The 55716-nt window shown below is 66.4% G+C and carries 57 protein-coding genes, 1 tRNA gene and 1 pseudogene (2 of these 59 cut by a window edge); 25 read left to right on the top strand and 34 right to left on the bottom strand.

From position 1 onward, the window contains the following. A protein-coding gene (locus tag AC3A6I_RS06665) for a UDP-glucose dehydrogenase family protein (protein WP_487542785.1) crosses the window boundary here: on the bottom strand, positions 1–290 show its start. It extends 1102 nt beyond the left edge of the window; the window shows 290 of its 1392 coding nt (coding positions 1–290); it begins with the start codon at positions 288–290; the stop codon falls past the left edge of the window. 344 nt (positions 291–634) lie between these two features. On the opposite strand from AC3A6I_RS06665, the pseudogene AC3A6I_RS06660 reads away from it, so the two are divergent. The 8 genes and pseudogenes from AC3A6I_RS06660 to AC3A6I_RS06625 all read left to right on the top strand — a co-directional run bounded on the left by AC3A6I_RS06660 (position 635) and on the right by AC3A6I_RS06625 (position 9411). Continuing rightward, positions 635–1438 (top strand): annotated as a pseudogene (locus AC3A6I_RS06660) (sugar transferase). 350 nt (positions 1439–1788) lie between these two features. After that, positions 1789–2754, top strand: coding sequence for a GDP-L-fucose synthase (gene fcl / locus AC3A6I_RS06655; RefSeq protein WP_487542783.1), 966 nt, complete (start codon positions 1789–1791; stop codon positions 2752–2754). Next, on the top strand, positions 2751–4007 hold the full coding sequence (locus tag AC3A6I_RS06650) for a WcaI family glycosyltransferase (RefSeq protein WP_487542781.1): 1257 nt from the start codon (positions 2751–2753) through the stop codon (positions 4005–4007). The genes fcl and AC3A6I_RS06650 overlap by 4 nt, the downstream gene beginning before the upstream one ends. 117 nt (positions 4008–4124) lie before the next feature. Next, positions 4125–5420, top strand: coding sequence for an oligosaccharide flippase family protein (locus AC3A6I_RS06645; RefSeq protein WP_487542779.1), 1296 nt, complete (start codon positions 4125–4127; stop codon positions 5418–5420). Next, positions 5417–6637: an O-antigen ligase family protein gene (locus AC3A6I_RS06640; protein WP_487542777.1), complete on the top strand. Its 1221-nt coding sequence runs from the start codon at positions 5417–5419 to the stop codon at positions 6635–6637. Before AC3A6I_RS06645 ends, AC3A6I_RS06640 begins: the two co-directional genes overlap by 4 nt. Further along, on the top strand, positions 6634–7860 hold the full coding sequence (locus AC3A6I_RS06635) for a glycosyltransferase (RefSeq protein WP_487542775.1): 1227 nt from the start codon (positions 6634–6636) through the stop codon (positions 7858–7860). Before AC3A6I_RS06640 ends, AC3A6I_RS06635 begins: the two co-directional genes overlap by 4 nt. Next, a complete protein-coding gene (locus tag AC3A6I_RS06630; RefSeq protein WP_487542773.1) occupies positions 7808–8821 on the top strand; it encodes an NAD-dependent epimerase/dehydratase family protein in 1014 nt (337 codons plus the stop codon). The genes AC3A6I_RS06635 and AC3A6I_RS06630 overlap by 53 nt, the downstream gene beginning before the upstream one ends. Then, entirely contained in the window at positions 8818–9411 is a 594-nt protein-coding gene (locus AC3A6I_RS06625; protein WP_487542771.1) for an LbetaH domain-containing protein, read from the top strand. The genes AC3A6I_RS06630 and AC3A6I_RS06625 overlap by 4 nt, the downstream gene beginning before the upstream one ends. A gap of 57 nt (positions 9412–9468) precedes the next feature. Here AC3A6I_RS06625 and AC3A6I_RS06620 read toward each other — a convergent pair whose 3' ends face one another. The 11 genes from AC3A6I_RS06620 to AC3A6I_RS06570 all read right to left on the bottom strand — a co-directional run bounded on the left by AC3A6I_RS06620 (position 9469) and on the right by AC3A6I_RS06570 (position 21532). Continuing rightward, a complete protein-coding gene (locus AC3A6I_RS06620; RefSeq protein WP_487542769.1) occupies positions 9469–11922 on the bottom strand; it encodes a hypothetical protein in 2454 nt (817 codons plus the stop codon). After that, complete coding sequence (locus AC3A6I_RS06615) at positions 11922–12185, bottom strand: spike base protein, RCAP_Rcc01079 family (protein WP_487542767.1); 264 nt, start codon at positions 12183–12185, stop codon at positions 11922–11924. Before AC3A6I_RS06615 ends, AC3A6I_RS06620 begins: the two co-directional genes overlap by 1 nt. 78 nt (positions 12186–12263) lie before the next feature. Continuing rightward, positions 12264–13679 (bottom strand): mannose-1-phosphate guanylyltransferase/mannose-6-phosphate isomerase, encoded by a 1416-nt coding sequence (locus tag AC3A6I_RS06610; RefSeq protein WP_487544994.1) that lies wholly within the window; start codon positions 13677–13679, stop codon positions 12264–12266. A 14-nt stretch (positions 13680–13693) separates the two neighbouring features. Beyond that, positions 13694–15841: a GumC family protein gene (locus AC3A6I_RS06605; protein ID WP_487542766.1), complete on the bottom strand. Its 2148-nt coding sequence runs from the start codon at positions 15839–15841 to the stop codon at positions 13694–13696. Positions 15842–15938: 97 nt separating this feature from the next. Continuing rightward, complete coding sequence (locus AC3A6I_RS06600; RefSeq protein WP_487542764.1) at positions 15939–17417, bottom strand: O-antigen ligase family protein; 1479 nt, start codon at positions 17415–17417, stop codon at positions 15939–15941. Then, a complete protein-coding gene (locus AC3A6I_RS06595) occupies positions 17414–18055 on the bottom strand; it encodes a hypothetical protein (RefSeq protein ID WP_487542762.1) in 642 nt (213 codons plus the stop codon). The genes AC3A6I_RS06600 and AC3A6I_RS06595 overlap by 4 nt, the downstream gene beginning before the upstream one ends. An 88-nt stretch (positions 18056–18143) precedes the next feature. After that, on the bottom strand, positions 18144–18584 hold the full coding sequence (locus AC3A6I_RS06590; protein ID WP_487542760.1) for a hypothetical protein: 441 nt from the start codon (positions 18582–18584) through the stop codon (positions 18144–18146). Between the two features lie 253 nt (positions 18585–18837). Continuing rightward, positions 18838–19368, bottom strand: a complete 531-nt coding sequence (locus AC3A6I_RS06585) for a transglutaminase-like cysteine peptidase (protein WP_487542758.1) — start codon at positions 19366–19368, stop codon at positions 18838–18840. Between the two features lie 66 nt (positions 19369–19434). Continuing rightward, complete coding sequence (locus AC3A6I_RS06580; RefSeq protein WP_487542756.1) at positions 19435–19719, bottom strand: hypothetical protein; 285 nt, start codon at positions 19717–19719, stop codon at positions 19435–19437. A 499-nt stretch (positions 19720–20218) separates the two neighbouring features. Beyond that, a complete protein-coding gene (locus AC3A6I_RS06575) occupies positions 20219–21226 on the bottom strand; it encodes an aldo/keto reductase (protein ID WP_487542754.1) in 1008 nt (335 codons plus the stop codon). A 132-nt stretch (positions 21227–21358) separates the two neighbouring features. Beyond that, positions 21359–21532 carry a hypothetical protein gene (locus tag AC3A6I_RS06570; protein ID WP_487542752.1) on the bottom strand — a complete coding sequence of 58 codons (174 nt, stop codon included), beginning with the start codon at positions 21530–21532 and terminating at the stop codon, positions 21359–21361. Positions 21533–21670: 138 nt separating this feature from the next. Here AC3A6I_RS06570 and AC3A6I_RS06565 point away from each other — a divergent pair. Next, positions 21671–21761, top strand: a tRNA-Ser gene (locus AC3A6I_RS06565). A gap of 35 nt (positions 21762–21796) precedes the next feature. Here AC3A6I_RS06565 and AC3A6I_RS06560 read toward each other — a convergent pair. Together AC3A6I_RS06560 and AC3A6I_RS06555 are read right to left on the bottom strand one after the other, a co-directional pair. Beyond that, a complete protein-coding gene (locus AC3A6I_RS06560) occupies positions 21797–22516 on the bottom strand; it encodes a glutathione S-transferase N-terminal domain-containing protein (protein WP_487542750.1) in 720 nt (239 codons plus the stop codon). Positions 22517–22661: 145 nt separating this feature from the next. Further along, on the bottom strand, positions 22662–23105 hold the full coding sequence (locus AC3A6I_RS06555) for a glyoxalase superfamily protein (RefSeq protein WP_487542748.1): 444 nt from the start codon (positions 23103–23105) through the stop codon (positions 22662–22664). A gap of 284 nt (positions 23106–23389) precedes the next feature. Between AC3A6I_RS06555 and AC3A6I_RS06550 the strand changes: the two genes are divergently transcribed. Continuing rightward, entirely contained in the window at positions 23390–24160 is a 771-nt protein-coding gene (locus AC3A6I_RS06550; RefSeq protein WP_487542746.1) for a sulfite exporter TauE/SafE family protein, read from the top strand. Positions 24161–24166: 6 nt separating this feature from the next. Here AC3A6I_RS06550 and AC3A6I_RS06545 read toward each other — a convergent pair whose 3' ends face one another. From AC3A6I_RS06545 to sugE, 3 genes are all read right to left on the bottom strand, one after another. Then, positions 24167–26254, bottom strand: a complete 2088-nt coding sequence (locus AC3A6I_RS06545) for a molybdopterin-containing oxidoreductase family protein (protein WP_487542745.1) — start codon at positions 26252–26254, stop codon at positions 24167–24169. 115 nt (positions 26255–26369) lie between these two features. Beyond that, entirely contained in the window at positions 26370–26558 is a 189-nt protein-coding gene (locus tag AC3A6I_RS06540; RefSeq protein ID WP_487542743.1) for a hypothetical protein, read from the bottom strand. A 187-nt stretch (positions 26559–26745) separates the two neighbouring features. Continuing rightward, positions 26746–27060 carry a quaternary ammonium compound efflux SMR transporter SugE gene (gene sugE / locus AC3A6I_RS06535; RefSeq protein WP_487542741.1) on the bottom strand — a complete coding sequence of 105 codons (315 nt, stop codon included), beginning with the start codon at positions 27058–27060 and terminating at the stop codon, positions 26746–26748. A 181-nt stretch (positions 27061–27241) separates the two neighbouring features. Between sugE and AC3A6I_RS06530 the strand changes: the two genes are divergently transcribed. Continuing rightward, complete coding sequence (locus tag AC3A6I_RS06530) at positions 27242–28033, top strand: potassium channel family protein (protein ID WP_487542739.1); 792 nt, start codon at positions 27242–27244, stop codon at positions 28031–28033. A gap of 216 nt (positions 28034–28249) precedes the next feature. After that, positions 28250–29110: a FecR family protein gene (locus AC3A6I_RS06525; RefSeq protein WP_487542737.1), complete on the top strand. Its 861-nt coding sequence runs from the start codon at positions 28250–28252 to the stop codon at positions 29108–29110. 13 nt (positions 29111–29123) lie between these two features. Here the strand turns inward: AC3A6I_RS06525 and AC3A6I_RS06520 are convergent, their stop codons facing one another. The 5 genes from AC3A6I_RS06520 to AC3A6I_RS06500 form a co-directional block, all read right to left on the bottom strand. Continuing rightward, a complete protein-coding gene (locus AC3A6I_RS06520) occupies positions 29124–29309 on the bottom strand; it encodes a tautomerase family protein (RefSeq protein ID WP_487542735.1) in 186 nt (61 codons plus the stop codon). A gap of 4 nt (positions 29310–29313) precedes the next feature. After that, on the bottom strand, positions 29314–29580 hold the full coding sequence (locus AC3A6I_RS06515; RefSeq protein WP_487542733.1) for a tautomerase family protein: 267 nt from the start codon (positions 29578–29580) through the stop codon (positions 29314–29316). A 52-nt stretch (positions 29581–29632) separates the two neighbouring features. Next, entirely contained in the window at positions 29633–31654 is a 2022-nt protein-coding gene (locus AC3A6I_RS06510; RefSeq protein WP_487544993.1) for a DEAD/DEAH box helicase, read from the bottom strand. Positions 31655–31848: 194 nt separating this feature from the next. Further along, positions 31849–32271: a nucleoside-diphosphate kinase gene (gene ndk / locus AC3A6I_RS06505; protein WP_487542731.1), complete on the bottom strand. Its 423-nt coding sequence runs from the start codon at positions 32269–32271 to the stop codon at positions 31849–31851. A gap of 216 nt (positions 32272–32487) precedes the next feature. Then, positions 32488–32886 carry a hypothetical protein gene (locus AC3A6I_RS06500; protein ID WP_487542729.1) on the bottom strand — a complete coding sequence of 133 codons (399 nt, stop codon included), beginning with the start codon at positions 32884–32886 and terminating at the stop codon, positions 32488–32490. Between the two features lie 91 nt (positions 32887–32977). Between AC3A6I_RS06500 and AC3A6I_RS06495 the strand changes: the two genes are divergently transcribed. Together AC3A6I_RS06495 and AC3A6I_RS06490 are read left to right on the top strand one after the other, a co-directional pair. Then, complete coding sequence (locus AC3A6I_RS06495; RefSeq protein WP_487542727.1) at positions 32978–34861, top strand: ABC-F family ATP-binding cassette domain-containing protein; 1884 nt, start codon at positions 32978–32980, stop codon at positions 34859–34861. 2 nt (positions 34862–34863) lie between these two features. Beyond that, complete coding sequence (locus tag AC3A6I_RS06490) at positions 34864–35292, top strand: cupin domain-containing protein (RefSeq protein WP_487542725.1); 429 nt, start codon at positions 34864–34866, stop codon at positions 35290–35292. Positions 35293–35480: 188 nt separating this feature from the next. On the opposite strand, the gene AC3A6I_RS06485 is transcribed toward AC3A6I_RS06490, so the two are convergent. Beyond that, complete coding sequence (locus AC3A6I_RS06485; protein ID WP_487542723.1) at positions 35481–35927, bottom strand: DNA polymerase III subunit chi; 447 nt, start codon at positions 35925–35927, stop codon at positions 35481–35483. After that, positions 35924–37417, bottom strand: a complete 1494-nt coding sequence (locus tag AC3A6I_RS06480) for a leucyl aminopeptidase (RefSeq protein WP_487542722.1) — start codon at positions 37415–37417, stop codon at positions 35924–35926. The genes AC3A6I_RS06485 and AC3A6I_RS06480 overlap by 4 nt, the downstream gene beginning before the upstream one ends. 227 nt (positions 37418–37644) lie before the next feature. On the opposite strand from AC3A6I_RS06480, the gene AC3A6I_RS06475 reads away from it, so the two are divergent. From AC3A6I_RS06475 to pdxA, 5 genes are all read left to right on the top strand, one after another. Next, complete coding sequence (locus tag AC3A6I_RS06475; protein WP_487542720.1) at positions 37645–38730, top strand: LptF/LptG family permease; 1086 nt, start codon at positions 37645–37647, stop codon at positions 38728–38730. Beyond that, positions 38727–39785, top strand: a complete 1059-nt coding sequence (locus AC3A6I_RS06470) for an LptF/LptG family permease (RefSeq protein ID WP_487542718.1) — start codon at positions 38727–38729, stop codon at positions 39783–39785. Before AC3A6I_RS06475 ends, AC3A6I_RS06470 begins: the two co-directional genes overlap by 4 nt. A gap of 29 nt (positions 39786–39814) precedes the next feature. Continuing rightward, entirely contained in the window at positions 39815–42109 is a 2295-nt protein-coding gene (locus tag AC3A6I_RS06465; RefSeq protein ID WP_487542716.1) for an LPS-assembly protein LptD, read from the top strand. 92 nt (positions 42110–42201) lie between these two features. Further along, a complete protein-coding gene (locus AC3A6I_RS06460) occupies positions 42202–43077 on the top strand; it encodes a peptidylprolyl isomerase (RefSeq protein ID WP_487542715.1) in 876 nt (291 codons plus the stop codon). 117 nt (positions 43078–43194) lie between these two features. Continuing rightward, positions 43195–44223, top strand: coding sequence for a 4-hydroxythreonine-4-phosphate dehydrogenase PdxA (gene pdxA / locus AC3A6I_RS06455; RefSeq protein WP_487542713.1), 1029 nt, complete (start codon positions 43195–43197; stop codon positions 44221–44223). A gap of 213 nt (positions 44224–44436) precedes the next feature. On the opposite strand, the gene copM is transcribed toward pdxA, so the two are convergent. Continuing rightward, on the bottom strand, positions 44437–44865 hold the full coding sequence (copM, locus tag AC3A6I_RS06450) for a CopM family metallochaperone (protein WP_487542711.1): 429 nt from the start codon (positions 44863–44865) through the stop codon (positions 44437–44439). A gap of 119 nt (positions 44866–44984) precedes the next feature. Between copM and rsmA the strand changes: the two genes are divergently transcribed. Next, positions 44985–45818: a 16S rRNA (adenine(1518)-N(6)/adenine(1519)-N(6))-dimethyltransferase RsmA gene (rsmA, locus tag AC3A6I_RS06445; protein ID WP_487542709.1), complete on the top strand. Its 834-nt coding sequence runs from the start codon at positions 44985–44987 to the stop codon at positions 45816–45818. Further along, on the top strand, positions 45815–46072 hold the full coding sequence (locus tag AC3A6I_RS06440) for a hypothetical protein (RefSeq protein WP_487542708.1): 258 nt from the start codon (positions 45815–45817) through the stop codon (positions 46070–46072). Before rsmA ends, AC3A6I_RS06440 begins: the two co-directional genes overlap by 4 nt. 292 nt (positions 46073–46364) lie before the next feature. Here AC3A6I_RS06440 and AC3A6I_RS06435 read toward each other — a convergent pair whose 3' ends face one another. The 8 genes from AC3A6I_RS06435 to fabD all read right to left on the bottom strand — a co-directional run bounded on the left by AC3A6I_RS06435 (position 46365) and on the right by fabD (position 53341). Beyond that, positions 46365–46649: a hypothetical protein gene (locus AC3A6I_RS06435; RefSeq protein WP_487542706.1), complete on the bottom strand. Its 285-nt coding sequence runs from the start codon at positions 46647–46649 to the stop codon at positions 46365–46367. Between the two features lie 180 nt (positions 46650–46829). Further along, positions 46830–47468, bottom strand: coding sequence for a guanylate kinase (gmk, locus tag AC3A6I_RS06430; RefSeq protein WP_487542704.1), 639 nt, complete (start codon positions 47466–47468; stop codon positions 46830–46832). Positions 47469–47470: 2 nt separating this feature from the next. After that, a complete protein-coding gene (locus AC3A6I_RS06425; RefSeq protein ID WP_487542702.1) occupies positions 47471–48364 on the bottom strand; it encodes a YicC/YloC family endoribonuclease in 894 nt (297 codons plus the stop codon). Then, positions 48364–49482: an endolytic transglycosylase MltG gene (gene mltG, locus AC3A6I_RS06420; RefSeq protein ID WP_487542701.1), complete on the bottom strand. Its 1119-nt coding sequence runs from the start codon at positions 49480–49482 to the stop codon at positions 48364–48366. The genes AC3A6I_RS06425 and mltG overlap by 1 nt, the downstream gene beginning before the upstream one ends. A gap of 125 nt (positions 49483–49607) precedes the next feature. Then, a complete protein-coding gene (fabF, locus tag AC3A6I_RS06415; protein WP_487544992.1) occupies positions 49608–50870 on the bottom strand; it encodes a beta-ketoacyl-ACP synthase II in 1263 nt (420 codons plus the stop codon). A gap of 33 nt (positions 50871–50903) precedes the next feature. After that, on the bottom strand, positions 50904–51140 hold the full coding sequence (locus tag AC3A6I_RS06410; protein ID WP_055048542.1) for an acyl carrier protein: 237 nt from the start codon (positions 51138–51140) through the stop codon (positions 50904–50906). A gap of 336 nt (positions 51141–51476) precedes the next feature. After that, a complete protein-coding gene (gene fabG, locus AC3A6I_RS06405; protein WP_487542698.1) occupies positions 51477–52217 on the bottom strand; it encodes a 3-oxoacyl-[acyl-carrier-protein] reductase in 741 nt (246 codons plus the stop codon). Positions 52218–52390: 173 nt separating this feature from the next. Further along, a complete protein-coding gene (fabD, locus tag AC3A6I_RS06400) occupies positions 52391–53341 on the bottom strand; it encodes an ACP S-malonyltransferase (protein ID WP_487542697.1) in 951 nt (316 codons plus the stop codon). A 171-nt stretch (positions 53342–53512) separates the two neighbouring features. Here fabD and AC3A6I_RS06395 point away from each other — a divergent pair, with 171 nt between their 5' ends. Together AC3A6I_RS06395 and AC3A6I_RS06390 are read left to right on the top strand one after the other, a co-directional pair. Beyond that, positions 53513–53713, top strand: coding sequence for a type II toxin-antitoxin system VapB family antitoxin (locus tag AC3A6I_RS06395; protein WP_487542695.1), 201 nt, complete (start codon positions 53513–53515; stop codon positions 53711–53713). Continuing rightward, positions 53700–54071 (top strand): type II toxin-antitoxin system VapC family toxin, encoded by a 372-nt coding sequence (locus AC3A6I_RS06390; protein ID WP_487544991.1) that lies wholly within the window; start codon positions 53700–53702, stop codon positions 54069–54071. Before AC3A6I_RS06395 ends, AC3A6I_RS06390 begins: the two co-directional genes overlap by 14 nt. Here the strand turns inward: AC3A6I_RS06390 and AC3A6I_RS06385 are convergent. Further along, positions 54068–55015 carry a threonine/serine dehydratase gene (locus tag AC3A6I_RS06385; protein ID WP_487542693.1) on the bottom strand — a complete coding sequence of 316 codons (948 nt, stop codon included), beginning with the start codon at positions 55013–55015 and terminating at the stop codon, positions 54068–54070. The genes AC3A6I_RS06390 and AC3A6I_RS06385 overlap by 4 nt on opposite strands. A gap of 63 nt (positions 55016–55078) precedes the next feature. Between AC3A6I_RS06385 and AC3A6I_RS06380 the strand changes: the two genes are divergently transcribed. Further along, positions 55079–55264 (top strand): hypothetical protein, encoded by a 186-nt coding sequence (locus AC3A6I_RS06380; RefSeq protein WP_487542691.1) that lies wholly within the window; start codon positions 55079–55081, stop codon positions 55262–55264. 214 nt (positions 55265–55478) lie between these two features. Further along, on the top strand, positions 55479–55716 hold the 5' portion of the coding sequence (gene rpsF, locus AC3A6I_RS06375) for a 30S ribosomal protein S6 (RefSeq protein WP_487542689.1). 176 nt of this gene lie beyond the right edge of the window; the window shows 238 of its 414 coding nt (coding positions 1–238); its start codon is at positions 55479–55481; its stop codon lies beyond the right edge, outside the window.

The raw sequence follows: 55716 nt of genomic DNA, 5'->3' as shown, positions 1-55716 counted from the left end.
TTGAGATCGGCCGATCCGTTCTCGTCGGGCGGCGTGCCGACGGCGATGAAGATCACCTCACCGTGGTCGACACCCTGGGCAATGTCGGTGGTGAAAGACAGACGGCCGGCGGCGCGGGCCTGGGCGACGATGCCGTCGAGTCCGGGCTCGTAGATGGGCAGGCCGCCACCGTTCAGCAGATCGACCTTGGCGGCATCGACATCGACGCAGACGACATGATTGCCCGCATCGGCGAGGCAGGCCCCGGTGACCAGGCCGACATATCCAGAGCCGAAGACCGTGACTTTCATTCAGCGCCCTCGCGGCTCGATAGTGTCGTCAGATGCCGGCCCTCGGCCCGGCGGTGCATAGCCGGCAAGTGGGTACTGACATCGTGCGCGACAATCAAGTGACCGAGCGCGCCGACGGCAGGACATGCCTGCCATGCGGCGGCCGCTCACTCGACGCAAGATCCTGATCCGTGCAAGCTTTTTAGACTAATCGCGGAATGACAACGTACCTCAATGTCGCTAGCCTGAGTGTCGGCAACCAATTTCCACTTGAACCGTTCGGTTGTCCGATCGTTTAATCTCAGCCTAACTTACAGCCGTAGTTTCCAGCCTCCCTAAGGTGCCAAACCCCAACGGGGCCTTTGATGAGTGATATTTATCACGGCTTTGAACGTATCTTGAGGCCCGACGTCGGCGAGGCGGGTGCGACGCAATCGCCCGGTATCGCTTCCTCCCGTCCCCAGCCAGGAGCCAAGGGCACGGACACCAGCTATGAGAGCGGGTTGCCGCTGTCGTTCCGCGATGGATTGCCCGTCGTGCCCGAAGCGAGCCTGGCGCGCTCGCTCCAATTGCTCCTCAAACGGACGCTGCTCGATATCCCGCTATCGCTGGTGGCACTGATCGTGCTTCTGCCCTTTCTCATCGGCATCGGCATCGCCATTCGGCTGACCTCGAGCGGTCCGGCATTGTTCGCACAGTCGCGCGTGGGGCGGGACGGGCGGACATTCCTGATGCTGAAGTTCCGCACCATGCGGGCAGAGGACTGCGATGCCTCGGGACTGGCGCAAGTCACGCCGGATGACGAACGCGTAACGCCGATCGGTCGATTCTTGCGCACCACAAGCATCGACGAGTTACCGCAGCTTTGGAACATCCTCATCGGCGACATGGCGATCATCGGGCCGAGGCCGATGGTGGAAGGGATGAAGGCGGCGGGCGTCGATTACCGCGAGGCGGTACCCTACTAAGACTTTCGCCACCTGGTGAAACCCGGGCTGAGCGGCTGGGCCCAGGCCAATGGCCTGCGTGGCCCGACCACCGACATGGCGGTGGCCCGGCAACGCATCGACCACGACTGCGCCTACGTACAGAACGTGTCGCTGATGCTGGATATCCGGATCATCGGCCGAACCATTGTTCGGGAATTCGTCACCGGCTCAGGCGTGTAGCGCCGACCCGTCCAGACTACGACAGCGATGAGAGAGGCCTAGCTTGGAAAACAGTACAGGAATTGGGGCTCCCGACGCCAACAGTACCACCGCGGCTGCCTCGTGTGGCAGTCGCGGCGGCAATTTTCGGTCACAAATCTCGGGTTATCTTTATTTAGTTCACCTTTCGATCCGAGCGCTCACCGCTTCCGCAATAAGCAACGAGCGTTCTCCCTACTTCGTGGGACCGGGTCGATATTTTGACTTCGCGAATGTCGAGAGCCAGGAAGGCCCGGTCCTCCCGGCGTCCCGGCTCGCGGTGGCGAAGTCGCCCTGATGCAGCTTGCGGCGTAACGCCAGGGAAACAGGACATGACAGCTGATACGGCAGGATACGAACTGGCCGGCAAACGGATCTGGGTCGCCGGCCATCGCGGCATGGTGGGCTCGGCGGTAGTGCATCGCCTCGCCCGCGAGAACTGCACGATACTCACGGCCACGCGCAGCGAACTCGACCTCACGCGCCAGGCCGACGTGGAGCGCTTCGTGCGCAGCGAGAAGCCGGATGCGATCGTGCTGGCGGCCGCCAAGGTGGGGGGCATCCTCGCCAACGACACCTACCCGGCCGACTTCATCTACGACAACATGCTGATCGAGACCAACATGATCGGCGCGGCGCATGCGGCGGACATCAACCGGCTGCTGTTCCTGGGTTCGAGTTGCATCTATCCCAAGCTGTCGCCGCAGCCGATTACGGAAGACGTGCTGCTCACCGGCCCACTGGAAGAGACGAACCAGTGGTACGCGATCGCCAAGATCGCCGGCATCCGGATGACGCAGGCGTTCCGCCGCCAGCACGGTCGTGACTACATCGCGGCGATGCCGACCAATCTTTACGGTCCAGGCGACAATTTCGACCTCAAGAACGGGCACGTGCTGCCGGCCATGATCCGCAAGGCGCATGAGGCCAAGGTTTCGCGGGCCGAGACGCTGACCATCTGGGGAACCGGGACGCCGCGGCGGGAGTTCCTGCATGTCGACGACTGCGCCGACGCGCTGGTGTTCCTGCTCAAGGGCTATTCCGGCGCCGAGCATGTCAATGTCGGGTCGGGCGAGGATCTCTCCATCCTGGAGCTGGCCGAGCTGGTCTGCCGGGTGGTGGGATTCGAGGGACGCATCGTTCACGACCTGACGAAACCCGATGGCACCCCGCGCAAGCTGATGAGCGCAGCGAAGCTGCGCGACATGGGCTGGGCGCCCCGCATCGGGTTCGAAGAGGGTCTGGCCGGAACCTACCAGTGGTTCCTCGACAACCAGGCCCGAGGGAAAGCGGCGTGAAACTTCTCATCCTCGGCCTCAACTACGCGCCCGAAAAGGTCGGCATCGCCGTCTATACGGCCGGCCTTGCCGAGGCGCTGGCGGCTGAGGGACATGAGGTGCGGGTGATCGCCGGGCAACCCTATTATCCCGCCTGGCGGATCATGGACGGGCACAGGGCCTGGGCCTACAGCACGACCACCGAGGGCGGGGTCGAGATAGTGCGCGTGCCGCACTATATCCCATCGCGGCCGACCGGGCTGAGGCGGGTGATGCATCATGCGAGCTTTGCAGCGACCGCGGGCATTCCGACGTTGTGGTCGGGCCTGACGTTCAGGCCGGATGTGGTGTTGACGATCGCGCCGTCGCTGATCGGGGCGCCGATCGCGCGTGCGGCGGCCTTCCTCGCGGGAGCGGAGAGCTGGCTGCATGTGCAGGACTTCGAGGTCGAGGCGGGACTGGCGACCGGGCTGCTGAAACGCGGCGCGGGGCTCGCCTTGTGGTTCGAGCGCGCGGTGCTCAAGAGCTTCCATAAGGTGAGCTCGATCTCGCCGGAAATGTGCCGGCGCCTGATCGAGAAGGGCGTGCCGCGCGAGCGGGTCAGCGAGTTCCGCAACTGGGCCGACATCGACGCCATCCGGCCGATGACGCGGCCCTCGCCCTATCGCGAGCAGTGGGGCATCGCCACCGAGCATGTGGCGCTCTATTCGGGCAACATCGCCAACAAGCAGGGCATCGAGATCGTGCTCGAGGCGGCCCGGCTGCTGCAGCATCGCGACGACCTAACGTTTGTCGTGTGCGGCGAGGGCCCCAACCGCGCGCGGCTCGAGGAGCTGGCTGCCGGGCTGGGTAATATCCGGTTCCACGATCTGCAGCCCAAGGAACGGCTCAACGAGCTGATGGGGCTCGCGACCATCCATCTGCTGCCGCAGCTGGCGGGCGCCGCGGATCTGGTGCTGCCGAGCAAGCTGACCAACATGCTCGCCTCGGGCCGGCCGGTGGTGGCGACCGCGGCGGCGGGCACAGGGCTGGCGCGAGAGGTCGAAGGGTGCGGGCTGGTGGTCGAGCCGGGCAGCGCCGAAGCAATGGCGCGGGGAATAGCTGCGCTGGTCGCCAACCGGCCCCTATGGGAGGCGCTGGCGCGGGCGGCGCGACTGCGCGCCGAGGAGCGCTGGGCCAAATCGAAGATACTCGAGCGGCTGGAGCTGCAGGGTCGTCCTGCAGCGGGGCCGGTGGCCGAGGTCGATCGCTACCGCAGCCGTCAGCGGAGCTGATCGATGGACGGGCCGCTGGTGATCGCGACACGCCCGGACCGCTCGCTTCAGACCCGAACGGGGAGAGGCGACGCCCTACCCCGCATGGCTGGCCCGGACCCGGAGCGGTAGCAGGCCATGGACAGCCTCGCCTCGCGGCTCAGCTTCATTCGCCCGAACCTGACGCGCCATCTCGGCACGCTGGCGGTGCTGGTGTTCGCCCATGTGGTGGCGCTGGTGGTGACGGTGCTGATCGCGCGGCTGTTCGACAAGATCGATGCCGGCATCATCTTTTTCTGCACCGGGCTGATCACGATCAGCATGTCGTTCACCTCGATCGGGCTGTCGACGGCGGCGGAGTATTATTACCTGCGCCACAAGCGCAAAGGCCGCAGCGCACGGAACGTGCAGACCATCTGGCTGACGCTCGCCGTGGCCATCGTGCCATCGCTCGCGCTGGGGCTGTTCGGGCTGACGATCACCGACGGCACGACCAATGTGTCGATGCCGCTGCTGGTGTTCGTGCTGGCGGCGGCCTGCTATTTCGCGGCCATGCGCTACATGGCGCGGCAGGTCTTCGTGATCGAGGGCGAGAAGAGCTGGAGCCTATTCTACGACAGCATCATCTTCAACGTAGCGCTGATGCTTGCGTTCGTCGTCACCCCCCACAAAACAGCGGACGCGGCACTGTGGAGCATGCTGGTTGCCTCGGCGCTGTCGGGCTCGTTCGCGCTGGTGCATCTGTACCGACGGGCGACCGGTGGCGCCCCTGCCCCAGGGAGGCGGCTGCCGCCAAAGCGCTATGCCAAGCTGGTGCTCTCGATCTCGGTCGCCTCGATGATCGCGCAGGCGGGCAGCGTGCTGCTCAACAAGATCGACGTGCTGATGCTCGGGCCGATCGCCGGGCCGGAGGCGGCGGGCGACTACAGCGTCGCGATGCGATTGACCTACATCACGGCCTTTGCCGGCACCGCGCTGATGGCGCTGACGACGCCGCTGCTGCTGCGGGTTTCCGCCGCCGGCAGCGACCGCGAGCGCTGGACGGTGATGCGGGAGCAGTTCGGCTACCAGACGGCGGTCGTCGTCGCCATGGCGATTCCGATGTTCATTTTCGCCGAGCCGCTGGTGGTGCTGGTGTTCGGCGAAGAATACCGGACGAGCGTCGCGACCTTCATCGTGCTGCAGGCGGGCAAGCTCATCACTGCGATCTTTGCGCCGGCGGCGATCATGTTCACCGCGCTCGGCTACAACCGCGACCTGGCGCGCACGATGATCGTCGTCGCCGTTATCAATATCGGTCTCAACTTCGTGCTGATCCCGCCGTTCGGCGCGACCGGGGCAGCGGTGGCGACGACCGTGGCGCTGCTGGTGATGGCGGCGAGCTATATCCTGCTGATGCTGCGGGTGCGGCGGCGCGCGATGGTGTCGGCATGAAGCTGCCCTCGCTCAGCGATCCGGCGACCTATGTGCCGCTGCTCGTCGCCGGACTGAGCTTCCCCCTCTATGCGGTGCAGCGGGACTATTCGCTGCCGGGCGGCAGCGGCGAGGTGAACCGCATCCTGCCCACGGTGCTCTACGGGCTCATGTTCATCGCCGCGATCGGCTACACGCGGGTCGGGAGCTTCCAGTCGAGCCTCAAGCTCTATCGCATCGACCTCCTCGTCATCGGCTTCCTGCTCGTTTCGCTGCTGCAGGCCGGCTATACCGGCAACGCCACGCAGATGCTCAATGTGGGGCTGCTGATCGTCGCCGCCTTCGGGATCCGGGCGGCGAGCCAGTCGCCGCAGTTCCAGCGGCGGCTGGTGCAAAGCAGCGTGGTGCTGCTGGTCTTCCAGGTGCTGGCCTTCGCGATCCTGGGGGCGCCGCAGCATCGCTGGCTCGGCGGCATCCATCCCAATATTCTCGGCGGCGTCAGCGTTGCCTGCGTGGCGCTGGCGCTATTCGGCAGCCGGCGCTATCTCGATATCGCGACGGTGATCAGCCTCGCGGCAAGCCTGGCGGTGAGCAGCCGCTACGCCATGCTGTGCATCGGGGTCACCTACCTCCTCTACCAGCTGTTGAATATCAGGACCGTCGGCAGGTTGCGCTGGACAGTACTGGGCCTGCTCATCGTGGCGGTGTTCATCGACGTGCTGGTCAATGGCGCAAACAGCCAACTCGGCGCGGCGTTCGAGCTCGACGACGCGGCGCGCGGGCTCGGGTCCGGCTTTACCGGCCGCGACGAGCGCTGGGCGCTGTTCTGGCCGCAACTGGACGAGCGGCCCCTGCTCGGCTTCGGCTTTCGCAACCGGGCCAGCTACGAGGAAGTGCACAATGGCTACCTGGCCATCGTGCTGGAGAACGGACTGGTCGGCGCGGCGCTGCTGTTCGGCTATTGCCTGGCGCGGCTATGGCAGGAGACGCGCGCCGTCTTCGTTGCCGGTGCAGGCGGCGGGCGCGGCGCGACATTGTGCATGTTCCTCGCGCTCGGCGTGGGAGCGCTGTTCCAGCCGCAGCTGATCAATTTCGGCGACTGCTTCGGCTTTTCCTTCCTGCTGCTGCTGTTCTCGCGGCCCGGCTTCGGGCTTGGCCCGCACCTCGCCCCGGCCTCGGAACCAGCAGCTGTCGATCCGGCCATCCGGGGGGCGCTTTCGCCCGGGGTGCGACCGTGAGAATTCTGCGGATCATCGCCAGCGTTCGGCCGGAATATGGGGGGCCGGTGCAGGGGCTGCGCATGACCGCGGCGAAGATGGCCGAGGCCGGGCACATCACGGAGGTCGCGACCACCGACGACCCGGCGGCCCCACACCTGCGCGACTTCCCCTTCCCCGTGCATGCCATGGGCCAGCGCGTGCGGCGCGTTTCCTATTCCCCGGAACTCACGCGCTGGGTCGGCGAGAACGCGGCCGGCTACGATGCGGCGGTGATCCATGGGCTGTGGAACCACGCGACGGTCGCCGGCTGGCACGCGCTGGTCCGCGCGCAGGTGCCCTATGTCGTCTATGCGCACGGGATGCTGGACCCGTGGTTCAGGACCGCCTACCCGCTCAAGCATCTGGCCAAGCAGGTCTACTGGTGGGCGCTGCAAGGTCGGGTGCTGCGCGACGCTGCCATGGTGCTGTTCACCTCAGAAGAGGAGCGCACACTCGCCCGCGGCATGTTCGCCGGTCCCGGCTATCGCGAGCGCGTCGTCGCCTATGGCGCGAGCGAACCGCCGGCGGCGGATGCGGCGCAGGTGGCTGCGTTCGCAGGGCGGGTGCCGGCGCTCGACGGGCGGCGCTACCTGCTGTTCATGAGCCGTATCCACCCCAAGAAGGGCTGCGATCTGCTGCTCGACGCCTTCGCGGCGGTGGCGGGCAGCGAGCCGGGGCTCGACCTGGTGATCGCCGGTCCCGACGAGACGGGGCTCATCGCCGAGCTCAAGGGCCGGGCGGCTGCGCTCGGCATCGCGGCGCGTGTCCACTGGCCGGGGATGCTGGATGGCTCGGCCAAGTGGGGCGCGATGCGCGGCGCGGAAGCGTTCGTGCTGCCCTCGCACCAGGAAAATTTCGGTGTCGTCGTGGCCGAAGCAATGGCCTGCGGCGTGCCGGTGCTGATTTCAGACAAGGTGAATATCTGGCGGGAGGTGGAGGCGGCGGGCGCGGGACTCGTCGATAGCGACACGGCCGAAGGCACGGTACGGCTGCTGCGGCGCTTCCTGGCGCTGCCCCCCGAGACACGAAAGGCGATGGCGGCGGCGGCGCGGGAGGGCTATGAGCAGCAGTTCAGCGCCGATGGCGCCGCCCGGGACCTGACTGAGGTGCTGGAGGATGCTATCGGCGTGACGAGAACGGGAGGAAGCCATGAAGATCTTCGTGACCGGCGCGGCCGGCTTCATCGGTTTCCACGTGGCTAGGCGCCTGCTCGCCGATGGCCACAGCGTTGCCGGCTTCGACGCGATGACGAGCTATTATGACGTGGAGCTCAAGCGCGCCCGGCTGGCGCAGCTGACCGGGCAACCCGGCTTCGGCTTCACCACCGGCCAGCTCGAGGACCGCGCGGCGCTCGGGGCGGCACTCGATGCGGCCGAGCCCGAGATCGTCATCCACCTCGCCGCCCAGCCCGGGGTGCGCTATGCTTTCGAGGCGCCGGACACCTATGTGCAGTCCAATGTGGTGGGCACCTTCACCCTGCTCGAGCTGCTGAAAGCGGCGCCGCCGCGACACCTGATGTTCGCCTCGAGCAGCTCGGTCTATGGCGGCAACCGCACCGCCTCGTCGGCCGAAACCGACCGCACCGATTTCCCGCTGTCGCTCTATGCGGCGACCAAGAAATCGGGCGAGGCGATGTGCCATTCCTATGCCCACCTGTTCGGCATCCCGACCACGGCGCTGCGCTTCTTCACAGTGTACGGGCCATGGGGTCGGCCAGACATGGCGCTGTTCAAGTTCGTGCGCGCCATCGTCAACGACGAGCCGATCGAGATCTACGGCGAGGGCCGGATGCGCCGCGACTTCACTTATGTCGACGACCTGGTGGACGCCATCGTCGCCCTGATGGGCGCTGCGCCGGGAAGCAGCGCCGTGCCGGCGGACTCGCTGAGCCCGGTGGCGCCCTACCGTGTGGTCAACCTTGCCGGCGGGCAGCCGGTGGGGCTGATGGACTATGTCGAGGCCATCGAGGCGGCGCTCGGGCGCGAGGCGAAGAAGGTGTTCCTGCCCATGCAGCCGGGCGATGTGACCGACACGCACGCCTCGGTGGAGCTGTTGCAGGAGCTGGCCGGGCACGTGCCCAAGATCACGGTGCGCGAAGGGGTGCGGCGCTTCGTCGAGTGGTATCGCGCCTATTACAAGATCGACGCGGCGGAGCACGCTTGAGCGAGCGGCGGGACATCGACGACAGCGTCAAGGGCCTCACGCCCTGGTCCGCCGGCGACAGTTTCTGGACCATGCCGACCTTCACGCTCGCCAACCGCCTGTTCCGCCTGCTCTTTGCCGTGAGCTGGCTGCTGCTCTGCCGCTGGACCCCGGTGCCGCTGCACGCCTGGCGCGCCCTGGTGCTGCGCGCCTTCGGCGCGAAGCTGGGGCGTGGTGTCGCCATCTACCCAGATGTGCGCATCTGGCACCCCGCCAATCTCGAAATGGGCGAGGCGGCAACGCTGGGGCCGCGGGTCAACTGTTACTCGATGGCAAAGATTGTGCTCGGCCGCCGGGCCATCGTCTCGCAGGGCGCGCACCTGTGCGCCGGCAGCCACGACATCGACGACCCGCGCTTCCCTCTCGTCGCGCGGCCGATCGTCATCGGCGAGCGGGCCTGGGTCGCGGCGGAGGCCTTTGTCGGGCCGGGCGTCACCATTGGCGAAGGCGCCGTGCTCGGCGCGCGCGGCGTGACGATGAAATCGCTCGAGCCATGGAGCGTCTACGCCGGCAACCCGGCGCGCAAGCTGCGCGAGCGGCGGCGGAACTGAGCCTGAGTTCGTGGACGCCCCGGCTGGTTGCCAACCGGGGCGTCCACACGTCGCGGGTCAGCGAAAGGACGCTGCCACAAGCCAGCTCCGCGTGACCGGCATGGCAAAGCCGGCCGTGATGGTCGTGTCCGGCGACGCGGCGGTGCCCGACACATCGGCGGCCGAGCGCAGGGTGGTGAAATAGCTGTCGTAGTTGGCGCGATTGGCCACTCCGGCGGTATCGCCACCCCAGGTCGCGACACTGGTGCCGCTGAGCGTATCGGTCTCGGGATGAGCGCCGAACGAGGCCAGGATGAAGCCGCCCACCCCGGTTTCGAGATCGGCCGCCGCCGTATGCGCTGCGGCAGGCGACAATGCGTCGGCCACGAACACGGCGTCGACCAGCTCGGCTTCGGCCGGAATGACCCAGACATTGACCCACGTGCCGGTGAACGGGTTGGCATCATAGTGCAGATCGATGTCGCAATTCTCGAGACCGGACGTGCCCGGAGGAACCGCGAAGATGGCGAGGCAGCGCTCGTCGGCACTGCCGACGCCTGGCGAAACATCGATCAGTGCGGCAGCGATGGCTGAGCCGCCGGCAGGCGTGAGCGTCATCACGGCGGGTGTCGCGAAGGTGCCGTCATCGAACCGGACGAACTGCATGACGACCTGCCTGCCGTCGGCGAGAGCGAGGTCGACCCCGCTCCAGTGCTGGTCGGCGCCGCTGCCGCCACCGCCAAAAGCACCGCTGAGCATCTGGATCCAGGTCGGAGTCGGATCGGCGGCGAAGCCAGGCGCGACAATACTGCGGCCGGCCGAAGGGAAGAGCGGGGCGGCGAGCGGTCCGTTGTCGCGTACCATGCCGTCGCGCAGTGGATTCTTCAGGGTCGCGTCGCCGGGATCATAGGCGAGCAGCGTGCCGTGCTGGAAGCGAATGGCTCGATTGTTCGAGGTGGTGAGTGTGTCGTGCTCGACCACGATGTGGGTGGCGTCCTCGCGTTCGCCGACACTCGCCAGCCAGTTGGCGCCGTTGTCGCCGGTGACCTCGATGTCGGTGATGTCGGCCACCGGCGTGAAGTCATCACCCATGGAGTGGGCAAGGGTCAGTCGTGTGTGGGCGACATCGACGATCTCAGCGGCGGCGATATGCCAGGCCGGGTGCGCCGTCTCGTCGCCATTGTAGACCAGCAGCGACTGGCCGAACCGCTTGCCGACTTCACCATGCGATGCGCCATCGGCGTGGTACTCATCGATGCGCTGGCTGTCCCTGGTCGAGGTCGAGAGGATGAAGCGTTCCTCGTTCTGGCTCAACTCGTAGACCGCCGCATCCATCGCGGACCAGGCATCGTCGGTCGTGCCCCCGACGACGGTGGTGGTCATCACGCTGCCCATGATCACCGTGACCGGATGCCCAACCAGGGCTTCGATCTGGCCGATTACCGTGAGCGTGTCGGCCTTGAATGCGTTCTTCTTTTCGAGCGGCGTCGGGCCGGACGCATTCGCCTCGCCTTCGCCGCCGCGCAGGAACACGATCTCGATGTCGCCGCCCATCATCTCGATCAGCGGGCGTACGCCGATGCGATATGCGCTGCCATCGGCAGGGACGCCGAGACCTTCCCAGCCATCTTCGCCCGCGATGAAGTAGCTCATCGGCGCACCACCGACGGCCGGATTGCCGAGCGCCATGGGTACGCCCGAGCCAGCGACGAAGGCGTTCATCAGCTCACGGACGCCATTGCCGGGCGGGGTGTTGGCCCAGACGTGGTTGTACTCGTCGAACCAGGCGCCGAGCGAATCGAGCGCCGGCGGACTGTCGAAGGTCGCGAACATCCCGACCATGTTCGACTGGTCGAGGCCGATCGCCAGCAGGCCGAGCTTGAAGCTGGTGGTGCCGGCGTCGCCGATCGCGGTCTCGGCGACGTCGCGGACTTCGAGATAGTACGGCCCGCCCTGCGGCACGGTGAGCGTGCCGGCAAAGCTGTCGGCGGCCGGCGCCGGGTCGATCACGGTCCAGTCGACCACGACGCTGTCGTCGTCCTCGAGCAGCAGGCGGGCCTCGATCGCCGAGGCCTGACCGATGGTCGAGCCGCTGATCGCGACCGGTCCGGAGGTCTCGAAGGAGCCGTCGCTGTTGACGGTACGCTGGAAGGTGCGGCCCTCGGGGATCTGATCGAGCGTGATGGCGACAAGCCCGCTGACCGCCGTGACGGCGACCGTGAACGTGCGAGTCAGCGGGGGATCGATGCCGTTGTCGGCCTCTATCGTCACTGCATGAGCCGCCGCCGTCGCGTGGTCGAGCGTGGCGTCGAGTTCGAGCGCATTGCCATCGAGCGCGAACTTTTCGTCCGGGTCGGCGGTGATGGCGAAGACATAGCCACCCGTGCCACCGGCCACGGTGAGCGTGCCGATGAGGGCGCCGATGGCGGCATTCTCGGCAACGGTGGCGTTGGAGAGCACGATGCGCGCGCTGCTCGCGCGCGGCGGGCCGCCATGGCTGAGGGCGAGGCCGATCCCCGCGGCGACCGGCATCAGTAAAGGCCCACGAGCTGGGTGGCGGTGGTGCCGGTGGCGCGGACGCGGAGGGCGCGGAGCGGCAGCAGGGTGCCGGCGGGAACCCCGGCCAGCGTCACCTGGTCGCCGGAGACCAGCACCAGCGACAGGTTGCCGTCGCCGCCGACATAGATGGCGCGGGTCTCGCTAGTGAGATCGGCACTGTCATTGGCCGTGATGGTGAAGCCGCCACGCGCCGGCGCCGCGATGTTGGCCGCCCGGCCCTCGTATTTTTCCGTCATGCTCAAGCTCCTCAAAATCGGAGGCTGAGCCTAAAGCCGGTGTGACGGAGCGGGGATAAATGGCCGGACGGACGCGTACTAGGCCCGGCCGAACTCGTCTTCGATGCGGATGATATCGTCCTCGCCCAGATAGGATCCGGTTTGCACTTCAATGAGTTCGAGCAGGATCTTGCCGGGATTGGCGAGGCGGTGCACCGAGCCGAGCGGCAGGTAGATGGATTCGTTCTCGGTGAGCATGGTGACGTTGCCGTCGATGGTCACTTCGGCGGTGCCGGTGACCACCACCCAGTGCTCGGCGCGGTGATGGTGCTTTTGCAGGCTGAGCTTCTTGCCGGGCTTCACGAACAGGCGCTTCACCTGGAAGCGGTCGCCATTCAGCACCGAGGAATAGCCGCCCCACGGGCGATAGGCGGTGCGATGGACTTCCGTGAGCTCCTGCGTGGCCTTGGCGGCCTTCAGCGCCTTGACCACCGGGCCGACTTTCTGGGCCTCGGAGAGCCTGCCGACATAGATGGCATCCTCGGTGGCGATCACCGCGATGTCGTCGAGCCCCTCGATCGCCACATGCGCCTTGTCGGAGACAACGAGCGAGTTGGTGGTATTGAACAGCGTGGCATTGCCATTGGCGACGACGTTCCCGGCAGCATCCTTGCCCGACACCTTCCACACCGCGTCCCAGGCCCCCAGGTCGGACCAGGCGTAGGTGACAGGCACCAGCACCACGTGCCGGGATTTCTCGAAGATGGCGTAGTCCACCGAGATATTGGGCGAGCGGGCAAAGCCCGCCTCGTCGAGACGGATGAAGTCGAGGTCGGTGCGCGCCCCGGCGACCGCCGCGTCGGCCGCGGCATACACCTCCGGGGCGAGGGCCTGCACCTCGTCGAGGAAGCTGCGGACCCCGAGCATGAAGGTGCCGGAGTTCCAGAAATAGCCGCCCGCGGCGAGCATCTTCTCGGCGTTGTCGCGGTCGGGCTTTTCGACGAAGCGGGCAACGCTGCGCACGCCGTCACCCACCTCGGCGCCCTGCTGCACGTAGCCGTAGCCGGTCTCGGGCGCCGCGGGAGTGATGCCGAAAGTGACCAACCGGCCGGCGCGCGCCGCCGCGGCCGCCGTCTCGACGCTCCAGCGGTAATTGTCATCGATGACGACGGCGTGGTCCGAGGCCAAAACATGAATCACCGCGTCCTCGCCGAAGACCCGGCGCACGTGGACAGCGGCCGCGGCAATGGCGGCGGCGGTATTGCGGGCCACCGGCTCGAGCAGCACCGCTGCCGGCGTCACGCCGAGTTCCTGGGCCTGCTCGGCGGCAAGGAAACGGTACTCGGCATTGGTGACGACGACCGGGTCGGTGTAGCGATCATCGGCAACGCGCTGCAGGGTCTGCTGGTAGAGCGAGGTGGGCCCGGTCAACGGCAGGAACTGCTTGGGCCGCGCGGCGCGCGACATGGGCCACAAGCGGGTCCCCTGCCCCCCGGCGAGGACGACAGGGACGATAAGATCGGCTTGGGTCAATTCTGGGCCTCGGCGTAGTAGCCAGCATATTTGCCGCGATAGGCGGCGGCGTTGCTGGATTGCTGGTTCAGCACGGTGAGAACCGGCACGCCCTCGCGCTTGGCGTTCATCAACGCGGACATGGCTGCCTTCACCTCCTGCTGCGGCGTGCTCGAAAACTTCAACACGAAGGCGATAGCATCTGCCATCGCGGCGAGATAGAGCGCGTCGACCACCGGCCCCACTGGTGGGGTATCCAGCACCACTATGTCGAAATTCTTGCGTGCCGCCGCCACCAGCCGGGCGAAGGTCTTGCCGGCGACGAGCTGGTCGGTGGCGATGTCGCTACGGCGCGAGCCGACGATAATCTGGGCGCCGCTACCGGCGTCGACGGTGAGGATGGACTTGAGGTCGGTCGCCTCCTTCGCCCCGCCCAGATACTCGAGCAGGCCCTCCGACGCGTCCATGCCGAGCTGGCGGTGGATGCCCGGCTTGCGCAGGTCGCAGTCGATGAGCAGCGTCGACATGCCGGCCAGCGCATAGGCACGCGAGAGCGACAGCGCGATGGTGGTCTTGCCCTCGCTCGGCGCGGCGGAGGAAACGACGATGACGACGCCTTCCCCGTCCGGCCGGGTGGCAGCTGACCGCCGCAACGCCTGATCGATGCCGATGCGGATGCGGCGCACCGATTCGGAATAGACCGACAGCGGGGCGACGATGAGGGAATCGGCGACGCTCGCCGGATCGCCGCCGTTGCGGCGCGTGGCGCGCTGGCGCGGCACGGCCGAGGCGACGGGCGTCTTGAGGATGGCTTCGGCCTGAGCCTCGCTGGTGAAGCCGCCAATGAAATTCTCGATGAGAAAAGCGAGGCCGACGCCGATGGCGAGGCCGGCGATCCCCGCCATCACCAGGATCAGGCGCGGATTAGGGAAGGATGGCTCGGTCGGCGGAGTGGCGGCCGAGACGATGCGGCTGTCGGCGACCTGCAGGTAGGCCTGGGTGTCGAGGTCCTTCTGCCGGGTCAGCAGCGTCTGGTATTGCGCCCGCGCCACCTCGGCCGATTGCTGCAGCTCGTAGATGCTGGTCAGCACCTCGGACGGCAGGTCGGCGGTGAGGATGGACTGGCGCAGCTGATTGCGCAGGTCGCTGATGCGGCCCTGCGACTGGGTCAGCTCGGTGCGCAGCCCGCTAACCGCGCTCGAGGCGGCGGTGTCGAGCTGGTTCTCCAGGTCGGCCAGCCGGGCGTTGAGATCGACCTCCTGCTGGCTGCCGTCGGCGACGCCGGCGATGGTATCGAGCAGGGAAACACGCTGGCGCTCGAGGCTCGAGACGGCGTCGTCCTTGAGGCTCGAGGCGAGCGCTGCCCAATCCCGCCGCGCGAGGCTTTGCTGCGCCGCATCGGCGACAGTGGCGGATTGAGCGCGGAAGTCGTTGAGGGTCTGGATCTCGTCGCGCATCCGCTCGAGGTCGGTTCGGCCGGTCGCCTCGCTGATGCTGGCGAGATTCTTGTCGATGAACTCGTCGAAGGCGCGCTCCGATTGGGCCACGGTGGTGCTGGCATCGGTCAGCCGCGCCTCGATGATGCGGGCCGAGTCGAGCGTCGAGGTGACCTTGGCGTCGAGCTGCTGGGCGATGTAGTTGCGTGCCAGCGCGTTGGAGATGTTGGCCGCAACCTGCGGCCGACCCGACTGGGCGGTGATGGCGATGAGATAGGTCAAGCCGCGCCGGTCGACGTCGACGCTGGAGCGCAGCCCGTCGATCATGGCGGCAAGCGCTTCGTCGCCGGTGGGCAGCTTGGGTTCGGCGATGCGGAAGAAGGCGAGCAGCACGTCGCGCAGACCCAGCCGCAACCCGAATTCCGGATCGTTGGCGAGGTCGAGTTCGCTCGCCACCGCCATCAGCGTGGTCTCGGACTTGACCAGTTCCACCTCGCTGTCGACCCGCGCGCTGTCGGAGGACGAGCCGGTCAGCTGCGCCTCGGGGTCGAGCAGGTTCTTCTTGCTGGGGTCGACGAGTACCAGCGTGGTCGCCGAGTAGACGGGCTTCAGCGCCAGCAGCGCCAGGCCCGCCAGGCCGATCGCGACGACCAGAGCGGCGACGATGATCCAGATTCTCCGCCGCAGCAGATCGAAAATGCCTCTGAGATCGAGCGCGGCGGCTTCCATGCTGGCTATCCTCGAATGCGAAGCGTGAACAAGGCGTTGGCAAGGCGAGCCTCGCACAAGGCGCCGCTCGGGCAAAAGTTCCTGCCGCCACGACCCATCACGACGGCTCGCGTTGCGCGTCCGCAAGACGGCGGGCCTGATGGCCGTTGACCGCGCCGGCGGCACCGAGGCCGAGCAGCACGACGAGCAGGAAGGCGTTGGCTTCGATCTCGGCAGGAAAATCGAGCAGCGAATGGGTGGCGAAGACCGCAATGGCGGCGGCACTGGCGAGCGAGAGGGCCTTGCTGGACGGGTCATGCAGGGCCAGCAGTGCGCGCGTGCCGGCAATGCCGATGAGCAGCAGCGGGATCGAGCCGCCGATGAGGCCGAGCTCGAACCACAGAGCCAGGTAGGTGGAGTGGCTGTTCTCCCAGGCGAACTCAGTCGAAAGGGGCGGCTGCTGCAGTGCCTGGAACACGGTGGCGAAGCTGCCGGCACCATAGCCGGTCCACGGCCTCGCCCAAATCGCCGCCCAGATCTGGCGATGGATTTCGGCCCGGCCCGTGTCGATGCCCGAGAGCAGGACCGTCCGTTCGAGGATGGCAGTGCCGAACAGCAGCGCGGCGGCGATGGCGCACAGGAACAGCACGCCAGCGCCGATGAGCAGGGCCCGCGACGAGCCGCGGTCGGTCAACATCCCGAGCACCAGCACGACGACAGTACCAACGAGCGTCGAGGCCGTGCCGAGGCGGGAGCCGGTGGCGAGCAACGCGGCGGCGATGAAGGCGACGCCGAGCAGGATCAGCGCCAGCATGCCGACGAGCCGGGTCGCAGTGAGCGACTTGCGATCGGCCACGAGTTGCACCGCAACGGCAACACCCGTCGTCAGCCCGACCGCCAGGAAGGTGGCGAAGGAGTTGCGGTTGATGAAGGTGGCAGTGGCGTAGCCCTTATAGATCTGCTTTTCGAAGCCCAGCAGCGTATCGCCGAGCTGGGTGAGGCTCACCAGCCCGTAGACGGCGAAGCCGACGACGATCAGGAAGATGGCGAGCAGCATGCGCCGGGCGCGCCGCCGGTTGATGGCGACCTGCACGGTGAGCAGGTAGAGCAGCCCGAAGGTGAAGAACTGGATCAGCACCAGCAGTCCGTTGCCCGGATCGAGGCTGATGCCGCCCGGTGCACGGGACAGGCCATCCACCGGCGCCGGCGGCAGCGCCAGCCAACCGCCGATGGGCAGGCTCTGCAGGCCGACCCAGGCGCAGAGCGCAAGCAGCAAGGCCAGTTCGGGCCAGAGGCTCGACAGGCCGACGCGCGGCGGCGCACGCAGCACCATCAGCCCGGCGCCGTAGAGGAACGCTGCGAGGCCGATGCAGGTCGACCAGATCATCCAGAAGGCCGGGCGGTTGCTGCCGAGCGGAATGGGTGCCAGCAGCAGCAGGACGATGACCGCGGCGGCGACTATGCCGTTGAACCTGTGCGTTGCGGACAGCAGGTTGACGGTCGCCCGGAGCGCTGTCGGAGCGGGTACGGTCCGCAAGCCGCTGCCATCGAAGGCTTCGGCCACATCGTCTCGATGGCGGGATATCGACGAGCTCATGCGCCGCCCGCCATCTGCGCGCGCACGCGGCCGAGGAAGAGCTGCTGCTGGGCGGCGCTCGCGGCGTTGACGGCCCTCTGATAGGCGTCGCGATGCTCTGGCTGCCTCACGTAGCGCTGGGCCAGCACGCCGATGCCGTCGCGCCCGGCGGCCAGGGTGGCGAGGTCGGCCTCGTAGTCGGCGATAGCGGCAGCGTCGAGCTGGGCGAAATTGGCTTCGGCGAGTCGGCTGCGCCGGTCGGCGAACCACTGCAGGTGCGGCGCCGTCCGTCGCGACATGGCGAGCGCGGGCAGCATGGCCTCGACATCGCCAAGGCCCGCCGACGACGTGGCGATGACGAGCCAGCCCAGGGCGGCGGTGGGCGTTGTGGCCACGATCGCCTGAGCGTGGCGACGGCAATTCTCGAAAAGGGCGTCCCGACGCGCCGGCGGCTGGGCGAGGCCGTAGATGGTGCGCGGGACGTCAAGGCAGTCATTCAGAAACAGGTTGCGCGACCAGCGCGAATAGGCCGGCTCGAAGTCCCCCGAGGCAATGACGGCGAAGCGCTGTTCGGGCTGGATGCCGCCGATAAAGTACGGCTTCACCTCGGCCAGCGCCTGGGTAAGCGCCAACCCGGCCAGAACCGCGCCGGCAGCCATTATCGCAAACGCGGTCGATCCGCTCGAAGCCACTCACTCACACGCGCAAAGGTTCCGACGGGCAAGCACGCTCGAGATCGTGTCCCGATCAGGCCGGGCTCGCGATCAGCGTGCCGGTCTCGACATCTCCGCCGGCCGCCAGCGTGTCGGCGATCACCAGGATAGCGGCAGCCTGCTCACCGGAGGCATAGGTCGTGGCGATAAGGTTGAGCGCCGCGACAACCACCGGGAGAGCGCCAGCGGGCAGATCGCTCTGTGCCAACGCGACAGTCAGCGCCGCGATCTCGGCTTCGAGATCGGCGCCGGTGACACCGGTGGAATTGAGATAGGCGAAGTAGGCGTGAATGGTCGCCTGGCACGTTGCATCGGTGGCGTTGGCCGCCGTACAGGCCGCTACCACGTCCGCTCGCGTCACGACGCCGGGCAACTCGATCGGCGGAGCCACCTGAACCTGCGCCATCGCCTGGCCGGAGACCAGGACGCCCGCAGAGATCGTAACGGCGGCAAAAGCTGCTGAGATAATCCGCATAACATCATTCCCCTCTAATTTAGGGCGACGCAAAATTGAGGCTAAGGCAGTGCACTGTAACAGTCAATGTCGACGTTCGTTCCAACGCCCGCACCAAAGCTCTCACGCACAATCCCTATAACGTAGATGTGGCGTTATTGATGCGTGACGGCGAAATAAATCACGATGCTATTTCGACATGCATTTTCTGCAGGGCGCCGGATATCGCCGCTTCGGGGAAGTTGTTGGCGATGAAGAGTCCGAGCTGCGCGGCTCAGCTCCACTGCCGCGGATTGGCACCCGACATCGATACGACGCGATACCCCGTCTGACCGAGCGGCCTGATGGCCGCAGTGAGGTTGTCGAGGACCAGGTCCTTGCCGTTGGTTTTAACCACGAGGATGGCGTGATCCTCGCCCTTGCGCGTCTTGACGTAGGCGATGCGCAGGGCGCTGGCCGGGAGCCCGGCCTTGATGAGGGCGCGGCGCTTGGCCAGGACGTAGTCCTCGCAATCGCCGGCTGAGGCGCCAACGGTCCACACATCTGCGCCCTTACGATCGTAGCGCGGCTTGATGGTGCGATTGTAGAGCGTGTTGACGCGCTTCAGCGTCGCCATGATATCGGCTGTCACCGCAATCCTGGCCTTGCCGCCGCCGTTGCACTCGGCCGGCGTCTGCAGGCACATCAGCTGGTAGCCGAGCGGCGGCCTGCCACCGGCGCTGGCCGATCCCGCGCCAAGGATGATGCACGATGCGGCAATCGCCGCGACGACGAGTGTCGTTAGCCCCGTTCTGGTGCCGACCATTCTAGCCCCCAAGAGTGCCTTCTGGCGCTCGCCAAGGACCGTGGCAGCCCGGCTTTGCCGGACCGCTCAGCGATCCGGAAAAGTTTTACGAAAGTTGGTTGCAAGCACCGGCGTACCGGCGATGCCGGCGCGAACCGCAAGGCTCGCGAACAGGCCGGCATTGAAGGCCAGCGCCACGGCGATCGCCCAGCCCAGGGCGGCCAGCGGACCGGCGCCACCGGCCAGGCCGGCAACCGTGATGGTGACGAAGAGCAGGTTCGAGGCTGCGATCCAGCCCAGCACCGAATGATAGCCGCCGACAAGAAATCCGATTCCGCCGGACAAGCAGCACGACAGGATGACGACACCCATTTGAGACCCCTCCTGGGTCGAGCGTCGACGATCATGCCTGAATTACAAAAAATGTCTTACGTTTTGTCGCCGGATTTCGCCGATTTACTGTCTATCTCGACGTACATCCACTCATTTGCGTTATTTCACGGCGCACTCGGCTCCATCAACAGTCTACCTCATCGGAGTGACGGTCGTCCGTTCGGTGGTTACCCAAGAGACGGCGATCGCCCCGCGATACACAATCCTTTCGGCGTAGTCCGCATACGCCGTCACCGCGAGACTGATGATCTCCTTCTCTGTCGCAGTCATATCGAGGTTCATGCCACCCCAAGCCCGGATGCCGCGTACGAAGCCGGAGGGCCAGCAGGCGGGACCGGCAGCAGAAAGATCTGCCTATTGTTCGACTGCACGAACATTTCGCGAATACCGGCTGCGCCGCGGCCGTCGATCTGAATCAGCGGGTGGGCTCCCGCGGTCATGCCACGGGGCCGCGGTTACTCCACGAGATGTTCGCCCATCAGCGCGGCACGCGGCCTTCGAGCGGGTGGCCGGGGTCGTTATAGCCCGGCGTGGAGGCGTGGCCGGGGGTGACGAGGCTATCGACCAACGCCTCGTCCTCGGCGTCGAGCTTTACGCCCAACGCCCGTACGTAGGCGTCCCAGTGCGCCTCGGTGCGCGGACCGGTGATGGCGGCGCTGACCAGCTTGTTGTTCAGCACCCAGGCGATGGCGAAGTCGGCGGCCTCGACGCCCTTGGCTTTCGCATGCGCGGCGATCTTCTGGGCGATCTCGAGCGACTCCGGGCGCCACTCGGTTTCGAGGATGCGCCGGTCGCCGCGGCCGGCGCGGGTGTCGGCGCCTGGCTCCTGCCCGGGCTGGTACTTGCCGGTCAGCACACCGCGGGCGAGTGGCGAGTAGGAGACCACGCCGAGCCCGTAATTGTACGCAGCCGGCAACTGCTCGGCCTCGGCCTTGCGATCGACGATATTGTAGAGCGGCTGGCTGGCGATCGGGCGGTCGATGCCGAGCTGGTCGGCGATCTGGCAGATCTCGGCGATGCGCCAGCCGCGGAAATTGGAGACGCCGAAATAGCGCAGCTTGCCGGCATGGATCAGGTCGGCGACGGCGCGCACCGGCTCTTCGAGCGGCGCGTCAAACACGGAGCGGTGGAAGTAGATGAGGTCGATATAGTCGGTGCCGAGGCGCTTCAGCGACGCATCGACCGTCTGCATCACCCACTTGCGCGAGTAGCCGCCGATATTGGGGCCCTTGGCGGCGCCGGTATTGACGAACTTGGTGGCCAGCACCCAATGGTCGCGATGCGCCTTGATCCCCTGCCCCACCACCTTCTCGCTGGCGCCATCGCCATAGACGTCGGCGGTGTCGATGAAGTTGATGCCCTGCTCGCGGGCCTTGTCGATGATGCGGAAGGCCTCCGGATCGGGGGTCTGCTGCCCGAACATCATGGCGCCGAGGCAGAGCGGGGAAACCTTCAGCGCGCTGCGTCCGAGATAGCGGTAGTCCATTGGGTCGTCTCCTCATGCGCGCCGCAAACGTAGCGGCACAATCACTTTGTCGACGCCAATGTTGAGCACCGGCAGGCATTTGTCCAAGCCCGACAGAGGTCGAGGGAGAAAAGTGCGAGGTTCGGGCGGCCGCTAGTCGTATGTGTCTTCGTCGGCTCGCGCTGAAGCGATGCCCTCGGCACCCGGCTGATCCTCGGGCGGCTCGGCCTTTTTCGCCGTTTCCTGCAGCTTGCGCTTGATGAGCTTGGCTTCCTGCAGGCGATCGTCGTCGTTCTCGAAGCGCGGCAGTTCCGGTTTCTTGTTCATGTGACGGCTCCTTCCAGGGAGGAATAACCCGGATCAGCGCGAAGCGATCCCGGGGGACCGCGTGCCGTAAGCCCACATCTGACTCCCAAGAAAAACCGCTTGCCCGGCACGACATCTGCCGCTATCCCACGCCGCGACGGAGAGGTGGCCGAGTGGTCGAAGGCACGCCCCTGCTAAGGGCGCAGACCTCTAAAGGGTCTCGTGGGTTCGAATCCCATCCTCTCCGCCACCCTCCAGCCAGACGCCGACCGTGTGACCAGCGCCTCAGCGCTGGTTGAACAGGATCTTGCGGGCCTCGGGATCGCTGGCGGCGCTGATCTGCTGGCTCTGCTCGAGTGTAATGGCAAGCGCGCGCTGCACGGCCGGGCGGTCGGTGACGCGCTGGCGCCAGGCGGCGAAGGCGGGGAACTCGGCAATGTCGATGCCGTGATTGTCGGCCCCACGCGACCAGTCGAAAATCGCCATGTCGGCAATCGAGTAGCCCTCGCCGGCGACATAGTCCTTGCCGGCCGCCTGCTGCTTTTGCAGCTGAGTATCGAGCACGCGGTAGAGCCGGTGGCTCTCATCCTGGTAGCGCTTGATGGCGTAGGGGATCTTTTCGGGCGCGTAGCGCGAGAAGTGGTTGTTCTGCCCCAGCATCGGGCCGAAGCCGCCGACCTGCCAGAACAGCCACTCGTCGATCTTCACCTTCTCGCGCCAGGACGTGCCGTAGAACTGGCCGAACTTCTCGGCGAGATATTTCAGGATCGCACCCGACTCGAACACCGAGATCGGCTGGCCTTCCGGGCCCTCGGGATCGACGATGGCCGGGATCTTGTTGTTCGGCGAAATCTCGAGGAACTCGGGCTTGAACTGGTCGCCGCGGCCGATGTTGATCGGGTAGATGGCGTAGGGCAGGCCCAGCTCCTCGAACATGATGGTGATCTTCCGCCCGTTCGGGGTGGCGGCGTAATAGAGGTCGATCGGCAGGGTCTGGGTGGTCATGTCGGGGGTCTTCCGTGCTGCTGCAGAGGGTCGGCGGCGCGCGGCCGCCGGAAGGAGTCCCGCCCATATATCGGCAAGTAACGATGGAACACAACCCGCCGAAGGAGGGAGCCACGACAGGGCAACGCCCCATCGTGGCTCTGGTTCAGGCGCGGCGGATACGCATGTGCGGCTCGCCGTCGCTGGTGGCGCTCATCGAGACGCCGCGCAGATCGACCGTCGCCTTGACGCGCTGGCGCAGGATCGGGCCCATGAGGCTCGAGCGCGACACGTCGACCGGCTGGTCGAACTTCACGGTCACCTCGTAGTGGGCCATGTCGCTCAACAGCTGCACGCCCAGCACCATGCCGGCAAAGGGCCGGCCGAGATAGGTGCCCTTGACGCGCTGGCCCACCTGCACCGGGCTCACCGCCCGCTCGGGGATGGCGGCAACGGCCGTGTTCCAGTCGCGATAGCCGTGCCGGCGCGCGATCTCTTCGAGCGCGGCGCTATGCGTGATGGTGGCGCCGGCCGCGGTGCGTTCGGCGCGCAGCTCCTTGGCCTCAGCCTTGAGGGTGGCCGTGCTGGGGGTATCGAGAGAAAAAGTCATGTCGTCCTCTTCATCAGAGGCGGATCATTTCATGGGGCTCGCCTTGCCATGAACCGCCTTGAAGGGAGCGATCATGTTGGGGTCGCGGGGGTATCCGCGGCTGGACTTCACCATCGGGTTTCCCCGGCGAGCGGCAGGCGCCAGCAGCACGAACCGTGATTTGGGGAAGCGCGGAGCGTTTGTCAATGGGCACGCATCAGCGGCGCTGATCAGCCGATCACGCGATTAGGTTGGCGCCGGCCCCCGCCCCGGGCTATAGGCCACGAAACTGCAGACCCTTCCTTATGACCGAACTCCTCCTTTTCATCGCCGGACTGATCGCGGGCACGCTCAACACCTTGGCCGGCGGCGGCTCGTTCGTGCTGTTTCCGGCGCTGCATGCGGCCGGGCTGCCCCTGGTCATCGCCAATGCGTCGAACACCTACGCGTCGCTGCCGGGCTACATGAGCGGGGCGGCCGGTTTCTGGAAGGACATCGTCAAGCATCGCGACAAGCTGCTGCCCTATACAGTGATCGCGCTCGTCTTCGGCTATGCTGGCGCGGAACTGCTGCTGCACGTCTCGAACGAGGCATTCGGCAGGATCGTGCCGTGGCTGATGCTGCTGGCGGTGTTCCTGTTCGCCTTCGGCGGCCGGATCAACGCCTTCATCGCGGCCCGGGCCGGCGAGGCGCGTGGCGCGAAGCTGGCGGGCACGCTCGCTGTGCTGGCGCTGTTGGCGGCGCTGTGCGTCTATGGCGGGTTCTTCAACGCCGGCCTCGGCATCCTGCTGCTGGCCTTCCTGGCGCTCGCCGGGATGACCGACATGCACGCCATGAACGGGCTGAAGAGCTGGATTTCCAGTGTCGTGGCGATTATCGCGGTGGTGCGCTTCGCCATGTCCGGTTCGATCGACTGGTATCACGGCTCGTTCGCGCTGGTCGGCACGACGATCGGCGGCTACGCGGCGGCGCGGCTGGCGCACCGGGTGCCGCAGGCGCTGCTCCGGGCGCTGGTCCTGGTCTATGCCGGCGGACTCACGATCTACTTCTTCTACGCAGCCTATTTCGCCGCCTAAGCCACCCTAGCCCTTGCGCAACCACACCGAGGTGTCGTGGAAAGCGGCGCCACCGAAGGGCTTTACGGGATCGGAGCCGATCAGCGTGTTGATGCCGGCGCCGTTCCCGTGCGCGGCGTTGGGGTGGATGCCCTCGGCGATCAGCACGCCGCGCTGCATGCCGTCGAACAGTTCGGCCACCAGCGGCACCTCGCCGCGGCCGTTGCCGAGCGTGACCATGTCGCCCGCGACGATACCGAGTTCGGCTGCATCCTCCGGATGGACGAACACTGACGGTGCGGGGTGGCGCTTCTGGCTGCCGGCGGTTTCGGAGAAACTCGAGTTGAGGAAGGCGCGGGCCGGGCTGGTGGCGAGGCGGAACGGGGTTTCGGCGTCGACGCGCTCCGTGACGTCCCAGTGGTCGGCGAAGCGCGGCATCTCGGCCGGATCGCACGCCCAGGTGAAGCCGCCCATGGCGAAGACGCCGTGCCAATTCGGGGCGAAGCGGTAGCGGCCGTCGGGCCAGCCGAAACCCTCGGTGAAATGGGATTTCGCGGGGCTTTGCTGGTTCTCGATGAAGCCGGTCTTTTCGATCTCGTCGAGCTCGCCGAGGTTGGAGCGGCGGAAGGTCTCGGCGACCATGTCGCGGTCGGTCATCGCCAGCGAGGCGTGGTCGGCGCCGAGGCGGCGGAGCAGCTCATTGACCACCTCGAAGTTCGAGCGGCACTCGCCCGGCGCCTCGACCACCTTGGGGCCGTAGAGCACGCGGGTATGGCCGCCGCGACGGTAGTAGTCGTTATGCTCGAGGAACATGGTGGCCGGCAGGACGATATCGGCCATTTTCGCCGTATCGGTCATGAACTGCTCGTGGACCACGGTGAACAAGTCCTCGCGGGCGAAACCTGAACGGGTCAGGCCCTGTTCTGGCGCGACATTAACAGGGTTTGTGTTCTGGATGAACAATGCCTGAACGGGTCCGCCGCCCTTCAAGGCATTGGAATCGCCGGTCAAAACCTTGCCGATCTCGCACATGTCGAGTTCGCGCCCACCCGGGCCCATGTCAGTGCCATAGATCAGCGACTTGTCGAGCTTCCATGCCCCGGAGTTGGAGTGGAAGGCGCCGCCGCCGGTATGTTGCCACGCCCCGGTCATGGCGGGGATGGAAAGCGCGGCGTGCATCGCCGTCGCACCGTTGCGCTGACGGGTGAAGCCGTAGCCGAGGCGGAAATAGGTGCGGGCCGTCGTGCCGACGAGCCGGGCGAAATCCTCGATCTCGGCGACCGACAATCCGGTGATGGCAGCGGCCCATTCGGGCGTGCGGGTTTCGAGATGCGCCTCGAACTCGGCCGAGAAGTCGGTGAACTGCGCCATGTAGGCGCGATCCGTCAGGTTGTCCCGCAACAGGATGTGCATCACCGCCACGGCGAGCGCGCCGTCGGTGCCGGGGCGCACCACCAGCGCCATGTCGGCCTGCTCCATGGTGGCGTTGCGGTAGATGTCGATGGCGACAACCTTCGCGCCCCGTGTCTTCCGCGCCCGCATGGCGTGGGTCATCACGTTGACCTGGGTGGTCACCGCGTTGGTGCCCCAGATGACGATGCAATCGCTCTCGGCCATTTCCTCGGGATTGGGACCGGTGAGCTTGCCCGCGCCGGCGAGGAAGCCGGGCCAGGCCGTGCCGGTGCAGATCGTGTCGTATTGCAGCGAGTAGCCGCGGGCGTGGCGCAGCCGCTCGATGCCGTCGCGATGCACGTGGCCCATCGTACCGGCATAGAAATAGGGCCAGATCGCCTCGGGCCCGTGCTCGGCCTCGATCGCCAGCCAACGCGCAACGATTTCGTCGAAAGCCTCGTCCCAGCTGATGCGCCGCCACTCGCCGGCGCCCTTTTTGCCAACGCGGCGAAGGGGATGAGTCAGTCTGTTCGGGTGATGAATCCGTTCGGCGTAGCGCGCCACCTTCTCGCAGATGACGCCGGCCGTATACGGATCATCCTTGGCGCCGCGCACGCGACCGATGGTGTGCGCGTCGATGATCTCGACGTCGAGCGCGCAGGTCGACGGACAATCATGCGGGCAGACGGAGCGCGCGATGCGCGGGGTGGTGACGGCGTTCATGGAGCCGGTTTAGCACGCGCCCGCGACGCGTGCGAGGGCACCGGATAGACCGGCGAAGTTGCACACGCACCATCGAAGCCTGCAAAGCAGGCGGGCCTGCGCCGCTGTCGAAAGCCTACTCTTCCGCGCGGATGCGGGCGAGCTCGGCGTTATAGATCCTGAGGCTCAGGAAGATCGCGAAGGCGAAGCATACGACACCGGTGGCGTGGGCCAGCGGCAGTTCGTTGATGATGGGAATGTGCTTGGCGACAAGCATGACGACAACGAGCGTGAGGACGGACACGACCTCAGCAAAGCGGAACAACATGGCTCCCCTTGACCTTCACAAACTGAGTGCGCTGACGCTCGGCGCGGATTAGCTCCGCGTTGACGGAGCCCCCTGCGATCGAGGTTTACGTGAAATCGCAAAAGGTTCCATCAACTTTTGTGTGAGGGACAAGATTTGATCGGGAGGCATGGCGCGAGAGCAACATCTCCCGCGCCTGCGGCTGCTAACCGACGAGCTTCAGGCCGATGATGCCGGCCACGATCAGGCCGACCGAGGCGAGCCGCAGCGGGGTGGCGGCCTCGCCGAGCACCAGGATGCCGACGATCACCGTACCCACCGCGCCGATACCCGTCCACACCGCATAGCCGGTGCCGACCGGCAGCGTGCGCAACGCCAGGCCCAGCAGGGCTACGCTCGCCACCATGGCGGCGACGGTGATCGTGGTCGGGACAAGCTTGGTAAAGCCGTCGGTGTATTTGAGGCCGATAGCCCAGACGATTTCGAGCAGGCCAGCGATGACAAGGAAGACCCAGGACATGGTCGTTCTCCTAAGTCGCGGGTCGTCCCACGGTGATGTTCGGAAGGCCGGGGTCGTCCCCGGCAGGCTTGACTTAGGACATCGCGACGGCAGAGTGAAGTGCCGGGGGCGCATATCGGATGGTCCGGGGACGATTGACTTATCGGCGGCGAGCGGCCAGTCCTCGACCCGAGGAGTGCCCGTGGCCAGCGACAGCGACAATCCCACCCGGTTCGAGCGCCTGCGATCGACGCTGCGGCTGCTCTATCACGGCAGTTCCACGCCGGCGCTGCGGTTCCAGTTCGCCGTGCTGGTGGTCGATCTTGCGATCATCGCCTTCTTCATCGCCACCCCCCTGCTCAAGGATCGGCCGAGCTTCATCTGGATCGACCTCGCGGTGGCGGCGCTGCTGATCGCCGACATCGTGGCCCGCGGCCTTGCCACCACGGATCCGTGGCGCTGGCTGCGGCAGCCGACCACGCTGGTGGACGTGCTGGTGCTGGTGACGCTGCTGCTGCCGGCCTGGCTGGCGAACCTCGGCTTCCTGCGCATCCTCAGGTTGTGGACGCTGTCGCAAAGCGGGGCGCTGTGGCGGCCGCTCAAGAAACTGAAACTGTCGCATTATCGCGAACAGGGCGAGGCGCTGGTCAACATCGTGACCTTCCTGTTCCTCGTCTCGGGCTTCATCCTCACCGTGTTCGGCTCCGAGGAGAACGGCATCGATGGCTATGTCGATGCGCTCTATTTCACCGTCACCACCGTGACGACCACCGGCTATGGCGACGTGACGCTGCCCGGGACGGGTGGCAGGCTCATCTCGATCGTGGTGATGATCATCGGCATCAGCCTGTTCGTGCGGCTGGCGCAGGCGGTGTTCCGGCCCAACAAGGTCTATTTCCCCTGCCCCCAATGCGGGCTCGCCCGGCACGAGACGGACGCGGTGCACTGCAAGGCCTGCGGGCATGTGTTGAATATTCCCGACGAGGGACACTGACGACGTCGGCGTCATGCGCGCGAATGTCAGTGTCCGAAAAGTGTATTCCGCAGGCGTCCGAGACTTTGCTCGCGGACTGCCCGCCTGTCGCCAAAATTAACTTTTCGTTTACAATTGATTTGCGGACAGCAACAGAAAACTGATCATGCGCTTCAGTACCCGGCCCGGATGCCCGCAACGGAGCGCCGGTGCTGCGGAGGTATCGGGAGTTGGAGCATGATCAATAGGCAGGCTGTTGCGGCCGTAATACTGGCAATGGCGGTGGTGATGGGCGGAAATACTGCCCTGGCGGCAACCGGTACGGCATTGGGCGTCGACCCACAGGCGCAGGCCGACAAGGACGGCGCGGCGCGCGTGCTGACCGTGGGCGCCGACATTTTCATCGGCGACGTGGTCAAGACCGGGTCGCGCGGGAACGTGCAGATCAAGTTCTCGGACAAGACCGAGCTGGTGGTCGGCCCCAATTCGACGCTGCTGATCGAGGACTACCTGCTGCGCGACGACCAGTCGCCCGGCAAGTTCGCGGTGAACGCGCTTGCCGGCACGTTCCGCTTCGCCACCGGCGAATCCGCCAAGGATCGCTACATCATCACCACGCCGACCGGCACCATCGGGGTACGCGGCACCTGGTTCGACTTCAATGTCGGCGAGGAGACCAGGGTGATGGTCTATCGCGGCGAAGTCATCCTGTGCGACAATGCCGGCCAGTGCGTGACGCTGAGCGATACCTGCGAGATCGGCACGATCGACATCGATGAAGCCGCCATCCTGGGCAATGCCGCCGACACCGAGGGCGACCTGCGCGACGACCTCAAGTCGAGCTTCATCTATGCACAGAACCAGAGCCCGCTGAACCGCGAATTCTGGTTCGAGCGCGCCCGCGAATGCTTCAACAAGGGTTTTGAGACGAACTTCCCGAACCGCAACCAGGACAGGGAAGATCGGCCGGAAGCGCCCGACGAGCCGGGCTGCAACGTGGGTGCGCTCGACCTGCGGCGGCTGCCGATGCCGGGTGTCGCGTTCGCGGTAGTGGATGTAGCATCCGTGCCGGTTGAGGAGCCGGGTTGCCCGGAATGATCCGGCGCCCGGCCTACATCTCGTCGAAAGGCACGCCACCGCGTGCCTTGTCGGCCTTCTTGCTCTCGACGATCTGGACGACCACGCGCTCGGCCGGCACGTTGAAGTTCTTCACCACGGCGGCGGTGATGTCCCGCATCAACGCCTTCTTGGCTTCGGTGGTGCGCCCTTCGACGATGTGAACGAGGATTTCGGGCACCGGCTCAGGCCTTCTTCTTGGGCTTTTCGGCCTTGGCGGCCTTGACCTTGGTGGGCTTGGCAGTTTCGGCGGCGGCGGCCTTGCGCAGCTCGGTGACCGAGGTGCCCTTGTGGCCCCAGTTGTCGGTGTCGATCTCGTCGATGACGACGAAGGTCGCGTCGGGGTTCTTGTTGAGCACCTTCACCAGCACATCGGTGATGCCCTTGATGACGGCGCGCTTCTGCTCAGCCGTCGCCCCGTCCCTGGTGATCTGCACGTGCACGTAAGGCATAAGCCCCTCCCCCTTGAATCGGGCGGAGGATGCGGCAGCCGGGTGGCCGCCGTCAATCGAGCGGGTCGTAGCTCTTCTTGGGCTTCTTGCGCGGAGCGGTTCCGGCGTCGGCCGGCGGATCGTGCTTCACCCGGTTCTTGTATTTCGGCTTGCCCTTGTCCTTGGGATTGGGCTTGGCCTTCTTGAACGGGGCCGGCTCGCGCTGCGGCTGGGCCTCGGCCACGGGCGGAGTGATCTCGCGCGCCGGTTTGGTCGCGAGCTTGGCGCCCTTGTCGGAGCGGACCTTGTAGCGCGGACCATCGTCACGCTGCGGGCGCGGGCTGTCCTCGCCGCGTGGCTTGTAGTCGCGACGCGGCGCATCGTCACCGCGCGGCTTGTACTGGCGCGGCGGACCGTCGTCGCGCGACTTGAAGTTCCGGCGCTGCGGACCGGGCGCCGAAGACGGCCGGATATCGGCGCCGTTCTCGATGCTGGAGCCATTGCTGGCGACGGTGGCGGCAAACGCGTCGGCCTTGTCGGCGGCGATCTCGAAGCGGGTTTCGTTGTCGAATATCTTGATCGAGCCGATGTCGCGCTTGGTGACGTCGCCGGCCTTGCAGATCAGCGGCAGCAGCCATTTGGGATCGGCGCGGCGGGTGCGGCCGATCGACAGGGTGAACCACCGCCCATTGGTCATCGGCTCGGGCCTGCCCTTGGGGGCACCATCGTCGTCGACGAAGCGCTTGTCGCGGCGCGGCGCCTTCTCGGTGAACGCCGAAATGGCCTGCTCGGAGACTTCCTCGGCGGCCGGGCGGGCCGAAAGCTCGCGCCGGATATAGGCGGCGGCGAGCTGCTCGGGCGTGACGCGCTCAAGCAGCTCGGCAACGAAGCCGGCGTCGACGTCGTCGGCCACTACGCTCTCGCCGGCGGCGGCGAGAATCTGCTCGCGGTTTCGGGCATCGATCTCGGCAATCGTAGGCGCTCCGCGGCTGCTGGCCTCGAGATTGGCGGCGCGCAGCACGCGGGCAGCGGCGCTGCGGCGGTGCATCGGCACGATCAGCGCGCAGATGCCCTTGCGGCCGGCACGGCCGGTGCGGCCCGAGCGATGCAGCAGAGTCTCGGGATTGGACGGCACATCGGCATGGATGACGAGATCGAGATTGGGCAGGTCGATGCCGCGTGCCGCAACGTCGGTGGCGACGCAGACACGGGCGCGGCCATCGCGCATGGCCTGCAGCGCGTTGCTGCGCTCGGCCTGGGTCAGCTCGCCCGACAGCGCCACGACCGGGAAGCCGCGATTGGCGAGCCGCGCCGTCAGGTGCTTCACCGATTCACGGGTGTGGCAGAAGACGATGGTGTTGGAGTCGCTGTGGAGCAGCAGCATGTTGATGACTGCGTGCTCCTTCTCGTCGTTGCGGACGACGACCTGCTGGTACTCGATATCGGCATGCTGCTCGCCGGCGCTGGTGGCGACGATGCGCAGCGCGTCGCGCTGGAACGTCTTGGCGAGATCGGCGATGGCGCGCGGCACGGTGGCCGAGAACAGCAGCGTACGGCGGGTGTCGGGCGTCGACTCGATGATGAACTCGAGGTCTTCGCGGAAGCCCAGGTCGAGCATCTCGTCGGCTTCGTCGAGGACGACGGCGCGGAGCTGGCCGAGATCGAGCGCACCCTTGCTGATATGGTCACGCAGGCGCCCGGGCGTGCCGACGACGATGTGCGCGCCACGCTCCAGCGCCCGCCGCTCGGTGCGGATATCCATGCCGCCGACGCCGGCCGCGATACGCGCGCCGGTGCCAGCGTAAAGCCACTCGAGCTCGCGCTGTACCTGCATGGCGAGCTCGCGCGTCGGCGCGATCAGCAGCGCCAGGGGCGTCCTCGGCGCGTCGAACGCCATCGCGTCGCCGAGCAGTGTCGGGGCGATGGCCATGCCGAAGGCGACGGTCTTGCCCGAGCCGGTCTGGGCCGAAACCAGCAGGTCGCGGCCATCCGCCTCGGGGGCGAGGACGCTCAGCTGAACGGGCGTCAGCGTCTCGTAGCCGCGCTCGGCAAGGGCGGTCGCAAGGGCCGGATGGATGGTTTCGGGCAGGGTCACGGCTTCGTCTTTGCTGTTCGCGATGAGTACCACACCCACCGGGTCATTCCCGCGAAAGCGGAAACCTCAGTTTTCTTGCAGCGGCACGATCGAAACGGAGATCCCGCCTTCGCGGGGATGACACCGTGCGCCTGACGCTAGCAAAACAAAAGGGCCGCCCGGAGGCGGCCCTCGGTATCTCTATCGCAGGGCGATCAGCCGACGATCTCGTCGTCGTTGAAGAAGAACTTGATCTCTTCCTTGGCGGTCTCGGGAGCATCCGAGCCGTGCACCGAGTTCTCGCCGACCGAAACGGCGTAGAGCTTGCGGATGGTGCCCTCGGCGGCATTGGCCGGGTTGGTGGCGCCCATCACTTCACGGTTCTTGAGGATGGCACCTTCGCCTTCCAGCACCTGGACGACGACCGGACCCGAAAGCATCGACTCGACCAGCTCGCCGAAGAAGGGACGCTCCTTGTGGACGGCGTAGAAGCCCTCGGCCTGGGCGCGGGTCATCTTGATCTTCTTCATCGCAACGACCTTGAGGCCGGCGGTCTCGAACTTGTCGACGATCTTGCCGATCAGGTCGCGGCGAACCGCATCGGGCTTGATGATGGAGAAAGTGCGCTCGATGGCCATGTTGTCTGGTCCTTGGAGTGGGTCTGAATTGGGTGCGGCCTTCTACCGGTAAGGCGTGACGGGCGCAAGACGGGGATGCTGGGCGGATTGCCGCTGAACCGCCTCAGCAATGATCCACCGTCATGCCCGGCTTGACCTGGGCACCCATGCATCGGTGCGGCGTTCCATGGGTCCGCGGGTCAAGCCCGCGGATGACGACTGAAAGAGTAGCGCGGGCTACTGCGCTGCCGGCTCCGCGCACTCACCGTCTTCGGTCGCCTCGATCAGCCCGTAGGCCTGTACCGTGTTGTCCGGGCGGAGCGCGGTGACGTCGAGGTCGATGACCGGTTCGCTCAGGTCGAGCACGGTACTGCCTTCGATGGTGACGACCTGCATGGTGCACATCTCGGAGGTGTTGTGCGTTGCGATGGTCACGGCCGCGATGGTGCCGCGCGGTTCGGCGGTCGAGATCTCGGTGACTTCCTGACAGGCGCCGCCGTCGAAGGCGTAGCTGAGCACGATGCGCTCGGCATCGAGGCGGCAGGCGCTGAGCTCGGTGAAGGGTGGTTGCTCGTCGGCGAGGGCGGGGAACGTCAGCGCCGCGAGCACGGCAAGGGTGGTGATCGGCCTCAACATTGGACTTGTCTCCTCGTTCGCTCTATTGGCACCGACAATAGCGACCGGATCAAGACTGAGGTTTTCCGCCCCAGCGCGGGGAACAACGATAATGCTGACCATCAACGACCTTTCCTACCGCATCCAGGGCCGCCCCCTGTTCGAAAACGCCTCGCTGGTGCTGCCCGACGGGTCCAAGACGGGGTTCGTGGGCAAGAACGGCACGGGCAAGACCACGCTGTTCCATTTGATCCAAGGCCATATCGCGCCCGAGCAGGGGAGCATCGAGGTCAACCGCAAGGCCCGCATCGGCGCGGTGGCGCAGGAAGCGGTGGCGAGTGAGGTCACCGTTCTCGACGTCGTGCTGATGGCCGACAAGGAGCGCACCGCGCTGCTGGCCGAAGCCGAAACGGCGACCGATCCGCACCGGATCGGCGACATCCACACCCGGCTCGCCGAGATCGACGCGCATACGGCCGAAGCGCGCGCCTCGACCATCCTCAAGGGCCTCGGCTTCGAGAAGGACCGGCAGCTCGGGCCGACCTCGGAGCTGTCCGGCGGCTGGCGCATGCGTGTGTCGCTCGCGGCGGTGCTGTTTTCGCAGCCCGACCTGCTGCTGCTCGACGAGCCGACCAACTACCTCGATCTCGAAGGCACGCTGTGGCTGGAGAAGTACCTCCAGACATACCCGTACACCGTGTTCATGATCAGCCACGACCGCGATCTCCTGAACAAGGCCGTGACCTCGATCGCGCATCTCGAGCACCGCAGGCTCACCTTCTACAAGGGCGCCTACGACACGTTCGAAGAAACGCGCCGGATGCAGATGGAGCTCAACAACAAGAGCCGCGAGAAGACGCTCGACCAGATCGCGCACCTGCAGAAATTCGTCGATCGCTTCAAGGCCAAGGCGACCAAGGCCAAGCAGGCGCAGGCCCGCGTCAAGATGATCGAGAAGCTGAAGCCGCCGGCAGCGATGTTCGACGAGACCTCCCTGCCCTTCGACTTCCCCAACCCCAAGCGGATCCCGGCCTCGCCGATGATCAGCTTCGACAATGTGTCGGTGGGCTATGGCGACAAGGTCGTGCTGCGGCACATCACCAACCGGATCGATCCGGACGACCGGATTGCGCTGATCGGCGTCAACGGCAACGGCAAGTCGACCTTCGCGAAGCTCCTGTCGGGTGAGTTGAAGCCGATGGGCGGCGAGATGCGCAAGGGCAAGGGGCTGGAGATCGCCTATTTCGCCCAGCACCAGCTCGACCATCTGAAGCCCGAGCAGACCCCGTTCGAGCATATCGTGCCGCTGATGCCGTATGACAGCGAGGCAAAGCGGCGCTCGCGCGTGGCGCAGATGGGGCTCACCACCTCGCGCATGGACACCAAGGTGCAGAACCTCTCGGGTGGCGAGCGGGCGCGGCTGCTGCTGGGGCTCATCACCTTCGGCGGGCCGGGCATGCTCATTCTCGACGAGCCGACCAACCATCTCGATATCGACAGCCGTGATGCGCTGGTCGCCGCGCTGAACGACTATACCGGCGCGGTGCTGATCATCAGCCACGACCGCCACCTGATCGATGCCACGGCGGACAAGCTGTGGATCGCGCAGAACGGCACGATCGAGGAATTCGACGACGATCTCGACTCGTACCAGCGCCAGCTCACCTCCAACGCGAACGGCAAGCCGAGCAAGAAAGAGGCCGGCCCGTTGGTGGTCGAGGATCGCAAGGCGGCGCGGCAGGAGGCGGCGGCAAAGCGGCTCGAAGTGGCGCCGCTGCGCAAGTCGATCAAGGATGTGGAGCAGAAGCTCGGTCGGCTGCGCACCGAGCTGGCGCGGGTCGAAGCGTTCCTGGCTGATCCAAAGACCTATGATGGCGCGCCCGAGCGCGTGATAGCCTTGGGCAAGGACAAGGCCCGCTTCGAGGGTGAAATCGCGACCGCGGAGGAGCGGTGGCTCACCCTCAGCGAGGAACTCGAGCAAGCCGAGAAAGCCTGACGATGACGAACATGACGGCAGCGGAAGTCGTGAGCCTGCTCGGGCTCGAGCCGCATCCCGAGGGCGGCTTTTATCGGCAGACCTTTGCCGACAGGGTCGTCGCGGGCCGGCCGACCTCGACGCTGATCTACTACATGCTGACCAACGGCCAGTCCGGCACCTGGCACCGCGTCACCGACGCCGCCGAGGTGTGGCACTGGTATGCGGGCGCGCCGCTGACGCTGGCGATTTCGCGCGACGGCAAGCAGGTCAGCGAGCGCGTGCTCGGCAACGACTTCGCGGCGGGCCAGCGGCCGCAATTCGTGGTGCCGGCCAATGCCTGGCAGCGGGCGACGTGCCTCGGCGACTGGACGCTGGTGGGCTGCACGGTGTCGCCGGGCTTCCAGTTCTCGAAATGGGAACAGGCTGCTGAGGGGTGGATGCCGGGGTGACGCTGGTGCGTGGGCTCCACCCCACCCAGTTTCGCTAGGCAGCAAGCTGCCAAGCTTCACTACCCTCCCCATCAAGGGGAGGGAAATCCGAGGTGGGGGGATGGGGCACGACCTCCCTCCCCCTTGTGGGGAGGGGGAACCGGCGAAGCCGGTGGGTGGGGCCGGCCACAAGCACCGGCCCAACCATGCTACCCCTTCTTCACCCACTTCCCCCCAGCTTCCTGCTGCCAGTAGGTCACCTCGTTCCCATCCCGCAGCGCCTTCCACGCCGCGCGCGCCTCGGTCACCGCGTCCGGATCATGGCCTGAGAACATGAAGACGATGCGGGTGTAGCCCTCGCCCGATTGCGGCACGGCGCGGTCGACGAAGAAGCGGACCTCGGCGTTATTGGGGTTGTGCGGGCGGGTGGTGATGAGAATGCGCTGCAGGTGGTCGGCGTCGCCGCCGGCGCGGGCGTGCGGCAAAAAGCTGTCGTCGCGATAGGTCCACAGCATCTGGTCGAGCTGTTCCGCCCGCTCCTCGCTGCCGGTTTCCACCACCACGTTCCAGCCGCGCTCGAGCGATTTCTCGAGCAGGATCGGGATCACCCGTTCCAGCGGCTGGCTCTCGAGGTGGTAGAACAGGATCTCGCTCATTTGCTCTCGTAGTGATCCCGCACCAGCCGGTCGAGCACGGCGACACCGAAGCCCGAGGCCCAGGACTGGTTGGTTTCGCTCTGCGGCGAGGCGAGCGCGACGCTGGCGATATCGAGATGCGCCCACGGCACGTCGTTGACGAAGCGCTTCAGGAACATCGCGGCAGTGATCGAGCCGGCCGGGCGGCCGCCGGAATTCTTGATGTCGGCGAAGCGGCTCTCGATCTGCTTGTCGTAGGCCGGCCCGAGCGGCATGCGCCAGAGCTTTTCGCCGGTCGCAAGGCCGGAGGCGATGAGCTTGGCGGCCAAATCCTCATCGTTGGAAAACAACCCGGCATGGTCGTTGCCGAGCGCGACGCCGATGGCGCCGGTGAGGGTCGCGAGATCGATCATGAAGCGCGGCTTGAAGCGGTCCTGCGTGTACCAGAGCGCGTCGGCGAGAACGAGCCGGCCCTCGGCGTCGGTGTTGACGATCTCGATGGTGGTGCCGCTCATGGCGGTGAGGATATCGCCCGGCCGCATGGCGGTGCCCGAGGGCATGTTCTCGACCAGCCCGATGACGCCGATGGCGTTCACGCGGGCCTTGCGGGCGGCGAGCGCGTGCATGAGGCCGGTGACGGCGGCCGCCCCACCCATGTCGCCCTTCATGTCCTCCATGCCGAGGCCGGGCTTGATCGAAATGCCACCCGAATCGAACACCACGCCCTTGCCGATGAAGGCGAGCGGCGCGTCATCCTTGCCGCCGCCGCTCCAGCGCATGATCACCAGCCGCGGCGGGCGCTCGGAGCCCTGCGCCACGGCCAGCAGCGAGTTCATGCCGAGCTTTCGCATCGCCTTCTCGTCGAGCACTTCGAGTTCGATGCCGAGTTTGGCCAGCTTCTCGGCCTCCTCGACGAATTCGAGCGTGCCCAGCACGTTGGGTGGCAGGTGCACCAGGTCGCGTGCCAGCAGCGTGCCGGAGGTGGTGGCGTCGCGGTCGGCGATGGCCTTGTCGACGGCGGCGCGGTTGCCGACATGCAGCGTCACGGTGAGGCCGGTGCCGTTGTCCTCGGCCTTGGCCGCCTTGTAGCGATCGAAGCGGTAGTGGCGCAGCTTCAGTCCGGCTGCGAGTTCGGCAACGCGATCGGAGGTTGCGGCTTCATCGTCGAGCAGCACATCGGCCTTCGTCGCCTTGATCCCCGTCAGCTTGTTGGCGAGCGAACCACCGCGATCGGCCCAGGCCGAAAGGCTGGTGCCCTGCCCGGTCTTGCCGGCGCCGAGCACGAGCAGCCGCTCGGCCTCGATGCCGGCCGGCGCGACCAGGTCGATGGCGTGGCCCTGCTTGCCCTTGAACCCGGCAGCGGTCGCAACGCGCGCCCAGTCGAGGCCGGTCGCCTGCCACACCGCGGCGGCGCCGCCAGCCGGCTCGGCGTCCTCGGCGACATAGATGACCAGCGTCCCGGTCGCCGCCAGCGGCAGGGTGGCGGTGTTGATCTCGATCCGATGCGGCATAGGCGACAATACCCCAGGTGAAAGCACGGGAGATGCGCCCGGCCGATAAGCAATGCCCCGACTGATAGCCCGAAAGCCGGTCGCGTCAAACCCGCAACACATGACCGGCGCCGAACCGGGGGGCAGCCGTTTTCCTTGCCAGCCCCGTCCATGGCGGGGCACAGTCCGGCCCGGATCGTGCCTTGAGCCATCCACCCGCGCGGCGCTCAACGGACTTACTGATTCAAGTGACCCGACTAGGCAGTTATCTTCTCAGGCTTTTTGCTGCCGAGGCTGCCGCGCTGTTCGGGGTGGCGATCACCATCATCTATCTCGCCCAGACGCTCAGAATCGTCGATGCCGCCACAGTGCGCGACCGGGGCTTCCTCATCGTGCTGTGGCAGACCGTGCTGGCGCTGCCCACGCTCGCCATCGCCTTTCTCTATCTCTGCCTCGCTATCGGCCTCGCCCGCGCGCTCCGGGCGCTGCAGGCGTCGCGCGAGCTGCACATCATCCATGTCGGCCAGCAGATGCCGACCCTGTTCCGCGCCATTCTCACCTATGCGCTGGTCGGCATGCTGGCGGTGTTCGCCATGTCGCATGTGATCACGCCGGCCTCGAAGGGCGCCAACCGCGCTATCGACGCACAGGCGGCGGCCGATCTCGTCGGCAGCTCGCTGGTGCCTAACCGCTTCGCCGTGCTGACCCGCGGCGTTACCGTCACGGTGGGCGGGCGCGGCCCCAATGGCGAGATCACCTCGTTCTTTGCCGACGACCGGCGCGACGAACGGACCCGCCGCACCTATATCGCCGACTCCGCGGTGATCACCCGCGACGACGAGGGTTATGTCCTGCAGCTCGAGAACGGCACCATCCAGTACCGCACGCTCGATGGGCAATTCTCCGAAATCTCGTTCAACCGCTACGATATCGCGCTCGACCGGCTGACCGGCGATGCCAGCGATGGCGGGCGCGGCGCGCGCAGCACGTGGAGCCTCATCTCCGCGGCACTGGCCGACGGCGACTGGTCGAGCGACACGGTGCGCGAACTTGCCGAACGCACGGCCGATGGCCTGCGCGTGCTGGCGCTGTGCCTGTTCGTTGCCGCCATCAGCGCCTTCCCGTCCGGCCGGCGACGCGAGCCGCTATTGCCGGTCGAGGTCACGATCCTCGGCGTGGTAGCGCTCGAGCGCGTGCTGTCGAGCTATCTGCCGCTCGAGGCCGGCTCAAAGCAGCTCTCGGGCGTCGTTATCCTCAGCGTCATCTCGCTTGTGGTCCTCGCCTGGCGACTGAAGCCCTTCGCCCAGCTGCGGCATGCGAGAGGCGCGGCATGAACCTGATCGACTGGGTCATCGTCCGGCGGCTGTTGGGCAGCGTAGCGCTGACGCTGCTGGTGCTGTTCGCCATCCTGCTGCTGGTCGAATCCATGAATACCGACCGCTTCGAGATGCTGAGCGAAGTGGGCGGCATCCCGTTGGCCTTTGCCGGTATCGTCGGGGCCGCGGCACGGTGGGTGGTGGATACGCTGCCGCTCACGACCCTGGTCGGCACGGTCGCGGGCCTGCTGAGCCTGCAGGCGTCGCGGGAGATGACCGTGATCAAGGCCTCCGGCGTCTCGGTATGGCGACTCATGCAGGCGCCGGTAGCCGTGACGTTGCTCAGCGGCCTCGTGGTCTCGCTCGTCCTCGATTCCGGCATCGTCATCCTGAACCGTTCGATCTCGCCGCTTGCGAGTGGCAGCAGCGGGCAGAGCGAGCGGCTGTGGCTCGACGAGCGGCGGGCTGAAACCCGCTACATGCTCGAGGCGGGCTATGGCAGCCCGGCCGGCGACGCGCTTTCGGAAGTCACCGTGTTCATGATGGATAGCCCGCGCGACCGCATCGAGGCGCCGGACGCAACGCTGCAGAATGGCAGCTGGGTCATGCCGCAGGCGACGCGCTTCCGCTCCAATGGCCTCGCCGAGCCACTCACCGATTTCCGCCTGCCCACCACGCAGACCGTGGCCGATATGCGGGCGAGATTCGCCTCGGTCCCGGACATGACAGTGTGGGAACTGGCGGCCTCGCTGGCCTCGCGGCTGACCGATCCGCGCGAGAAGGCCGAGGTCGAGATGCGCTTCCTCAGGCTTGTCGGGCTGCCGCTCACCCTGTGTGGCTCGCTCGTCATTGCCTTCGCATTTACGGCCGGTTATCGAAGGACCAATAAATATGGTGGGGCGGTGCTTTATGGTATCGTCCTTGGCAGCTTGGTTTATGTCGTGACCGAGCTGGCGGGACGTGCCGGGGGCGCCGGTATCGTGCATCCCGCCATAGCGGTTGCGGGGCCAGCAGCAGTTGCCATCGTCATTGGAGTGACGGTGCTGCTCAACAGGGAAGATGGACGGACGTGAGCTTGATGCGCCGCGACCGCGGGGGGAAGATGCGGCTGCGCCCGTTCGGCGCAGCGCTCGGCCTTGCCGTGGCCGTCACGGCGCTATCGCCCCTGCCCGCCACCGCCCAGTTCCTGCCGCCCGGATTTTTCGAGAGCATTCCCGAGCCCGGCTCGCCGGCCGAGGTCGAGGCCAACACGCTCGTTTACGACGGCACCGCCGACGTGATCAGCGCGCAGGGCCGCGCCACCATGCATTACGGCGGCTACATCATCGTCTGCGACGACCTGCGCTACGAGCAGGCGACGGGCGACCTCGCCTGCATCGGCAATGCCGAGCTGACCGACCCCGACGGCAACGTCATCAAGTCCGAGCGCATGGACGTGACCGGCGGCATGAAGGAAGCCTTCATCCGGTCGATGACGGTCACCACTACCGACGGCGCCCAGGTTACCGCACGCGACGGCAATTATTCGCGCGCGCTGCAGACCGTGCTCAATGACGCGAGCTACTCGCCGTGCGGGCTGTGTATCGACGAGAAGGGCCGGCGCATCGGCTGGCGCGTCCGGGCCGCCCGCATGATCCACGACGCCGAGACCAAGACGGTCATCTTCGAGCAGCCGTCGCTGGAAGTGCTGGGCATCCCGGTCGCCTGGCTGCCCTGGCTGTCGGTGCCCGATCCGACCTCGGGCCGGCAGGCCGGCTTCCGGCTGCCGAGCGCCGACTATGACGAGAAGTATGGCGGCCGGCTCAACGTGCCCTATTTCATTCCGGTCGGCGAGGATATCGACATCCTGCTGTCGCCGTCGATCATGAGCCAGCAGGGCTTCCTGATGGCGGCCGAGTACCAGCAGCGCTTCGACTACGGCTCGATCACCATCAAGGCCTCGGGCATCTATCAGCTCGATCCCGGTGCGTTCCAGACCGTAGGCAATCGCGAGTGGCGCGGCGCTATCCAGAGTTCGGGCGAGTTCCGCCCGATCGAGAACTGGACCGTCGGCTGGTCCTACAGCGCCTTCACCGACGCCGCCTATTTCGAGGACTATGGCTTCGACACCGCCGACTGGAAGGTGAACGAGGTCTATGCCACGCACCTGAGCGAGGACTTTTACGCCGACATCCGGCTGCAGCAGTTCCTCAAGCTCGGGCAGTTCGTGACCGATCAGAGCGCCGAAGACGCACAGAACCAGCAGGCGGCGACGCTGCCCAATGCCCGTGGCGCCGGCTATTTCGATCTCGGCGAATGGGGTCAGGTCCGTGCTACCGGCAGCCTGCTCGGCGTGCACCGCGACATGAAGGATGCCTTTGCCTACGGCGGCAAGCCCTATGTCTTCGGCTACGAAGGCACCAAGACGCATGCGAGCGCGGAGGTGAGCTGGCAGAAGCCGTTCATCACCGGTGGCGGCATTGTCGCGACCCCCTATCTGGGCCTGCGGGCCGACATCACCGACTACAACCAGGGCGACGGAGCTGATCTCGGCATCGGCCTGCCCGAGCCGGACGACCAGTTGCTGTTCGAGGCGACGCCAATCGCCGCCATCGACGTGCGCTGGCCGTTGATCGCCAGCAACGGGCCCGACTCGCATTTGCTCGAGCCGGTGGCGCAGCTGGTCTATCGCGGCAGCGATACCACCGCCGTGGGTATCACCAACGACAACGCGCACAGCTTCGTGCTCGATGACACCAACATCTTCGCCTATGACCGCTTCACCGGCACCGACCGGCAGGAGACGGGCCTTCGCGCCAATGTCGGGGCACGCTACCTCGCCAATTTCTCGGGCGGCCAGTGGCTCGAGATCGTCGGCGGCCAGAGCTTCCAGCTCGCCGGCGTCAATGCCTTCGGCGAACCCGACGCGGCCAATGTCGGCGTGAGCTCCGGGCTGGAGGAGGATGCCTCCTACCTGGTGCTGGGCGTGCGCGGTTCGCCGTTCGCCGGCCTGACACTGGGCAGCAAGCTGCAGATCGACACCGAGGCCATGCGCCTCGCGCGTGCCGGCGTAGGCGGCAGCTACAACATGGGCGACGGCTACTCGCTGGGCGCCGACTACATCTACCTGCCGGCCGACACGGCCACCGGTGTGCTGCAGGATCAGCAGGAGGTGACGGTTCGCGCCAGCGCGCCACTGCCGATCGACTATTTCAAAGCCAATGCCAGCGTCTCGTGGGACCTCGCCGCCTCCGAGTGGCTCGAGGCCCGCGGCGAACTGCTCTACGACGACGGATACTTCCTTGCCGGCGGCTTCGCGCAGGCCAACGGCCCTACCCATGCCACGCCCGATTCCATTACCTTCGGCGTCAAGTTCCTGCTCAAGGCACCGGGCGCCGAGTTCGGCATCGGTTACTAGCTGCGGATCCAACCGATTTTGGCCGCAATCCTCGAACATTGAAAAGGCCCGCCGGGCGCCTCGGCGGGACCAACAAACGAATGGTGACCACTATGCCCCGCCTTATCGCAGCGATGCTGATCGGCCTCTCCCTGAGCGCAATGCCGGCCCTTGCCGCCACCAAAGTGCTGGTGAACGGCGTGCCCATCTCGGACACCGAGATTGCCTCGCGGGTAAAGCTGCTGGCGCTCGAAGGCGGCGGCAATTCGCAGAAGGCGACGCAGCAGCTGGTCGACGAGCAGATCCAGCTGCAGGAAGCCCGCCGGCTGAACATCACCATCTCCGATACCGACGTGGACGGCGCCTTCGCGCAGGTGGCGCGCAACGTCAAGCTGTCGCCGGACAAGCTCGATGCCCTGCTACGCCAGCGCGGTATCAGCCAGGAGACGATGAAGCAGCGCCTGCGCGCCGCCCTCGCCTGGCAGCGTATCGCCGCCATGGTGGTGCAGCCGCGCGTGCAGGTGTCCGACCTGCAGCTCGACCAGGAAGCCTCGGCCCAGCTCGGCCAAGACCAGAGCTATGACTACATCCTCAAGGAAGTGCTGTTCATTTCCACCACCGGCAATGCCTCGGCGCGCACCGGGCAGGCCAACAAGTATCGCTCGTCGTTCCAGGGCTGCGACAGCGCCGTGCAGCTGTCGCTCGGCTACACCGATGCCGCCGTGCGCGACATGGGCCGCCGCCACGCTACCCAGCTCCCCGAAGCGCTGGCCAAGGAGCTGGCCGGCCTGAACGTGGGCGGCATCACCAAGCCGCGCGTCACCGAGGGCGGGGTCTCCATGCTTGCCATCTGCTCCAAGACCGCAGCGCGCGATACCACCTTCCTCAAGAACAAGCTGCGGTCCCAGCAGGGCACCGAGGCCATGAAGGCCGAGGGCGAGAAGTACATGGAAGAGCTGCGCAAGAAGGCGCAGGTCGTCTATAGCTAACGGCGCCTTACGGCTGCAGCCGGCAATGGACGAAGTCGTCGCCCATTGCCTTTACGGCGGTGTGGCAAGTATTGCCCCGTCGGCCGTCCGGCCGGGTAGCGGCGACGTGAGGACAACATGGCCGACAATATGCTTCCGCTCGCCGTCAGCATGGGCGAGCCAGCCGGAATCGGTCCCGACCTCGTCCTGAGGCTGTTCGCACGGCGCGAGGAGCTGCGGCTTCCGCCCTTCATCCTGTTCGGCCATATCGATTTCCTGCGCGCCAGGGCGGCGCGCCTCGGGCTGCCGGTGGCGCTGGCCGAGATCGCGCCGAACGGCTCCCCACACATCGAGGGCGCGCTGCCGGTCGTACATGTGGAGGGCCTCGTCCCCGACAAGCCGGGCGAACCCACGGCGCTGTCGGGCAAGGTGGTGATCGAGTCGATCCGCCAGGCCGTCGATGCGACCATGATCGGCACCTGCCGCGGCGTCGTGACCGCGCCCATCCACAAGGCCGTGCTCTACACCGCCGGCTTCAAATATCCCGGCCACACCGAATATCTCGCCGCGCTAACCGATCGCGACGGCAACCCGCCCATGCCGGTAATGATGCTCGCCCATGACGAGCTGCGCGTGGTGCCCGCGACCATCCATGTGCCCATCCGCGACGTGCCCGGCCTCGTGACGCAGGAGCTGCTGATCTCGACCGGCCGGATCGTGGCGCATGACCTGCGCACCCGCTTCGGCATCGCCGAGCCGCGCATCGGTGTTGCCGGGCTCAACCCGCATGCGGGCGAAGGCGGCAAGATCGGCACCGAGGATTTCGACGTCGTCGGCCCGGCCGTGGTGCAACTGCAGCACGAGGACATCCTCGCCGAGGGCCCGATGCCGGCCGACACGCTGTTCTACCTGCCGCACTGGCGCCGCTACGACGCGGTGATCGCGATGTATCACGACCAGGCGCTGATCCCGATCAAGGCCGTGGCCTTCGACGAAGCGGTGAACATCACGCTGGGCCTGCCCATCGTACGCACCTCCCCCGACCACGGCACCGCCTTCGACCTCGCCGGGACGGGCAAGGGATCGGACGCGAGCATGCTCGCCGCGTTCCGCGTGGCGGATCGGCTGACGGGCGGCATGGGGCTGCGCGTGGTGGCGGGGAAGTAGATCGGCGCGCGCCGCGCCCCCCTCTCTGCTGCGACTAACTCGCTGACGCTCGTAAGTCTCGCGTCTCCCCCGCCAAGGGGGAGAGGGTGCGTCGATGTAAGAACTGATGCGGATGGAGGGCTTCTCCCCCTTGGCGGGGGAGAAAGCGAAAACTTGGGCTTAGCGGAGCTAAGTTCTTAGTTTTCGCAAGAGAGGGGGTTGTTTCGGCCCCCCTTACTTCTGCCCCTCCAGCCACTTCAGCATATCCGCGATCTCCTTCTCCTGCGCCGCGATTATCGCCGTGGCCATTTCCCTGGCCCATGGATCATCGCCATGCGCCAGCTCGGCCTGCGCCATGTCGATGGCGCCGCGGTGGTGCGGGATCATCGAGCAGACGAAGGCGACGTCGATGTCGGTGGCGGTGCCGCCGGCCATCATGTCGGCGTTCATCTTGTCCATGCCGTCCATCAGATCCTGGTGCGCCGCGGAGCCGCCCATGGCGTGACCGGCCGCCGGCGCCATCTCGCCAGCATTGGCGAGGCAGATGGCCGGCAGATCGGTCGCAGTATCGGCAGCGGGCGTGGCGCCATGACCTGCGTGCTCCTGTGCGAAAGCCGGGGCGGCGAGCGCGGCGAAGGCAACCAATATCAGGGGTTTCAGCATCAAACTCTCCTATCGCTTGTCGGCCAACGTGTCGGGCCGGTAAGAGTTTCGTGCACCTTCCCATGATTGTAAGGTCAAGCGGCATTTGCGAACTTCGCCAAATCCGCTATTCCCGCCGCATGCAGATCGACAATCTACCGCCGCTGCGCGAGGTGATCGCGGCCCACGGGCTGAGGGCGAAGAAGGAGCTCGGGCAGAATTTCCTGCTCGACCTCAACCTCACCGCCCGGATCGCCCGCACCGCCGGCCCGCTCACCGACGCTACGGTCATCGAGGTCGGCCCCGGACCGGGCGGGCTCACCCGCGCGCTGCTGGCCGAAGGTGCGAAGAAGGTCATCGCCATCGAGCGCGACGAGCGCGCCCTGCCCGCGCTGGCGGACATCGCCGCCGCCTATCCCGGTCGGCTGGAGGTCATCTCGGGCGATGCGCTGGAGATCGACTATGCGGCACTCGCCGACGGGCCGACCAGGCTCGTCTCCAACCTGCCCTACAATATCGGCACCGAGTTGCTGACCCGCTGGCTCACCGTCGATCCGTGGCCACCATTTTTCGACAGCCTGACGCTGATGTTCCAGCGCGAGGTGGCCGAGCGGATCGTCGCCGGGCCCGGCGCCGACGCCTATGGCCGGCTCGGTGTGCTGTGTGGCTGGCGCACCGACGCGCGGATCGCCTTCAATGTCGGCCGCGAGGCCTTCACTCCGCCGCCCAAGGTCACCTCCAGCGTGGTACACCTCAAGCCAAAGGCAACCTCCGATGGCGTGCCGGTGCGCGATCTCGAGCAGGTCACCCGCGCGGCCTTCGGACAACGCCGCAAGATGGTGCGGCAGAGCCTCAAGTCGCTCGGCGTGCCGGTCGAGCCGCTGCTCGCCGCCGCCGAACTCAAGGGCGACGAGCGCGCCGAAGTGCTGGATGTCGCGACCTTCCTCAAGCTCGCCAAGGCGCTGCGCGCATGAGCGGCGTTCTCGCGCTGACCGGCGCCTTCCTCAGCTTCATCGTCCCGGTGATGATTCCGCTGTTCGCCCAGCGCTGGCGTACACTGGGGATTGTCGCAGGACTGGGGGCGGCGTTCTTCGTGTGGGTGAACCTGGATCTCGCCAACCCGGCCGGGGTCACGCAGGCCCTCGGCCCATTCCTGTTCGGCCTGGCGCTGTTCGGGTTCGCGGCCGGGGTGATCGCGAAATTCGTGATGCTGACGGCAAGGCGGTAGCACCCCCAGTTCGGCGCTTGCTGCCCCACCCCACCCACCCGCTCCGCGGGTCCCCCCTCCCCATCAAGGGGAGGGAAATCGGTGGTTGTGGCTCGGCTATCGCCACAGTCGACCTACATCGGAACAAGGGTACGCCGTTGCTGGGTTGGGGTACGACATCCCTCCCCCTTGTGGGGAGGGGGGACCCGTGTAGCGGGTGGGTGGGGGTGGCCACACGCGCCGGCCAACCAACAGAGACCCCGCTTTCGCGGAATGACTCGGTGCGCAATCAATACAAACGGGTGCCCGCCGCTCAACCCGGGCGGCTGACCAGCCCATCATCGCCGACCTCGATCTCCGCAGTCGACATCGTGCGCTTCAGGATCGTCGCGGCGCGGCTCAGCAGGGCCATCTGCACGTCGCTTGCCGACATGCGCTCGTTGGTATTGGCCCACACGCGCAGGGTGAGGTTGTGATCGAAGGCTTCGCGGGCGCGGGTTTCGCGCAGCACCACCTTCACCTTGGCCTGGGTACGGTCGGCGAAAGTGGGGTGCCGCTGCATCTCGTCAATACTGCACGCCTTCACTTCGAACGGCATGGTCGCCCCCCAAGACCAAGGTCTCGCCTGCGGATGCCAAAGCGCCAGCCGGTCGCGGCGAACATCCACAGGCCGGTGGGGTTTATCCACACATGCCTTGTTCCACAGTTAAAGTACTAGCTTAACGGCGTGGCGCCCAGATGACGCCCCGCTGGTCCAAAAAACCGGACCTCAGCTCTCCTAAAGAGAGTCGATCTGATCCTGCAAGTCTTTGACGAATTTATCCAATTGCAGGAAACGCGTACGCGCGAGGCGTGCGGCGGCAAGAATGGTGCGCACGCGCGAGGTGGAATCCTCGAGGTCTTCGTTGACGAGCACATAGTCGTACTCGCCGTAATGCTCCATCTCGAGCCGGGCATTGCGCAGGCGCTTGTCGATGGTGCCCTCGCTGTCCTGGGCCCGCCGCTCGAGGCGCTTGCGCAGTTCCTTGATCGAGGGCGGCAGGATGAAGATGGTCACCATGTCGGGCCGCGCGTGCTTCAAGAGCTGCAGCGTGCCCTGGTAATCGATGTCGAACAGGATATCGCGGCCGGCGGAGAGGCGCTCTTCCACCCGGGCCCGTGGGGTGCCGTAGAAATTGCCGTGCACCTCGGCGCTCTCGAGCAGTTCGCCGTCCTGCTGCATGCGCTTGAAGGTCGGCACGTCGATGAAGTGGTAGTGCTTGCCGTCAATCTCGTCGGTGCGGCGTGCCCGCGTGGTCACCGACACCGAGAGCGCGATGCTCGGGTCATCCTCGAACAGGGCGCGCGAGATCGAGGATTTGCCTGCGCCCGATGGCGAGGCGAGGACGAGCATCACGCCGCGACGCTGGAATTCCATGGCTATTCTACGTTCTGAACCTGTTCACGCAGCTGGTCGATCACAGCCTTCAGATCCAGGCCGATAGCGGTCAATGCCACGTCGTTGGACTTGCTGCACAGCGTATTGGCTTCGCGGTTAAATTCCTGTGACAGGAAATCGAGCTTGCGCCCCACCGGACCGCCGCCGGCGATGAGCGCGCGCGCCGCCGCGACATGCGCGGAGAGCCGATCGAGCTCCTCGCGGATATCGGCCTTGGTGGCGAGCAGCATGGCTTCCTGCGCCAGCCGCTCGTCGGACAGCGCGGGGCTGGCCTCGCCGAGTTCGGCGATCTGCTGGCGGAGTTTGGCGAGGATAGCATCGCGGCCGCGGCCAGGATGCAGCTCGGCGGCCTTGGTCAGCGCCGCGATCTCGTCGATCCGGTCGTTGAGGATGGCGGCGATGCGCGCGCCTTCCTCCCGCCGCGCGGCGACGAGCCCGGCCACCGCCTGCTCGACGGTCGCGAGGATGGCAGCCGTCAGCGCTTCCTCTTCCTCGGCGCTCAGCGCGGTCTCATGCTGTTCCAGCACGCCGCGCAGGGCCAGGATGCCGCCGAGCGAGGGCGGGCGCGCATCGACGCGGGTTTGCAGCCATTTGAAGCCGTCGAGAATAGCCTCGAGCGCCTGGTGGTTCACCACCACCCGGCCGCCCTCGCCTTCCCGATCGACGGACAGGCTCACGGTCAGCGAGCCGCGGGTGATCGACTTGCCGACCACGCGCCGGATTTCGCCCTCCAGCATGTCGAAGCCGGGCGCCAGCCGCATGCGCATGTCGAGGCCACGACCGTTGACCGATTTCAGCTCGATGCTGAAGGCGATACCCGGCGTCGCGCCGGCGGCGCGGGCGTAGCCGGTCATGCTGGCAAGTGGCGTAGCCATCAGGGGGTAGCCGCCTCGCCGGCTTCCTCAGCTTCCAGCGCCTCGCGCGCTGCCTCGGCACCGGCCTCGGCCGCGGCCTTACGGTAGAGGCTCACATTCTTGCGGTGGTCGTCATAGTTGTCGGCGAACAGATGTCCATCGGCCGGATCGGCGCTCTTGGCCACGAAATACAGCGACTTGGTCGCAGCCGGACGGGCCACGGCGCGCAAGGCAGCCTCGCCCGGGTTGGCGATGGGGCCGGGCGGCAAACCGTCGATCTGGTAGGTGTTGTAAGGATTTTGCGCCCGCAACTCCGAGGCGGTGGGGCCGCGATTCAGCACGGCCTTGCCCTCGGTGACCCCGTAGAGCACGGTCGGATCGGTCTGCAGCCGCATGCCCGACTTCAGGCGGTTGATGAACACCGCCGCCACTTCCGGGCGCTCGGTCTCGAGCCCGGTTTCCTTCTCGACGATCGAGGCCAGCGTCACCATTTCCTCGGGCGTTTTGATGACGCTGTCGATCGCCTGGTCGCGCCCCGCCCAGATCTCGGCCAGCTTGGCCTTCATCTCGGCCTGCATCTTGTCGAGCACGGACTGCCGCGAGTCGCCGGGGCTGAAATCGTAGCGGATGGCGAGCAGCGAGCCCTCGGGCGGGATAGTGACTGGCTCGCCCGTCAGGTTCGGGTTGTCGGCATTGAGCCGCTCGGCCACCTGGAACGAGGTGTTGCCGGGGATGACCTGCACGTAGAAATCCAGCGGATCGCCCTCGGTGATCTCGCGCAGGATGTCGGCCATCGAGTAGTTGGCCTTGAGCAGGTAGACGCCGGCCTTGAGGTCGGCCTGCTTCTTCAGCCCGAACGCGCCGGCGCGGAAGATCAGCCCGCTCGGTACGACGCTGCTGCTGGGGATCAGCCCCTGGTCCTCGAGGCGCTGCGCCGTGGTGCCAACGGAGGCGCCGCGCTCGACGGTGAAATTGGTGTCGGCCTTCACCGCGCCGGGGGCATAGAAGGCGTTGGCGCCATAGAGGAACAGCCCGACGCCGGCCAACAGGCCCAGCACCAGCAGGGTCAGCATGGCGTTGAGCACGCTGATCAACCCACTGCGGCGGCGTCTCCGCTTCTGTCTGCGCTCATCGGCCATCGGTCGCACCTCCCAATGCGACGGCACCAGTCGCTGGAAATATTGACAACAGTACGAAAACCGGCGCTTGAGGCGCCGTCAGGTCACAGTTTGTCGCGTCCCCGGAACGGAAACGCGCCGGGACGTCAGCTTGCCTTGCGGAAAATCAGCGAGGCGTTGGTGCCGCCAAAGCCGAAGGAATTGGACAACGCGATGTTGACCTCCTTCTTTTTGGCCGTGTGCGGCACGAGGTCGATCGGCGATTCGACCGAGGGATTGTCGAGGTTGATGGTCGGCGGCAGCATGCCGTCGCGCATGGCGAGCAGGCAGAAGATCGCCTCCACCGAACCGGCGGCGCCGAGCAGGTGCCCGATGGCCGACTTGGTCGAGCTCATCGCCGCCTTGCCGGCTGCGTTGCCGAGCATGCGCGTCACCGCGCCGAGCTCGATCTCGTCGCCGAGCGGCGTCGAGGTGCCGTGGGCGTTGATATAGTCGATGTCGCCCGGATCGATCCCGGCGCGCTTCACCGCTGCCTGCATGGCCCGGAAACCGCCATCGCCATCCTCGGCCGGCGCAGTGATGTGATAGGCATCGCCCGACAGGCCATAGCCGATCACTTCGCCATAGATCTTGGCGCCGCGGGCCTTGGCCCGCTCGTAGTCCTCGAGCACCACGATGCCGGCGCCCTCACCCATCACGAAGCCGTCGCGATCCCTATCGTAGGGGCGCGAGGCCTTTTCGGGCTGGTCGTTGAAGCCGGTCGATAGCGCCCGGCAGGCGGCAAAGCCGGCAATGGACAGCCGGTTGACCGGCGATTCCGCGCCGCCGGCCACCATCACGTCGGCATCGCCGAGCGCGATCAGGCGCGCGGCATCGCCGATGGCATGCGCACCGGTCGAGCAGGCGGTCACCACCGAATGGTTCGGGCCCTTCAATCCGAAGCGGATCGAAACATTGCCCGAGGCCATGTTGATGATGCGGCCCGGGATGAAGAATGGGCTGATGCGGCGCGGCCCACGCTCGTGCAGCGTCACCGAGGCATCGTAGATGCCGCCGATGCCGCCGATGCCCGAGCCGATCAGCGTGCCGATACGGCATTTTTCTTCTTCGGTTTTCGGTTCGACGCCGGCGTCGGCGATGGCCTGGCTGGCCGCCGCCATGGCGAAGACGATGAAGGGGTCAACCTTGCGTTGCTCCTTCACGTCCATCCATTCGTCCGGATTGAACTTGCCGTCCGCGTGGTCGCCCAGCGGGATGCGGCCGGCGACCTGCGCAGCGAGATCGTCGACCTGGAAGTCGTCGATCTTTCTGACGCCGCTCTTGCCGGCAAGGATGTTGGACCAGGTGGCTTCGATCCCGCAGCCCAAAGGGCTGACGATCCCCATCCCGGTGACGACGACGCGGCGCAATTCCATCGAAGAAAGCCGTTCAGCGGTCGGCGATCAGCCGACGGCCTTGGTCAGATAGGCGACGGCGTCGCCGAAGGTCTGGATCGATTCCGCGGCGTCGTCCGGGATTTCGACGTTGAACTCTTCTTCGAAAGCCATGACCAGCTCGACCTGATCGAGCGAGTCGGCGCCCAGATCATCGATGAAGCTCGCCTTGTCGACGACTTTCTCCGCATCGACATTGAGATGCTCCACAACGATCTTGCGGACCCGATCAGCGATATCGCTCATACTTGACTTCCCTTGTTACCCAACTGGTTCGTATCTTTGCCGCCGCCAGGCCCCGGGTCGGGTTCTGTTCGGCCTGCCGCACGTTGCGGCCGACTGTAGGCGAGGACTTGATGCTCTCGCAAGCACCGCTCCAAGCCTGAAATCAGCGGCGGAGGTAACATACTTCCCCCGCCATTGCCATATTCCGCACCTGCCGGTTTCCCCAGCCTTTGCGGCCTTCCTCCCCTCCCCCCCTTGCGGGGAGGGGGTGGGGGTCCATCGGTGATCACAGGACCACCCCCACCCTCGTTCCCTCCCCGCAAGGGGGAGGGAGGCGCTTGCTGCAAGTTGCCTGCCTTACAGCATCACCATGCCGCCGTTGACGTTCAGCGTATGGCCGGTGATGTAGCCCGCCTCGTTTGAAGCAAGGAACACGACCGCCGCGGCAACCTCGTCGGCAGCACCCAGCCGTCCGGCCGGAACCTTCGTCAGAATGCTTTCACGCTGCTTTTCGTTCAGTTCGTCGGTCATGGCCGAGCCGATAAAGCCGGGCGCCACCGTGTTCACCGTGATGCCGCGCGAGGCGACTTCGTAGGCGAGCGCCTTGCCCATGCCGATCAAGCCGGCCTTGGACGCCGCATAATTGCCCTGCCCCGGATTGCCGACCACGCCCACCACCGAAGTGATCCCGATGATACGGCCGAAGCGCTGCTTCATCATGCCGCGCAGCACGGCGCGGGTGAGATGGAAGGCGGAAGTGAGGTTCACCGCCAGCACCTCGTCCCACTCCTCGTCCTTCATGCGCATGAACAGGTTGTCGCGGGTGACGCCGGCATTGTTGACGAGGATGTCGATGCCGCCCAAAGCCGCCTCGGCCGAGGGCACGAGCTTATCGACCGCATCGAGGTCCGACAGGTTGGTCGGGATGATCGGATGATCGCCGCCACCGAGCGCGTCGCGGGTCTCCTCGAGCGCACCGACGCGGGTGCCGCTCAACGCCACGCGCGCGCCAGCCCCGGCGAGGGCCTTGGCGATCTCGCGCCCGATGCCGCCCGAAGCGCCAGTGACGAGGGCACGTTTGCCAGTCAGATCAAACATTTATCGGCTCCTTCGCAGAGTCTGATTCAGTTCCGAAGAAAGGCCCCCTCACCCGGTCCTTCGGACCGACCTCTCCCCCAGAGGGAGAGGTGTGCTGGGGCACGATCTCGCCACCTCGTCACCTCTCCCTCGGGGGAGAGGTCGGCGCAAAGCGCCGGGTGAGGGGGCCTTTTCTACGCAGTCAGTTCCGCCACGAACGCATCCACGTCCGCCGGCGTGCCGACCGACACCGTCGCCGTTTCGGGCGCGATGCGCTTGGCGAGGCCCGACAGCACCTTGCCCGAACCGAGCTCGACCAGTTGCGTCACGCTGCCATCCTTGACCAGCCAGTTCACGCACTCGGTCCAGCGCACCATGCCGGTGACTTGCTCGACGAGGCGCTGCTTGATCTCTTCAGGGTCGGAGATCGGCGCGGCCAGCACGTTGGCGACGACCGGCACCACCGGCGCATTCACCGTCACCTGGTTCAGCGCGTGCTCCATGGCATCGGCGGCGGGGCGCATCAGGGCGCAGTGGAACGGAGCCGACACCGGCAGCGGCAGCGCGCGCTTGGCACCGGCAGCCTTCAAGAGCTCGATGGCCCGGTTCACGGCCCCGACATGACCGGAGATCACCACCTGGCCCGGGGCATTGTCGTTGGCGACGCCGCAAATCTCGCCGTCCGACGCGTCATTGGCGGCCGCCAGCACGGTTTCGAGGTCGAGCCCGAGGATCGCGGCCATGGCGCCCTGCCCGACCGGTACCGCCTGCTGCATGGCCTGGCCGCGGATTTTCAGCAGCCGCGCCGCGTCGGCAAGGCTGAATGCCCCCGCCGCGGCCAGCGCCGAGTATTCGCCGAGCGAATGGCCGGCCACGAACGCCGCGTGATCCTGCAGCGCCACGCCACGCGCCGCGAGCACGCGGGTCACGGCGACGGACACCGCCATCAGCGCCGGCTGGGCGTTCTCGGTGAGCCGCAGCGTCTCGTCCGGGCCCTCGAACATGATGGCCGAGAGCTTTTGGCCGAGCGCGTCGTCGACCTCGGCGAACACGTTGCGGGCCTCCTGGTAGGCGTCGGCAAGGTCCTTGCCCATGCCCACGGCCTGGCTGCCCTGGCCGGGGAAGGTGAATGCGCGCTTGGTCACGAGTGGCCTCCGCCGTTGTTCTTGTTGTTTGAGGCCAAGCCTAAGCCCCGCCCGGACGCCCGTCCAGTTGGCGGCGGCGTTTGCCGGAGGGGTAAGGCAAAGTCAAGGCGGTGCCGTCGCGCATTGAAAACTGCATCATCTGATGCTATTTTTGATGCATCGGAGAGTGAGATGCGCACCACTATCACCATAGATGAGCAACTCCTGCTCGATGCGCAGGAGTTTTCCGGCATCAAGGAAAAGTCGGCCGTGATCAATGAAGCTCTGCGCTGGTTCGTCGCGCGCGAGGCGGGAAAGCGGTTGGCGGCGCTGGGCGGCAGCGAGCCGAATTTCGAGGCACCAAGACGTCGTTTTGGCAATGATCCTGCCTGACACGACGATCTGGATCGACCATTTCCGACAGGGCGTGGCCGAAGTCGGAAAGCTGGCTGCACGTGCGGACATCCTCATGCATCCGTTCGTGCTCCTTGAGATTTCACTCGGCTCACTGTCGGATAGAGCGATGACTTTGCGCTATCTGCGACGCCTGCTGCCGCCTTCGGTGGCCAGCGAGCACGAGGTTGCGGTGCTCATCGAAGAGCGACGGCTGTTCTCGACCGGACTTGGCTTCGTGGACGCTCACCTACTTGCTTCCGCAACCATCACGGCGGACTGCAGGTTGTGGAGCCGCGATCGCCGCCTTGCAGAAGCCGCAAAGCGTCTAGGGATCGCAGCGATAGACTACCACTAGTCGAACTTCACCGCCGTCGTGTTGGCGCCGCAGAGCAGCACGCCGACGCGCTCGCCCTTTTCCGGCACGTACTTCCCCGCCAGCAGCGCCGCCATCGCGGCCGCGCCACCCGGCTCGGACACAACGCGCAGCACATCCCACAGCGCCTTCTGCGCGGAGACGATGTCGTCGTCCGAGACCAGCACGCAGCGCTCGATCCCTCCCGACAGCGCGAAGGTGATCTCGCCGATGCGGCGCGCACCGAGGCTGTCGGCGGCGATGCCGCTCACCGGCACATCGACCGGCGCGCCTGCCTGCAGCGCCCGCGCCAGGGTGGGCGCGTTCTCCGGCTCGACGCCGACGATCTTCACCCGCCCCGCGGTCGCCGCGACGATGCCGCCGATCAACCCGCCGCCGCCCACCGCGACGAGCAGGGTATCGAGGCCCTGGGCCTGCTCCAGCCATTCGAGGCCGACCGTGCCCTGCCCGCACAGCGTCTCGTACATATCGTAGGCGTGCACCTCGGTCAGCCCGTGCTCGGCCGCAAAGACCCGGCTCGCCGCATACGCATCGGCATAGGTATCGCCGCCGACCACGATCTGGGCGCCATATTGCCGGATGCGGGCAATCTTGGCCGGCGAGGAGATGGACGGCACATAGATATGCGCCGAAATGCCGAGCTTCATCGCCGCATAGGCCACCGCCGCACCGTGATTGCCGCCCGAAGCTGCGACCACGCCGCGGCCCGCCCCCTCGCGCTGCAGCAGGTTGGCGAAGGCGCCGCGGGCCTTGAACGTACCCGAGTGCTGCATGAACTCGAGCTTGAACCCGATATCGGCGCCCGCCAGCCCGAAATCGGCCGCCGGCACGGACAGCACCGGCGTGCGGCGCACGTAAGGCGCAATGACGGGCGCAACGGCGCGCACGGCGGCAAAATCTGGAACGCGGAGAGTTGTGGCGGTCATGGCGGTCTCGAAACAGTCGGCCTATATTGCAATCAGGTCGATGGCCTCGCACAGGGACTGCAAATGGGCAAGATCAACGCCGAATGGCACCAGGCGAACCGCATGCCGCCCAATCCCACCAAGAAACAGCGGGCCGAGTGGCACTACGCCCACGCGCAAGCCTGCGGCTGCCGCGCGCTGACGCCCTCGATCGTGTCGCTGCTCAAGTCGCAAGGTTTCGAGGTGCCGGCTGGAGCGCGGCTGGCATAGCTGCCATCCCTTGCCATCGCGGCCCTTTTCCCCTATAGCCCCGCTCACATTCGTTCGGCCGGGGGCTGAACGGAGGGTTGGCTGTTGCCGATAGGGTTCGTCCCGTCCTCCCGTGTTCCCGCTTCTTAGAAGACTGCTTTGACGCCTTTCCGGCTTCAAGGAGGCTCCGCGCCGAGGGAATGAGTGTTGAACCACTCGAAAAGGAAGGCGCTACATGGCCCTCTACGAGCATATCTTCCTGGCCCGCCAGGACGTGTCCCCGACCCAGGTCGAGGAACTGACCACCGCGTTCACCGACCTCATCACCCAGGGCGGCGGCAAGGTGACCAAGAACGAGTACTGGGGTCTCAAGTCCCTCTCGTACCGCATCAAGAAGAACCGCAAGGCGCACTACACCCTGCTCAATATCGATGCCCCGCACTCGGCCATTGCCGAGATGGAGCGTCAGCAGG

Source organism: Devosia sp. Soil_C_22, assembly GCF_057657195.1.
Note: the sequence above shows the minus strand (reverse complement) of the source record. Positions and strands in the feature narration are given on the sequence as shown.

Bases quoted from the DNA above. Each gene is read 5' to 3' on its own strand.
- fcl (WP_487542783.1), top strand. From the start codon at position 1,789: ATGACAGCTGATACGGCAGGATACGAACTGGCCGGCAAACGGATCTGG.
- AC3A6I_RS06645 (WP_487542779.1), top strand. From the start codon at position 4,125: ATGGACAGCCTCGCCTCGCGGCTCAGCTTCATTCGCCCGAACCTGACG.
- AC3A6I_RS06640 (WP_487542777.1), top strand. From the start codon at position 5,417: ATGAAGCTGCCCTCGCTCAGCGATCCGGCGACCTATGTGCCGCTGCTC.
- AC3A6I_RS06630 (WP_487542773.1), top strand. From the start codon at position 7,808: ATGAAGATCTTCGTGACCGGCGCGGCCGGCTTCATCGGTTTCCACGTG.
- AC3A6I_RS06620 (WP_487542769.1), bottom strand. From the start codon at position 11,922: ATGCCGGTCGCCGCGGGGATCGGCCTCGCCCTCAGCCATGGCGGCCCG.
- AC3A6I_RS06615 (WP_487542767.1), bottom strand. From the start codon at position 12,185: ATGACGGAAAAATACGAGGGCCGGGCGGCCAACATCGCGGCGCCGGCG.
- AC3A6I_RS06605 (WP_487542766.1), bottom strand. From the start codon at position 15,841: ATGGAAGCCGCCGCGCTCGATCTCAGAGGCATTTTCGATCTGCTGCGG.
- AC3A6I_RS06600 (WP_487542764.1), bottom strand. From the start codon at position 17,417: ATGAGCTCGTCGATATCCCGCCATCGAGACGATGTGGCCGAAGCCTTC.
- AC3A6I_RS06595 (WP_487542762.1), bottom strand. From the start codon at position 18,055: ATGGCTGCCGGCGCGGTTCTGGCCGGGTTGGCGCTTACCCAGGCGCTG.
- AC3A6I_RS06590 (WP_487542760.1), bottom strand. From the start codon at position 18,584: ATGCGGATTATCTCAGCAGCTTTTGCCGCCGTTACGATCTCTGCGGGC.
- AC3A6I_RS06585 (WP_487542758.1), bottom strand. From the start codon at position 19,368: ATGGTCGGCACCAGAACGGGGCTAACGACACTCGTCGTCGCGGCGATT.
- AC3A6I_RS06580 (WP_487542756.1), bottom strand. From the start codon at position 19,719: ATGGGTGTCGTCATCCTGTCGTGCTGCTTGTCCGGCGGAATCGGATTT.
- AC3A6I_RS06575 (WP_487542754.1), bottom strand. From the start codon at position 21,226: ATGGACTACCGCTATCTCGGACGCAGCGCGCTGAAGGTTTCCCCGCTC.
- AC3A6I_RS06570 (WP_487542752.1), bottom strand. From the start codon at position 21,532: ATGAACAAGAAACCGGAACTGCCGCGCTTCGAGAACGACGACGATCGC.
- AC3A6I_RS06560 (WP_487542750.1), bottom strand. From the start codon at position 22,516: ATGACCACCCAGACCCTGCCGATCGACCTCTATTACGCCGCCACCCCG.
- AC3A6I_RS06555 (WP_487542748.1), bottom strand. From the start codon at position 23,105: ATGACTTTTTCTCTCGATACCCCCAGCACGGCCACCCTCAAGGCTGAG.
- AC3A6I_RS06550 (WP_487542746.1), top strand. From the start codon at position 23,390: ATGACCGAACTCCTCCTTTTCATCGCCGGACTGATCGCGGGCACGCTC.
- AC3A6I_RS06545 (WP_487542745.1), bottom strand. From the start codon at position 26,254: ATGAACGCCGTCACCACCCCGCGCATCGCGCGCTCCGTCTGCCCGCAT.
- sugE (WP_487542741.1), bottom strand. From the start codon at position 27,060: ATGTCCTGGGTCTTCCTTGTCATCGCTGGCCTGCTCGAAATCGTCTGG.
- AC3A6I_RS06525 (WP_487542737.1), top strand. From the start codon at position 28,250: ATGATCAATAGGCAGGCTGTTGCGGCCGTAATACTGGCAATGGCGGTG.
- AC3A6I_RS06515 (WP_487542733.1), bottom strand. From the start codon at position 29,580: ATGCCTTACGTGCACGTGCAGATCACCAGGGACGGGGCGACGGCTGAG.
- ndk (WP_487542731.1), bottom strand. From the start codon at position 32,271: ATGGCCATCGAGCGCACTTTCTCCATCATCAAGCCCGATGCGGTTCGC.
- AC3A6I_RS06500 (WP_487542729.1), bottom strand. From the start codon at position 32,886: ATGTTGAGGCCGATCACCACCCTTGCCGTGCTCGCGGCGCTGACGTTC.
- AC3A6I_RS06495 (WP_487542727.1), top strand. From the start codon at position 32,978: ATGCTGACCATCAACGACCTTTCCTACCGCATCCAGGGCCGCCCCCTG.
- AC3A6I_RS06490 (WP_487542725.1), top strand. From the start codon at position 34,864: ATGACGAACATGACGGCAGCGGAAGTCGTGAGCCTGCTCGGGCTCGAG.
- AC3A6I_RS06485 (WP_487542723.1), bottom strand. From the start codon at position 35,927: ATGAGCGAGATCCTGTTCTACCACCTCGAGAGCCAGCCGCTGGAACGG.
- AC3A6I_RS06480 (WP_487542722.1), bottom strand. From the start codon at position 37,417: ATGCCGCATCGGATCGAGATCAACACCGCCACCCTGCCGCTGGCGGCG.
- AC3A6I_RS06470 (WP_487542718.1), top strand. From the start codon at position 38,727: ATGAACCTGATCGACTGGGTCATCGTCCGGCGGCTGTTGGGCAGCGTA.
- AC3A6I_RS06465 (WP_487542716.1), top strand. From the start codon at position 39,815: ATGCGGCTGCGCCCGTTCGGCGCAGCGCTCGGCCTTGCCGTGGCCGTC.
- AC3A6I_RS06460 (WP_487542715.1), top strand. From the start codon at position 42,202: ATGCCCCGCCTTATCGCAGCGATGCTGATCGGCCTCTCCCTGAGCGCA.
- pdxA (WP_487542713.1), top strand. From the start codon at position 43,195: ATGGCCGACAATATGCTTCCGCTCGCCGTCAGCATGGGCGAGCCAGCC.
- copM (WP_487542711.1), bottom strand. From the start codon at position 44,865: ATGCTGAAACCCCTGATATTGGTTGCCTTCGCCGCGCTCGCCGCCCCG.
- rsmA (WP_487542709.1), top strand. From the start codon at position 44,985: ATGCAGATCGACAATCTACCGCCGCTGCGCGAGGTGATCGCGGCCCAC.
- AC3A6I_RS06440 (WP_487542708.1), top strand. From the start codon at position 45,815: ATGAGCGGCGTTCTCGCGCTGACCGGCGCCTTCCTCAGCTTCATCGTC.
- AC3A6I_RS06435 (WP_487542706.1), bottom strand. From the start codon at position 46,649: ATGCCGTTCGAAGTGAAGGCGTGCAGTATTGACGAGATGCAGCGGCAC.
- gmk (WP_487542704.1), bottom strand. From the start codon at position 47,468: ATGGAATTCCAGCGTCGCGGCGTGATGCTCGTCCTCGCCTCGCCATCG.
- AC3A6I_RS06425 (WP_487542702.1), bottom strand. From the start codon at position 48,364: ATGGCTACGCCACTTGCCAGCATGACCGGCTACGCCCGCGCCGCCGGC.
- mltG (WP_487542701.1), bottom strand. From the start codon at position 49,482: ATGGCCGATGAGCGCAGACAGAAGCGGAGACGCCGCCGCAGTGGGTTG.
- AC3A6I_RS06410 (WP_055048542.1), bottom strand. From the start codon at position 51,140: ATGAGCGATATCGCTGATCGGGTCCGCAAGATCGTTGTGGAGCATCTC.
- fabG (WP_487542698.1), bottom strand. From the start codon at position 52,217: ATGTTTGATCTGACTGGCAAACGTGCCCTCGTCACTGGCGCTTCGGGC.
- AC3A6I_RS06395 (WP_487542695.1), top strand. From the start codon at position 53,513: ATGCGCACCACTATCACCATAGATGAGCAACTCCTGCTCGATGCGCAG.
- AC3A6I_RS06390 (WP_487544991.1), top strand. From the start codon at position 53,700: ATGATCCTGCCTGACACGACGATCTGGATCGACCATTTCCGACAGGGC.
- AC3A6I_RS06385 (WP_487542693.1), bottom strand. From the start codon at position 55,015: ATGACCGCCACAACTCTCCGCGTTCCAGATTTTGCCGCCGTGCGCGCC.
- AC3A6I_RS06380 (WP_487542691.1), top strand. From the start codon at position 55,079: ATGGGCAAGATCAACGCCGAATGGCACCAGGCGAACCGCATGCCGCCC.